Raw genomic sequence first — 55536 nt, forward strand, 5'->3', positions numbered from 1 at the left:
CCCAGTACGTCGCCAGCGAGCCGGACAACAGCATCCGCGCCTTCCGGGACGAGATCGTCCCCGCCATCGGCGTGAAGAACCTGGTCGACGTGCGCAGCCCCGACGAGTACGCCGGCCGGCTGCTCGCCCCCGCCCACCTGCCGCAGGAGCAGGCCCAGCGGGCCGGCCACGTGCCCACCGCGATCAGCGTGCCGTGGTCCAAGGCCGCCAACGAGGACGGCACCTTCAAGTCCGACGACGAGCTTCGCAAGATCTACGGCGAGGCCGGGCTGGACGACGGCAAGGAGACCATCGCGTACTGCCGGATCGGCGAGCGCTCCTCGCACACCTGGTTCGTGCTCCAGGAGCTGCTCGGTCACCAGAACGTGAAGAACTACGACGGCTCCTGGACCGAGTACGGCTCGCTCGTCGGCGTGCCGGTCGCGCTCGGTGACGAGCCCGGGAAGGCGTGATCGCCATGACTGCTCCCACCGCCGCCGGCTGCGCCGCGCCCGACCAGGCCGCGCCGCTGCCCGCCAGCCTCGACCTGGAGAAGGAAACCGTCATCACGGGCGTGGTCCGGGCCGAGTCCGGTGAGGTCGTGCCGGGCGCGTACGTCCGTCTGCTCGACTCCACCGGCGAGTTCACCGCCGAGGTGGTGACCTCCCCGGCCGGCCAGTTCCGGTTCTTCGCCGCCCCGGGCGCCTGGACCCTGCGGGCGCTCTCCCGGCACGGCAACGGCGACAGCGCCGTCACCGCCGACCGGGGCATCAACGAGGTGACCGTCACGGTCGCCTGAGGTGTAAGGAAGGGCCCCCTGTTAACGCCTGCGGTAGAGCAGGGTTCCCTTCTCACCACGTACATCGGCTCGGGCCGGTCGTCCCCTCGGGGGTGACCGGCCCGAGCCGTCGGGGCGGCGGGGTGGCGAAGCGGTGCGGTGGGAGGCGGTGGACGGGGGGTTTGATCAGGGCGTTTAGCCTGGGGCGATGGTGATGTTGCGTCGGGCGGCCGTGCTGGTGGGCGTCCTGATCCTCGGCACGACCACGCTCGCCGGGCCGGCGGCGGCCACCCGACCGTCGACCGCCCCCGTCCCGGTCGCGCAGGTGCTGGCCGAGCGGCCGATGCGACTCGACAGTCAGCTCGTCGACGAGGCGGACGTGCTCGGCGACCGGCGCGACGCGGCCCAGCAGGCCCTCACCGAGCTGCGCCAGCGCACCGGGCTCCAGCTCTTCGTGGTCTTCGTGCACACGTTCAGCGGCCGGAGCGCGCAGAACTGGGCCGACGAGACCGCCACCCGCAGCGACCTCGGCGACCGGGACGCGCTGCTGGCCATCGCCACCCGGGACCGGTCGTACGCGTACTCCTTCGCCCAGGACTACCCGCTCACCGACGGCCAGCTCGACGAGGTCGCCCGGGTGGCGATCGAGCCCCCGCTCGGCGCGAACGACTGGGCCGGGGCGGTGATCGGGGCGGCCCAGGGGTACCAGACGGCGAGCGAGGGGCGCAGCATTCCGCAGCCGGCGATCCAGCCCGGCCCGCCGGACACCCCGTCGAGCGGTGAGCGGGCCGGCTCGGCGGCGAAGGTGCTCGTACCCCTGCTCCTGCTGGCCGCCGTGCTGGTGGCCCTCTGGTGGTGGCCCCGGCACCGACGCCGGAAGGAGGCGCGGGCGGCGGCCGAGCTGGCCCGCGCCCGGACCGAGGAGATCGCGGCGAAGGCCAACGGGCTCCTCGTCGAACTGGACAACGAGTTGCACGCCAGCGAGCAGGAACTCGCCCTGGCCACCGGGCAGTACGGCGCGGAGGCGACCGCCGCCTTCACCGCCGCCCTGGTCTCGGCGCGGCAGGAACTGGCCGAGGCGTTCCGGCTGCGGATCAGCCTGGACCAGGAGAACGTCGACGACGCCACCCGCCGGCAGCGGCTGCTGGAGATCGTCGAGCGCTGCGAGCGCGCGGACCAGCGGCTCGACGCCGAGGCGGAGGCGTTCGAGCGGCTCCGTGCGATCGAGCCCCGGGTGACCGAGTTCCTGACCGACCTGGCGGCCCGCCGCACCGCGCTCCAGCAGCGCACGGAGCAGGCCGACGCGACCATGACCCGGCTCCGCCAGCGGTACGCCGGGTCCGCCCTGACCACCGTGGCCGGTGACGTGGACGCGGCCCGGGATCGGCTGGCCTTCGCCGCCGCGACGCTCGCCGACGCCGGCACGGCCGCCCGGGAGCAGGCCCTGCCCCGGGCCGCCCTCGGGGTACGGACCGCCGAGGAAGCCCTGGGTCAGGTCGACACCCTGTTGGGCGGGGTCGAGCGGCTCGACGGCGACCTGACCGCCGCCCGGGAGGCGGCCGACGCCCTGCTCACCGAGCTGGACACCGAGATCGCCCAGGGCCGTGCCCTGCTCTCCGGCTCCGCGGTCCCGCCAGCCGGAGCCCCGGGTACGCCGAGCGCCGGCGTGGCCCCGGGTGCGCCGGCCTGGACGCCCGGACCGGCCGGAGCCCCCGGTACGCCGGTTGGCGGGCCGGTGCCGGTCGAGGGGCAGGCGGAGTTGGCCGCTGCCGTCGCCGAGGCGGAACGGGTGACGTCGGCCGTACGCGCGGAATTTGCCCGGCCGACCACGGACCCGCAGGCGGCCCTGCACCGGCTGGAGGCGGCGGACGCCGCCCTGGACCGGGCGCTGGCCACCTCGATCGAGGCCGCCCAGCGGGTGGCGCGGGCGCGGGCGCTGCTCGGGCGGAGCATCCAGGTGGCGGCGGCCGAGATCGACGCGGCCAGCCGGTACGTGCACACCCGGCGGGCCGCCGTCGGCCAGCAGTCCCGGGTCTTGTTGGCCGAGGCCGGTCAGCACCTGGACCGGGCGCGGGCGCTCGCCGAGGCCGACCCGGTGACCGCCCTGGCCGCCGCGCAGGAGGCGGCGAAGCTCGCCGGCCGCGCCAGCCGGGCCGCCCGTACCGACGTCGACGCCTGGTCCCACGGCGGTTTCGCCGGACCGACCGGCGGCTCCGGGGCCGGTGCGGACGCCTTCCTGGGCGCCCTGCTCGGCGGGATCCTCTCCGGCGGCTCGTCGGGCGGCGGTTGGGGCGGCGGGTACGGGGGGAGCAGCAGCCGGTCCCGGCGGAGTGGTGGCTACCGAGGTGGTGGCTCCAGCGTGCGTCGGTCCGGGGGCTCCAGCGGGCGGCGTAGCGGCGGCGGGGGCGGTCGCCGGGGCGGCGGCGGGCGCTTCTGACCCCATTGCTCGGCTGACCCCACCGTGGCGATCGTTGCCTACGTGTCGGGTCTGCTCCGTCGGGGGAGGCGGCGGTGCAGGTTGGGTCTACTCCGTCGGCGTCGGCGGCAGTGCGCCCCGGATCCACATCGTCGGCGGAGCTGGCGGGGCGTGTCGGATCAGCGGCGGAGGCGGCGGGCGCAGTCGTCGTGGTGCCCCGGGCGGAGCAGACAGCGGCGGCCGTTGCCCAGCAGCCGGTCGCAGAAGACCTGCTGCTGGTTGCTCGGCGCGCCCTCCACGGAGACCGTCGTCTCGCCCAGCACCAGTTCCGGCAGGAACGACAGGGAACGGGTGACCGCGCGGGCGCACAGGTGCGCGGCGGCGAAGTCCGCCACCCGTACGGTGAGGTGGACGACGTACCGGGAGCAGTCCAGGTCGTGGTCCGTCGGCCTGGTCACGACGGGCCGCCCCGGGTGGCGGCCCGCTCGCGCAGGGCCCGTTCGATCCGGGTGTTCCTTCGGAGGAACCGGAACGGGTTGCCCATCGTTGACCACCTTTCGCCGATGACCTCGTGCCCGGGGTACTGGTCGGGGCCGGGACGGGCCACGGTGGACCCGCCCCGGCCGGGAGGTGAGCCCTGCCCGTTGCCACGCGAGGAGCGCTCGTCGGTCAACTTATTCGCACATCTCGGCAGAGTCAACAGTGAGTGAGCGTGTCCTCACGGCTACTTGTCGGGCATGCGTGTCCGTGATCGAATCGGGGGTGCCACGCGAGGAGCGCCATGCCTGCACTGCCCGATTACCTGCGAGTCTCGAACGCGATCATGGACGACGTCCGCAGCGGAAAGCTGAAACCGGGCGACAAGCTGCCCTCGATCGCCCAACTCTGCGTGCTACACAAGGTTGGCGCGTCGACGATCCAGCAGGTCTACATCCGGCTCGAGGCGCTGGAGGTCGTCGAGCGGTACCAGGGCAAGGGCGTCTTCGTCACCGACCCGGCCACCTGGCTCCGCAAGCCCTGACCGACAGGCGTCTGGCGGGAGCGTGAGCGGATTTGTCGCGATCCCGATCCACGTCACTCTGTCTGTCGAGGGTGCCGCATAGGCATGAACGGGGCCATGTGGCCACAATTCCCCTCGCCTTGTCGGCTTAGGTCGCCCCAACAAAAGAACCTTGGAAGATTTCGGCCCCTATGGGGGCCACTCGGCTCCAAGATCTCGGGGCGGGGCGGGGCGGGGGAGAAAGGGGTGGGCATGACGGTGGCCGCCGACCGGGGTGGGTCGACGGCCACCGTGGGGTGAGCCGAGGGGTCAGATGCCGGTCGCCCGGGTGCAGGTCGACGCCGGACTCAGGACGACGTCGAGCGTGTGCACGATGCCCGCGTCGACCCGGGTCCGCTGGACCTGCGGCACCCAGCCGTCCTTCGCCACGATCACGTCGTACCGGCCCCGGGGCAGCCACCACACGTAGCGGCCCTGGGCGTCGGCGGTCAGTGTGTAGCCGGTGGTCGAGTCGACCAGGTTGGCCCGGACGGTGGCCGGTACCCCGACCGTCGCCCCGCCGCAGGTGACCCCGGTGACGGTGCCCTGGAGCTTGCCCCAGCTCCCCGGCGGGGAGACGTTCATCTCCACCGCCACCGGCGACACCGGGTACGGGGTGTTGGCGACGAAGCCCAGCTCACCGGTGAAGGTGCCGGGCTGGACGACCCCGGCCGCCGCCGTCGCGGTGAGGGTGACCGTCACCGTCTGGGACGCGCCGGGGGCCAGGGTGAAGCTGGCCGGCGAGCTGGACAGCCACGGCAGGTCGGTGGCCTCCGTGCACTGGTCCAGCCCGGCCAGCAGTTCGCTGTCCGCCGAGCCGACGAACGAGCTGGGCGAACCACCGATCTTGTACGCCCCGCACGCCGCCGCGCCCCGGTACCGGCCGAACCCGGCGTTCGGCAGGTTCTGCCAGCGGCCGGCCACCGGGTCGTACCCGAGGGTGACGTTGGTGACGCTGGTCGAACCGCCGGTCACCCCGCCGGCCAGGATCAGCAGCCCGCCGGCCGAGGCGTACTGCGAACCCCACAGGTCCACCGGCAGGTTCGGCAGCGCGCTCCAGGTGTCCGCCCCCGGGTCGTACCGCCAGGCGTCGGTGTACTCGGTGCTGCCCACGCCACCGGCGCAGTAGAGCGCGCCACCGATCCCGCCGCAGGCGAGCCAGGAGACGGCGTGCGGGTACGCCGCGCCGGTGCGGAACGCGCCGGTGGCCGGGTCGAAGACCATTAGCTTGTTCGAGTCGGTGCAGGTGGCGTCGAGGCAGCCGCCGACCAGGTGGATCCGCCCGTTGACCACCGCGCCGCCGGCCGCCGCCGCCGGGGCCGGGTTGACCGCCCCGGGCACGGTGCTCCAGGTGCCCGCCGCCGGGTCGAAGACGTCCACCGAGGCGACCGGGTCGTCGTCCGCGCCCCAACCACCGAGCACGTACAGCTTCCCGCCGACCGCCGCCGCGACCGGCTTGGACCGGGCGTTCGGCAGGTCCGGCAGCGCCGACCAGGCTCCGGTACCCGGGTCGTACACCCAGGCCTTGCGCTCCAGGCCGGTGCCGCCGCCACCGCCGACGGAGTAGATCCGGCCGTCCAGGTTGGCCGCCGCGTTGTCGAAGATCGCCGCCGGCAGCTTGGCGATCGGCGCCCACGCCTCGGCCGCGTTCCCGCCGGAGCCGGCCGAACCGGCCCGGGCGGTGACCCCGCCGCCGTACGCGGCGCCGGTGCGCTCCTTGCTGATGCCCTTCACCGGGACGTCCCGGCGGGGCGCTCCCGCCCGGTTCACCAGGGTCTCGAACCCGCCACCGCGTTCCAGCAGCTCGACGGTGGCCGGCGCGCTACCGGTGTTGCGGACCGTCACCCGGGTGCTGCGGGTGCTGCCGTACGCCTGGTGGGACTCGATCGTGGTCGGCGTGACGGTGAGCCGGCCGGCGGCGAGGGCGAAGTCCGCCCGCCGGGCGTCGTCGGCGACCACGGTGACCGGCCTGGTCAGCGGCGGGTACGGCGTGCGCGCGGTGGTGAACGGGTGCTCCCCGGTCAGCCCGGAGAACAGGTGGTAGAAGCCGTCCGGCAGGTTCGGGTCCTCCGGGGTGGCCACCGTGGTCGCCCGGTCCTGCGGCCGGTCGTCGCTGGTCACCGTCGCGCCGACCACCGGCGCCCCGGTGTTGCGGTCGGTGACCGTGCCGACCACCAGCCCGCCCGGCACCGGCGTGCACTCGCGGTTGACGAACTGGACGTTGTCCACCTGCCACCACCAGGCGAAGGTCCCCTTGAACCGGAACCGGACCTGGACGGTCGCCGCGCCCGCGGCCGGGGTCAGCGGAACCTCCTCGACCCGGGGGCCGCGCCGGCTGGTGGTCTGGTGCCAGACGGTGGTCCAGGTCGCCCCGGCGTCGGTGGAGACGTCGACGTCGGCGGTGTCGCTGATGCCGACCGCCCGCCAGTCGCTGTTGAACCGCAGCACCGGCGCGGCGGCCCCGGACAGGTCGACCGTGGGGGAGACCAGGTCGGTGTCCTGGGTGTTGCCGCTGCCGAGCTGGTCGGAGTCGACGATGGCGAAGCCGCCGCTGCCGCCGGTCAGGTTCCCCCGCCGGCCCAGGTCGGTGAAGACCCAGCCACCCTTGTCGGTGCGGTTGCGCACCGTCCAGCCCGCCGGGGCCGTGGCGCCGTCGAAGCTCTCCGACAGCAGCGGCGCGCTGAGGCTGCCGGCGTAGCCGGCGGCGACGCAGGCCGGCTCGACCGGTACCGCGACGTCGACGGTCTTCGCCGTGTCGGTCACCGTCACCTCGGTCGGCACGCTGCGGTAGCCCGGGTACCGGGCGGTGGTGGTGAGCCGGTACGTGGCGTCGCCCGGCACGGTGACCGAGTACCGGCCGGTGACCGGGTCGGTGAAGACCGGCGCGCCGGGGCGGCCGGAGACCTCGATCGAGGCGTACAGCGGCCAGCCGTGGCCGGAGCCGTCGGTGACCCGGCCGGAGATGGTGACCGAGGCGACGGCCCGCAGCGCGAAGTCCCGGACCACCGCGCCGCCCTCGGCGACGGTGACGGTCTCGGTGCGCTCGCCGTAGCCGTACGCGCTGGCGGTCAGGGTGACCTCGCCGGCCGGGACGGTCAGCGCGTACCGGCCGTCCGTGCCGGTGACGGCCCGGCGGGTGCCGGCCGCCACGGTCGCGCCGGCCACCGGGTCGCCGTCGGCCGCGTCGGTGACGGTGCCGCTGACCCGGCCGACCGGGCCGCGCGGGGCCTGCCCCACCGCCGCGTACGCGTCCAGCCGGCCCTCGCCGAAGACGTTGTTGTCCTCGGCGGTACCGCCGCAGGTGGTGGCGTCCACGTCGATCGCGGTCCCGTCGAGCAGCGCCTCGGTGGCCGCCAGGTCACCGCGCAGGGTCGGCGCGGCGGACCAGATCAGCGCCACCGTCCCGGAGACGTGCGGCGCGGCCATCGAGGTGCCGTTGAACGAGGCGTACCCGCCGGGGACGCTGGAGCGGACGTTGCTGCCCGGGGCGGCGATGTTCGGCTTGAACGCGGCCGGGTCGGTGGCGTTCCCGCGCCCGGAGAAGTTCGAGATCGTGTTGGTCGAGGTGTACGAGCCCACCGCGTACGCGTTCGCGTTGTCCCCGGGGGAGCCGGCGCTGCCACAGGCCGGGCCGTCGTTGCCGGCGGAGAAGACCGGGAACATCCCGGCGGCCCGCCAGGCGGCGACGGTCTGCTGGTACCAGGGGTCCCCACCGTCCCCGCCCCAGGAGTTGTTCACGATGTCGGGGCGCAGGTCGGGGCGCGGGTTCTGCCCGTTGGCGTCGGTCGGGGCGAGCACCCACTGACCGGCGGCGAGCAGCGAGGCGTCGGAGCAGTTGTTGCTCTCGCAGCCCTTGGCGGCGATCCATTTCGCGCCGGGGGCCACCCCCACCTGGTTGCCGGCCCCGTCGTCGCCGACCATCGTGCCCATGGTGTGCGTGCCGTGGTCGTTGTTGTCGCAGGGCGCGGTCCCCGGGCAGACGTCGGCCGGGTCGAACCAGTTGTACGCGTGGTCGAAGCTGCCCCCGCCGAGGTTGCCCCGGTACGAGCCGACCAGCGCCGGGTGGTCGTACGCCACCCCGCTGTCGATGTTGGCGACCACGACACCCTCGCCCCGGGTGGCGAACTCGTCCCAGACCTGGGGCGCGCGGATGTTGGCGATGCCCCACTCCACGGCGTCGGTGCGGGCCTTCGCGGTGCCCGTCGACTCCGGGCGGACCAGCGGGTAGCTGCGGCTCGGCTCGACACGCTCCACCTCGGGGCGGGCCGCGATCACGTCGAGCAGCGCCCGGTCGCCCCGGACCCGCAGCGCGTTGGCGATCCAGTACGCGGTGTAGGAGGCCTTCCGCTCGTCCAGCACGGCCCGCAGGTCACGCTGGGCCCGGTCGGCGGTGCTGGTGAGCAGGCGGTGCACCTCGCGGGCGCGCCCGTCGGCGTCACGCAGCTTCGCCGTACCGTCGAGGGGGGCGCGCTCGCGCAGGTACACCAGGAAGGTCGCGGTGCCGGCGGCCTCGACCTGGCGGAGCACCTCCTGGTCGACCTCGGCCCGCGCGGCCGACGGCGGGGCGGCCGGCGCTCCGGCCCGGGTCGGTGCCGCCGTGGCGACGGCGGGCTGGGCGGTGAGCGCGAGCAGGGCCGCCGCCAGGGCGACCACCGATCTGCGCAGCATGGACCGTCCGGTGGGTCTTTCGAACACTGTTCCTCCCCACGATGACGGGCCCGATCCGTTTCGGGCCCGGTGGCGTGCGCCGGGGTCGCGGCCACGCCGGAGCGGGTGGGGCGGGTGGTGACGGATGGCTGCCCCCGGTTCCGCTGGGAGTCATGTTCTTGCGCAGAGAGAGAACGATCAATGGCTTGGGCTGTCGGCAATCAGTCAATATGTTTCGATGAATCGGTACCCCTGCTGGCCGTCGGTGTGCTCACCTGTCCACCCGTCGCGCCCGGGGCCGGCGCGGGCCTCGGCGGTCGGGTCGGCGCCGCGTGACACCATGACCGGGTGAACGCAGCCGCCCAGACCGGGTACGTCCCGCCACCCGGGCCGCCGGAGCCGCCGCCCGCCCGACCCTGGCCGCGCTGGCTGATCGCCGCCACCGTCGCCTGGGCCGTGCTGCTGGCGGCGCTCACCTGGATCTCGGCCGGCCGCGACGAGCCGACCGTCCGCGAACAGCGCACCCTGGCGGAGGCCGCCCCGGTGGTCGACCGGGCGGTCGGCGCGGTGCTCGGCGCGGCGGGCACCGAACCGGTCGTGCTGCTCGGGCCGGACCGGCTGGACCCCGGCTGCCGGGTCACCCCCTTCGTCGAGGGCGCCACCCTGGTCCGCGCGGTGGAGATCGTCGCCCCCGCTGACCAGGCCCGCCCCCTGCTGGAGCGGATCGCCGCCGGCCTGCCCGCCGAGTACCAGGCCCGGGTCCGGGTCAGCGACCGGGGCGCCCGGCTCTCCGCCGACGCCGGGGAGTTCGTCACCGTCACCGGCGAGTTCGTCGACGCCGGTGGGGAGCCGGTCACCGCCGCCGACGGGCCCGACGCGCCCGGCCGGGTCCGGGTCAGCGCCGACACCGGCTGCCGCCCCCTCGGCGGCTACGAGCAGCTCGCCGCCCCGCCGGCCGGCCCCGAGGTGGACGCGCTGAGCCGGGCCCTGGCCGCGCTGGGGCGGCCCGCGTCGACCCCGCCCGAACTGCTCATGAACACCTGCCCCGGCAGTGACCGCCGGGCACGCACCGCCCGGGTCAGCACCGACCCGCCGGCCGACCCCGCCGCCGCCCGCCCGGCCTCCGCCGGCGCCCTGCTCCTGGACACCCCCGACGGGTACGCCTACCGCAGCGGCCCGGTCACCGTGCTGGTGGACCACTCCGACACCCGCCTGCACCTCGCCGCCACCACTCCCTGCCCCGCCCCCTGACCGTCGGAGCGTCACGCACGGTGACGCGGACGGAAAGAGACATGCTCGTGGCGGCGTATGCCTGTGAGGAATAATTATTCCCCATGGGTATGCGGGTGGGGGGTGTGTCTCCCGGCGGGCACGCCTGACCAGTGGGGTCAGTCGTGGTGGTCGGAGAGGTGCGGGGAGCGGCTGCGACCGAGGGTGGACCCGGTCAGTAGACGAGCGACCGCGCGTCGTCGGCCATGATCTCCTCGACGAAGACGGCCGCGCCCGCGATCCGTACCCCCGGCAGGACGTCGTCGGGGCCGATGTCCCGGCGGGCGGCGCACTGCGTGCAGGCGGTGACCCGGCCGGTCGTGAGGATCACGTGCAGCAGCTCGGCCAGGGGCGCGGAGTGCGGCAGCTCGAACTGCTGGGCCCGCCCCGGCAGGGCGAACCACGTCGACTCACCGGTCAGCCAGAGCGAGACGTCCACCCCTGCGGCGGCGGCGGTGGAAGCGACCGTGAACGCCTGGGCGCACCGCTCCGGGGCGTCCGCTCCGGCGGTGGCCTTGACGACGAGAGTGCGGGCCATGGCGCCCAGCATAGGATGACCGGCGTGGTCACCGAGATCGGGTTCGTCAGCCTGCTGGTCGCGGGCCTCGGCGCGCTCGCCGGTGGCCTGGTCTACCTTGCCGTACGCATGTCGAGAGGACGCTGGTGAGCGCGAGGAGCGAGCCGGGTTTGCGAGCCCCGCAGTCGCGAACGGAGATGGGCTTGGTGAGCGCGAGGAGCGAGCCGGGTTTGCGAGCCCCGCAGTCGCGAACGAAGGGACTGGCCGCGTGAGCGACGAGAACCCGCTACAGCCGCCGTGGTTGAACGCGCCCCCGGTCGACGCGTACCCGTACGAGGAGAGCCACGACCTGCGGGTCGGGCCGAAGCTCCACCCGACGCTGGACGGCCTGCTGCCGTACGTCGGGGTGTGGCGGGGCCGTGGTCGGGGCGGCTTCCCCAGTATCGAGGACTTCGACTTCGCGCAGGAGATCCGGATCAGCCACGACGGCCGGCCGTTCCTGTTCTACGAGTCCCGGGCGTGGTTGCTCGACGAGCAGAGCCGCCCGGTCCGCCCGGCGGGGCGGGAGATCGGCTGGTGGCGGCCGGTGCTGGCCGGTGACCGGGCCACCGACGAGCTGGAGGCGTTGATGAGCACCCCCACCGGCGTGATGGAGCTGCACATCGGCAAGCGCACGGGCACGCAGATCGAGTTCGTCACCGACGCGGTGGTGCGGACCGCGACCGCCAAGGAGGTCACGGCCGGTCAACGCCTCTTCGGCATCGTCGAGGGCGCCCTGCTCTACGCCCAGGAGATGGCCGCCGTCGGCCACCCGCTCTCCCCGCACCTCTCCGCCCGCCTAATCCGCATCGCCGGCTAACCCCCACCCCCACCCCACCCACCCCACCCCCCACCCCCCCTCCCCCCACCCGTCGCGTTGATCATGGAGTTGGCGGCTGTCCCGGTGTGCGTGCCGGCCGCTAAGTCCATGATCAACGCGGCTGGGCGCGGGGTCCGGGTGGGGGTGGTGGGGGTGGGTTGACGAGGTCGGTGACGGTGCGGGGAGCCGGGGGGAGGGGGTGGCCGTCCAGGGTGCGGATCTCGGCCAGGCCCCGGAGGGACGAGGCCAGCCAGGCGGCGTCGGCGGCGCGGAGTTGTGCGGGGGTGACCATCCGCTCGGCGGGGGTGAGGCCGAGCCGGCCCGCCTGGTCGAGTAGCCACCGGACGGTCACGCCGGGCAGGATCCCGGTGGCGGCGGCCGGCACCGTGCACAGGGTGTCGCCGGCCAGCCAGACCACGTTGGCGGTCGGCCCCTCCAGGGCGTACCCGTCGGTGGAGACCCAGAGGACGTCGTCCACGCGGTGGCCGGCGGCCCAGCGGCGGGCCGCGCTGCTCGCCGCGTACGAGGTGGATTTGATCCCGGTCGGCAGCCAGGCCAGGTCGGGGCGGGCGGTGGCGGCCACGCCCAGAGGCAGGGTGACCACCTCGATCCCGGTCCGGCGGGCCCGCCGGACGGCCGTCGGCACCTCGCCCAGGGTGGCGTAGACGGTCGGCCCGCCGCCGCCCTCCGGCCCCCGGGTGCAGACCAACCGCAGCGCCCCCTCCACCTCGGGCGGCCAGCCGACGCAGACCGCCGCCAGCAGCTCGACCAGCGCGGCGCGGGGCGGCAGCGGCAGCGCCACCAGGTCGGCCGCCCGGGCCAGCCGGTCGAGGTGCCGGTCGCGCAGCCAGGGCCGGCCGTCGCGCAGGTGCAGGGTCTCGAAGAGGCCGTCGCCGTGCAGCACCCCCAGGTCGTCGCCGCGCAGCACGGGCTCCCCGGCCGGCACCAGCCCCCGGCCGAGTACCGCGATCCTCGACGTCACCACGATCGCCGAGGGTAACCGGACCGACCGGCGCGCGGCCGTGGCGCGGGCGCCGAACTATGATCGGACGGTGTCCGAATCCAGCCTGGCCGAGATGCTGCGGGCCCGCGGGCTGCGGCTGACCCCGCAACGTCAGTTGGTCCTCCAGGCGGTGCTCGACCTGGGGCACGCCACCCCGGAGCAGGTGCACACCGCGGTCCGGGAGGTCGCCGCCGGGGTCAACATCACCACCATCTACCGGACGCTGGAGCTGCTGGAACGGCTCGGCCTGGTGACCCACACCCACCTCTCGCACGGCTCGCCGACCTACCACGCGGCCGGCGAGCACCGGCACGTGCACCTGGTCTGCCGGGAGTGCGGGGCGGTCGAGGAGGTCGAGCCGGCGCTGGTCCAGCCGCTGGCCGACCAGTTGGCCGCGCAGCGGAACTTCTCGGTCGACATCGAGCACGTGTCGTTTTTCGGCGTCTGCGGACGCTGTCACGACGAGAACGGGGACGAAAAGTGATCGACATCGCCGGGGCGGTGACCGCCGAGAGCATCGACGAGCAGACCCGGGACCAACCGGAGCCGGCGCACGCCGCCGCCGGGGTGCGGGGCGTCGCCGCCCACTACGGCGACCCGATGCGGGAGCAGCGCACCCTCACCACCGGCGTCGGGCTGGTCGACCGCTCGCACCGGGGGGTGGTCGCGGTGCCGGGCGAGGAACGCGCCGGCTGGCTGCACACCCTGACCACGCAGCACCTCGCCGACCTGTCCGCCGGGCAGGGCACGGAGCTGCTGGTGCTCTCCCCGCACGGCCACGTCGAGCAGCACGCCATGGTCGCCGAGGACGGGGAGACCACCTGGCTGGACACCGAGCCGGGGATGACCACCGGGCTGCTGGCGTACCTGGAGAAGATGCGGTTCTTCAGCAGGGTCGAGCCGCGCGACGCCACCGCCGACCACGCGGTGCTCAGCCTCGTCGGGCCGGAGGCGACCGGCGCGCTGGAGACGCTGGGCGTGACCGGGCTGGCCGGGCCCGACGTGGTCGCGGTGCCGGGCCCGAAGTTCCGCTCCGGTGAGCTGCCGGCACGCCCCACCGCCCGGTACGACGTCACGCCGCTGCCGGTCGGTGGCTGGGCCCGCCGGGTACCGCTCGGGGTGGACCTGCTGGTGGCCCGGGACCGCATGGACCAGGTGGTCGCCGAGTTGCGCGGCGCCGGGGTGCCGGTGGCCGGGCTGTGGGCGTACGAGGCGGTCCGGGTGGCCGCCCGGCGGGCCCGGGTGGGGGTGGACACCGACCACCGGACGATCCCCGTCGAGGTGGACCTGGTCGCGCCGGCGGTACACCTGGACAAGGGCTGCTACCGGGGGCAGGAGACGGTGGCCCGGGTGCACAACCTCGGCAAGCCGCCGCGTCGTCTCGTCCTGCTGCACCTGGACGGGGTGACCACCGACCAGCCGCCGGCCGCCGGCACCCCGGTGACCCTCGACGGTCGGACGGTCGGGTTCGTCGGCACCGCCGTGCACCACTACGAGCTGGGCCAGGTCGCCCTGGCCGTGGTCAAGCGCAACGTCCCCGACGACGCCCGCCTCCTCGTCGGCGACACCGCCGCCGCCATCGACCCGGCGTAGCGGGTGTAAGGAAGGGCCCCCTATTAACGTTTTCGGTAGAGGAAGGGCCCCTTCCTAACCCACCGCTGTGTCGCGGTCGCGGCGTCCGGCCCGGCCCGAGCAGGGCGTCTAGGATCGCCGGCATGACGACAGGGACGTTGATCACGGTTGCCCCCACCGGCGCGGAGTCGGCGAAGGCGGAGGTCCCCGCGCTGCCGGTGACCCTCGACGAGCTGCTGCTGACCGCCAAGGAGTGCGAGGCGCTCGGCGCCGCCGTGATCCACGTCCACATCCGCGACGACGAGGCCAGGCCGACCCTCGACCCCGGTCGGTTGCGGGAGACCGTGGCGGCGCTGCGTGAGGCGACCGACCTGATCGTGCAGCTCTCCACCGGGGGCGCGGTGACGGACCCGGAGGCGGCCCGGCTCGCCGTCCTGGACGCCGCACCGGACATGGCCTCCTGCACCATGGGTACGGTCAACTTCGGTGACGACGTCTTCCTCAACCGCTGGGAGTTCGTCGTCGACCTGCACACCCGGATGCAGGAACGCGGCGTCGTGCCGGAGTACGAGATCTTCGACCTCGGCCACCTGACCGCCCTGCAACGCCTGCTCGGCAAGCACGGCCTGCCGCACGGCGGGCACGTGCACGTCGACTTCGTGATGGGGGTGCCGGGCGGTATGCCGGGCACCACGGCGACCCTGGTCGCCGCCGCGCAGATGCTGCGCGACCTGCCCGAGGGGACCACCTTCTCGGCCACCGGCATCGGCCGCAGCACCCTGCCGGTGCTGCTGGCCTCGCTGTCGGCCGGCGGGCACCTGCGGGTCGGCATGGAGGACACGGTGACCTACGCCAAGGGCCGCCCGGTCGAGTCGAACATGCAACTGGTCGCCCGCGCGGTGGGCTTCGCCCAACTCGCGCAGCGCCCGCCACTCACCACCGCCGAGGCCCGCGACCTCCTCGGCCTCTGAAACCCCCCATCGGGTACGGGCACCGTCGCCCCGCCTGCCTGCGGAGGTGAGAAGGGGACCCTTCTCTACCGTATGCGTTAACAGGGGGCCCTTCCTTGCTCCGGGCGGCGGGGGCGTGGGTACCGTTCCGGCTCGTGGGCACGACGTATCAGGGTGGCGTACCGCTCGCCGAGGTGGTCCGGTCCGGCTTCGTGGAGGGGCTGCACCGGGGCTCGGTGGCGGTGCTGGACGCCGCCGGTGCGGTGCTGGCCGGGGCCGGCGACGTCCACTCGCCGATCTTTCCCCGCTCGGCGAGCAAGCCGATCCAGGCGGTCGGGATGCTCCGGGCCGGGTTGCGGCTGGCCGAGCCGGCGGACCTGGCGCTGGTGGCGGCCAGCCACGCCGGTGAGCAGGTGCACGTCGACCGGGTGACGGCGCTGCTGCGCGGCGCGGGACTGGCCGAGTCGGCGCTGCACTGTCCACCCGACCTGCCCATGGGGGGTGCCGCCCGGGAGGCGGTGCTGCGGGCCGGCGGTGGGCCGAGCCGTACCCGGATGAACTGCTCGGGCAAGCACGCCGGCATGCTGCTGACCTGCCTCGCCGCCGGCTGGCCGACCGACGGGTACTGGCGACCGGAGCACCCGTTGCAGCAGCGGCTGCGCGACACCGTCGAGGAGTTCGCCGGTGAGCCGGTCGCGGCGGTCGGGGTGGACGGCTGTGGCGCTCCGGTGCTGGCGATCTCGTTGACCGGGCTGGCCACCGCCCACCTGCGGCTGGTCTCCGCTGCGGCGGGCTCCGCCGGGCACGCCGTCGCCGCCGCCATGCGGGCGTATCCCGACCTGGTCGGGGGTACCGGGGCGGTGGACACCGGCCTGATGCGGGGGCTGCCGGGGGCGGTGGCGAAGATCGGCGCCGAGGGGATCGTCGCGGCGGCGGTACCCGGGGCCGGCGCCGTCGCCCTCAAGATCGACGACGGTGCGGAGCGCCCCCGGATGCCGGTGCTGGTCTCGGCGTTGCGCCGGCTCGGCCTCGACGCCCCGGTGCTGTCCCGGTACGCGCGGGTGCCGCTGCTCGGCGGCGGCGTCCCGGTGGGGGCGGTCCGTGCGACCTGGTGACGGCGTACCCGCCGGCCCGGTGCGGGTGGAGTGCCGCCGGTCAGGGGTGACCGGTGGTGGCGAGGAAGTCCAGCAGGGCGGCGTTCACCGGGGCGGGGCGTTCCAGGGGCAGCAGGTGGCCGGCGTCCGGCACGTCGGGCAGTCGGACCGCGCCGGGCACCTCGGCGGCGATCCGGTCGGCGAGGCGACTGATGTCCGGTACGTCCGCCGCCCCGGCCGTGACCAGCACCGGCATCGACAGTTCGGCGAGGCGCCCGATGGCCGGCGGGTGGAGTTCGGTGACGTCCACGGCGCTGAGCGCCAGGTCGGCGGCGAGGGCCCGACGGTCCATCTCCTCGGCGAAGGCGACCAGGCCCGGATCGACGTCCTCGGGACGCCGTCCGGGGCCGACCACCCAGAACCGCACCTCGGCGGCGGCGCTGGCCGGAAAGTCCTCCGGATCGACCTCGCCGACCAGGCGTTCCCAGAGGTCGTTGGCCTCGTCGGACCACTCGTTGCCGGAAACGGCGCTGCCGAACAGGGCGAGCCCGTCGACCCGTTCGGGGTATGCCAGGGCCGTGTCGATCGCCACCGACCCGCCGAACGAGCACCCGACGAGGGTGGCCCGCGCGATACCGAGGGCGTCCAGCAGGCCGACCACGTCGTCGTGGTGGGCGAACGGGGCCGGCAGCAACCCGGACTCGCCGTACCCGCGCAGGTCGGGTACGACCACCCGGTACCGGCTGGCGAGGACGTCGACCTGCGCCCGCCACATCCGCCGGTCCGCGATGCCGGCGTGCAGCAGGACCAGGGGCTTTCCGGCGCCGACGTCGTCGTACGAGAGGGCCGGGCCGGTCGCGTCGATCATGGTCACCGGTGGACGGTACGTACCGGATGGTGGGGTTCGCAACCGGCGGGATGAGACGTTGCTAACTGGGGTTAGCGCTTTGCTTGCAGGAGCTAGCAGGGGTCGGTAGCGTCGGGTTCATGGCCACTGGAAAGGACCTTCCCGACGTCGGCGGGTTCATTCGCGACCTGCGCCGCAACGCCAAGATCTCGCTGCGGCAGCTCGCCGACCAGGCGGGGGTGAGCAACCCGTACCTGAGCCAGATCGAGCGCGGCCTCCGCAAGCCCAGCGCCGAGGTGCTCCAGCAGCTCGCCAGCGCGCTGCGGGTCTCCACCCCGGCGATGTACCTGCGGGCCGGGCTCCTCGACGACAAGGAGGGGCAGGGCGTGCTCGCGGCGATCGCCGTCGATGCCGACCTGACCATGGCGCAGAAGCAGTCGCTCACCCAGATCTACGAGACGTTCCGGCGGGAGAACGCCCGCCTCGCCGAGGCGACCGCCGCCCAGGCCGAGTCGGGCACCGGGCCGACCGGGGCGCCGCAGCCGGAGGCGTCGTCCGGGGCCGAGCCGCAGGCCGGGGCGGTGTCACCCTCCGGGGCCGAGCCGTCGGCCGGAGAGGTGCCGCCGTTCGGAGTGGTGCCGCCGGCCGGGGCCGCCCCGCATGCGCCCGGCACCGTGACGCCCGCCGCCACCGGGCCGACCACGCCGGAGGGTACGCCGACGGAAGCCGTCCTGGAGTCGGTCGCGGTGACCGAGGCCGGCCCGGCACCCGCCCCGACCGGCACCCGCGCGCCCGTGAAGCCGGCCGGCGCACCCGCCGCCCCGAACACCGAGCCCACCGCGACGGGCGCGAAGCCCACCGCCACGAGCGCGAAGCCTACGGCCGCCGAGCCGACCGGAGAGCAGGCCGCCGCGGCGGCCGAGGAGGAGAAGTCATGACCCAGCCGAAGACCAACCGCATCCCGGCCCCGATCTACGCCGCCGCCGGCGTCGGCGACCTGGCCCTCGAACATCTGCGCAAGCTTCCCGCCGTCGTCACCGACCTGGGTGGACGGGTCGCCGCCGACCTGGGCGGCAAGGCCGTCGTCACCGGCTTCGAGCTGCGCCAGCGGGCGACCGAGACGTTCCGCACGGCCAACGAGACCGCCGCCGGTCTCCGGGAGAAGGGCGTCACCGCCGCCGACCTGAACCGGCTCCGCGAGGCCGCCGACACCCGGCTCCGCGAGGTCGTCGACCTCAACCGGCTGCGCGAGGTGGCCGACGTCAACCGGCTGCGCGAGGTGGCCGACCCGGACCGGCTGCGCGAGGCCGCCGACCTGGACCGGCTCCGGGAGGCGGCGACCCGCAACACCGCCGTGGTGGTGGCCGGGGCGCAGGCCGCCCAGGAGCGGGCGCTGGCCGTGTACGGTGCGCTGGTGGCCCGGGGTGAGCGGGTGGTCGGTGCCGGTGTCGTGGACGTCGCCGAGACGGTGAACGCCGACATCGAGGCGACCGAAGCCACGGTCACCACCGCCCCGACCCCGCTGGCCGCCACCCCCGCCGGGACGTCGACCCAGGCCCGGGCCGAGGCGCGGACGTCGACCGACGTGCCGACCCCGGCCGACGTGGCGGAGGTCGTGGAGGCGAAGTCGGCCCCGGCGAAGACCGCGCGGGGCCGGGCCGCCGCCAAGCCGGCCGCCGCCAAGCCCTCGGCCAGCAGGAGCACGGCCAGCAAGAGCACCGTCGAGGCCGCCGGCACGACGGCGAAGTCCGCCGGCGCGAAGTCCGCCGGCGCGAAGGTGAACGCGAAGGCCGCCGGCACGAAGGCCACCCGGGCGAAGGCCGCCGGCACCCCGGCCGCCGGGTCGGAGGCCGGTACGCCGTCGGCCACGCTGCCGAAGGGTACGAAGCGGACCCGGCCGGCCGCCGAGTGACCGGGCGGCGACCAGCCGCCGAGTGACCGTGCCGGCGACCCCGGCAGCGTCCTGTGGGACGTTCCGGGGTCGCCGGCATAAGCTTGCCGGCATGGCCTACGCCGCGCCGCTCTTCTTCCTCGAAGTCCGCACCGTGATCGAGCTGTTCCTGCTCGTCTTCGCGTTGATCGTCCAGGGTGTCGCGCTGGTGCACGCCATCACCCAGCGCTCCGACGCCTTCCCGGCCATCGGCACCCTGCCCAAGGCCGGTTGGATCGCCATCCTGGCGGTCTGTCTGGTGCTGACCCTGTTCGGCTTCGGTCCGATCAGCCTGTTCGGCCTGGTCGGCATCGCGGCGGCGCTCATCTACCTGCTGGACGTGCGGGTCGGGCTACGCGACCTCAGTGACGGCCGAGGGTCCTGGTGAGAGGCTTCCGCTGGCCTCCTCCGCCCGACGGCGGACCCCGCACCTGGGGCCCCGGCCCCGGTGCTCCGCGTACCGGTCGGCCGGCGCTGCCGGATCCGGAGACCGAAGTGGTCGCCACCCCGCACGGTGTGCGGCTGGAGCAGTTGGTCACCGGGTCCGGCGACCCGGTGACCGTCTTCGCGCACGGGCTCGGTAACGGGATCGCCACCACCCGCCCCTTCGGCAGCGGGGTCACCGGCCGCCGGATCTTCTTCCAGTTCCGGGGACACGGTCGCTCCGACGCACCGCCCGGCGCCTGGACGTACGCCGATCTGGCCCGGGACCTGCGGGCGGTCGCCGACCTCGGCGGCGCCACCCGGGCCTTCGGGGCGAGCCTCGGTGCCGGGGCGCTCTGTCACCTGCTGGGCGGCAGCCCGGAACGCTTCGACCGGCTGGTCCTCTTCCTGCCGGCGGCGCTGGACCAGCCGCGTGGCCCGGACGCCCGGGAGCGGATCAGCGGGCTGCTCGCCGCGGTGGCCAGCGGGGACGCCTCGGCGGTCGCCGAGGCGGTCGCCGTCGAACTGCCGCCCACGGTCCGCAACACCCCGGCCGGGTGGGCGTACCTGCGGCAGCGCCTCGACCACCTGCTCCGCGACGGTCTCGCCCCGGGCCTGGCCACCCTGCCCGAGCAGGCCCCGCTGCCCGACCGGGCGGCGCTCGCGGCGGTGACCGCGCCCGCGCTGGTCATCGGCTGCCTCGGGGACGACCTGCATCCGGCGTCGGTCGCCGAGGAGTTGGCCGCCGCGCTGCCCCGGGCCACCCTGCACGTGTACGACCGGCCGGGCATCCTCTGGTCCGACCGCGCCGACCTGCGCCGCCGGATCTCCGACTTCCTCAACGGCTGAGCCGCCGCCACCGGGGCGCGTACCGGGACGGTTCCGTGCCGACCGGCGCTCCCTGCCGGAGGCTGACGCCGGTTGTCAGGTATCGGTGGAATGGTCGCCGTATGGCAGAACAACCACTGAAGGGCCGGGTGGCGCTGGTCGCCGGGGCGACGCGGGGCGCCGGCCGGCAGATCGCGGTGCAGCTCGGCGCGGCCGGTGCGACCGTGTACGCCACCGGGCGCAGCAGCCGCGCGGGCCGCTCCGAGATGGACCGCCCGGAGACCATCGAGGAGACCGCCGAGCTGGTCACCGCCGCCGGCGGCGAGGGCATCGCGGTCCGCGTCGACCACCTCGTCCCCGACCAGGTACGCGATCTGGTGCGGCGGATCGACGACGCGCACGGCCGACTCGACATCCTGGTCAACGACGTCTGGGGCGGCGACGCGCTGACCACCTGGCACGAGCCGGTCTGGCGGCAGCCGCTCGACGCCGGTCTGCGGCTGCTCCGGCTGGCCGTCGACACGCACCTGGTCACCAGCCATTTCGCCCTGCCCCTGCTGATCCGCGAACCGGGCGGCCTGGTGGTGGAGATGGGCGACGGCACCACCGAGTACAACGCCACCAACTACCGGCTCTCGATCTTCTACGACCTGGCCAAGACCGCGGTGAACCGGCTCGCCTTCGCCCAGGCCCGGGAGCTGGAGCCACACGGCTGCACGGCCGTCGCGCTCACCCCCGGGTGGCTGCGTTCCGAGGCGATGCTCGAACACTTCGGGGTGACCGAGGCCACCTGGCGGGACGCGACGGCGACGGAGCCGCACTTCGTCATCTCCGAGAGCCCGGCGTTCGTCGGGCGGGCCGTGGCCGCCCTCGCCGCCGACCCGGACCGGGCCCGTTGGAACGGGCGGTCCACCTCCAGCGGGGAGCTGGCGCAGGTGTACGGCTTCACCGATCTCGACGGCAGCCGCCCGGACGCCTGGCGGTACCTGGTCGAGGTGCAGGACCGGGGCCGTCCGGCCGACGCCACCGGCTACCGCTGACCGCGCGGCCGGCGGCTGACCGGTGGCGGGCCGAGCCCGTCGCCGGTCAGGGCCGGCAGGTCAGCCCCGGCAGGTCAGCCCCGGCAGGTCAGGGGCGGGCGTACAGCTCCGCCCAGCGGCGGGTCGCGTCGGCGACCAGGTCGCGCAGCTCGGGCGGGTCGAGCACCACCGCCTCCGGGCCGAGCCGCAGCACCTGGTGGTACGCCACCTCGACCGACTCGACGGGCAGCCGCAGCACCGTCCAGCCCCGCTCGTCCGGCCCCTCGGCGGCGGCGACCGCCTCGTCGTACACGAAGGGGGCGTCCAGGATGTGCCGCAGCAGGCGCAGTCCGGCCGGGCCGACCCGCAGGGTGATCCGGCCGGGCAGCATCTGCCGCAGGAACGCCTCGGCCCGCTCCCGCCAGTGCCGGCCGAGGTCGAAGTCCCCGTCCCGGTCGAAGGTCTCCCCGCCCACCTCGACCCCGGTGACCCGGTCCACCCGGTACGTCCGCGTCGAGTCCCCGACCCGGCCGACGAGGTACCAGAGCCCGCCCTTGAGCACCAGCCCGTACGGCTGCACGGCGCGGGTCACCTCGTGCTCGCCGCGCCGGTAACGCAGCTCGACCACCCGGTCCCGCCACACCGCACGGGCCAGGTCGGTGAGCCAGGGCGGTGGGGCGGCCTCCCGGAACCAGCCCGGCACGTCCAGGTGGAACCGCTGGCCGGTCCGGGCCGGCGCGTCGCGCAGCGGGGGCGGCAGCGCGGCCAGCACCTTCAACTCGGCGGCGGCGACCGCGTCGGCGAGCCCCATCTCGCCGGCCGGCCCCGGCAGGCCGGCGAGGAAGAGCGCCTCCGCCTCGTCCCGGGTGAGCCCGGTCAACCGGGTGCGGTACCCGCCGAGGAGCCGGTACCCGCCGGCCCGACCCCGGTCGGCGTAGACGGGCACCCCGGCGGCGGAGAGCGCCAGCACGTCCCGGTAGACCGTCCGCTCGGAGACCTCCAGCTCCCGGGCCAACTCCGCCGCGGTCATCGTCTCCCGCGCCTGCAACAGCAACACCAACGAGATCAACCGCGCCGCCCGCACCCACCCATTGTGTAAGGAGGGGCCCCCTGTTAACGCATCCGGTAGTAAAAGGGCCCCCTCCTAACCCGCGCGCAGCGGGGGCGGCCGGAGGTGGCGGGGCGGGTCAGCGACCGCCGGGGACGAGCAGGCCCCGGTCGTACGCGGTGGCGACGGCGGCGGCCCGGTCGTTGACGCCCAGTTTGGCGTACACGTGCAGCAGGTGGGTCTTGACCGTGGCCTCGCTGATGAACAGCCGGGCCGCCGTCTCCCGGTTCGACGAGCCCCGGGCGACCAGCGTCAGCACCTCCAGCTCGCGCTGGCTCAGCGGCTCCTCGGTCGGGGCGCGCAGCCGGCCCATCAACCGCCCGGCCACGCTGGGGGAGAGCACCGACTCGCCCCGGGCCGCCGCCCGTACCGCCCGGACCAGGTCGTCCCGGGGCGCGTCCTTGAGCAGGTACCCGGTCGCCCCGGCCTCGATCGCCGGCAGCACGTCCGCGTCCGTGTCGTACGTGGTCAGCACCAGGACCCGGGCGGTCGACCCGGACCGGGCCAGCCGCCGGATCGCGGTGACCCCGTCCATGCCCGGCATCCGCAGGTCCATCAGGACCACGTCCGGGGTGAGCGCCGCCGCCAGGGCGAGCGCCTCCGATCCGTCGCCGGCCTCGCCGACCACCTCGAAGCCCGGATCACCGGTGAACATGCCGCGCAGCCCGTCCCGGACCACCGGATGGTCGTCGACGATCAGCAGCCGGACCCGGTCGGCCCGCTCGTCCGGGGGAACGGCGGCGTCCGCGTTCACGCGGCCAGCCCCGGCAGGGCCGGCACGCTGGCCGACACGGCCGTCCCGTTGCCCGGTTCGGACTCGATCTCCAGCCGGCCGCCCACCCCGGTCACCCGCTGTCGCATGGCGGCCAGCCCGAACCCGCCGTCCGGCCGCGCCGGCCCCGGCCGGGACCCGTCGAAGCCGGCCCCGTCGTCGCGGACGTCCAGGGTGACCAGATCCTTCATGTACGACAGGGTGAGCCCGACCCGGTTCGCCCCGGCGTGCCGGGCGACGTTGGCCAGCGCCTCCTGGGCGGTCCGCAGCAGGGTCACCTCGACCTCCGGGTGCAGCGGGCTGGGCGTGCCGGTCACGTGCACGTCCCCGCGCACCTGGTTGATCGTCGACCAGCGGTCCACCAGGTCGGCCAGCACCTCGGGCAGCCGGGCCCGCTCCAGCGGCTCGGGGCGGACCGCCCGGACCGAGCGGCGGGCCTCGGTGAGGCTCTCCCGGGCCAGCGTCTCCGCGTTGTCCACGTGCCGCTGCCAGTCCGCCCGCCGCTCGCGGGCCTGCCCGGCCGCCTCCAGTTGGGTGATGATGCCGGCCAGCCCCTGGGCCAGGGTGTCGTGGATCTCCCGGGCCATCCGTTGCCGCTCGTCCAGCACCCCGGCCTCCCGGGCCTGGGTGAGCAGTTGGGCGTGCAGCCCCTCGTTCTCCCGCATCGTCTCGGCCAGCCGGCGGTTCGTCTCGGCCAACTCCTCGACCAACTGCTTGCGCTGCTGGTGCTGCCGGGTGTTGGCCGCGTCGATCCGGGTGATCCCGACGGCCATCCCCACGTTGAACAGCGCCAGGACCGACCAGAGCACCAGGTGCCCCGGCGAGGTGGGCGGCCCGACGCTCTGCGCGGTGGCGACCAGCATCGCGGTGACCCCCACCCCGACCAGCCGCCACCGGCCGTGCAGCACCAGGTACGAGTGGAGCAGGCCGACCCAGGCGACGAAGCCGTACCAGGGGCTGGCCGACACCAGCACCGCGCAGAACACGGTCAGCCCGAGGAAGTACACCGCCATCAGCCGGCGTCGGGGCAGCCAGTCGGGATGCAGGGTGATGAACCAGGCGATCCAGCAGCCGACCGCCACGGCGACGGTGAGGTGCACCACGGCCGGCGGCGCACCGGGTACCGGGGCGAGGATGGAGAGCACCATCCCCACCGCCAGGCCGCCGTACGGCACCAGGCGGTACAGGCGTAACTCCTGTTCCCGCCCGGTGTCGTCCCGGGTGGCCTGCTCGGCGGCGCTGGTCATGGGCGGCTACCCCCGGCGGTGCGGCTCGGTGACGCTGGCCACGTCGGATCACTCCCAGCGGAACAGCTTCGCGGCGACCGTGCCGGCGAGCACGGCGATGACCGCCATTATGACCAGGGGAAGTACCCGGGGGGCAGTGCCCGTCCAGGCGTCCAGCAGGGCCTGCACCCCGGGCGGCGTCCAGTCGCCGATCCGGACCAGGAACTCCGGCAGCAGGAACCGGGGCAGGTAGACCCCGCCGAAGAACATGGTCAGCATGAACAGCGGTACGGACATCGCCTGCGCCGCCTTGGCGGTCCGGGCCAGCGCCGCGACCAGCAGGCCCACCGCGAGCAGCGCCCCGGTGCCGAGGACGAAGGCCACCGCGAAACCCGGCGCGTGCTCCGGGAACGGCACCCCGAAGGCGAGCCGGGCGACCACGACGAGCGCGACCGCGCCGACCATCATCGCGGCCAGGGTGACCAGGAGTTGGGCGATCAGCAGCGCCGCCGGGCTCGCCGGGGTGGTCGCCAGCCGGCGCAGCATGCCGCGCTCCCGGTAGGTGGCCAGGGTGGCCGGCAGGGCGGTCAGCCCGGTCACCGCCAGCGTCATGACCAGCAGGGAGGGCGCGAAGTAGCTGACGAAGGTCTGCCCGTCGAAGTCCGGGCTCGGCTCCCGCAGGGCCGGGATCGCCCCGAGGACGACCAGGATCAGCACCGGCAGCCCGACCACGGTCAGGACCGTCGGCCAGTCCCGCAGGTAGAGCTTCGCCTCGGTCTTGAGGATCTGCCCGAAGGCGTGCATCGTCTCTCTCCTCACTCGGCGGGCCGGTGCCCGGTCAGCTCGACGAAGGCGTCGTCGAGGGTGGACTGCTCGACCCGCAGGTCGGCGGCGACGATCTGGTTGCGGGCGAGTACCGAGGTGACCGCGTGCAGCACGTCCCCGGTGCCGGTGACCACCAGGTGACTGCCGGTGCGCTGCACCGAGACGACCTCGGGCAGGTCGGTGAGGAGCCGGTCGTCGAGCGGGGCCGAGGGGCGGAACCGGACCCGCTGCTCCGGCGCCACCGTCGCGACCAGGCCGGCCGGGGTGTCCAGGGCCACCACCCGACCGGAGTCGATCACGGCCACCCGGTCGCAGAGCCGCTCGGCCTCCTCCATGAAGTGGGTGACCAGCACGATCGTCACCCCCCGGTCGCGGACCCGTTCGATCAGCCCCCAGGTCTCCCGGCGGGCCTGCGGGTCCAGGCCGGTGGTCAGCTCGTCGAGGATGGCGATCTTCGGGTTGCCGACCAGGGCCAGCGCGATGGAGAGCCGCTGTTTCTGCCCGCCGGAGAGCTTCTTGTACGGGGTGTCCCGCTTCGCCCCGAGCCCCAGCTCCTCGATGAGCCGGTCCGGGTCGGCCGGGTTCCGGTAGAACGACGCGTACAGCTGGAGGGCCTCGGCGACCCGGAGCCGGTCCGGTAGCTGGCTCTCCTGCAACTGCACCCCGACCTGCTGCCGGAGCCGGTCGGCGTCCCGGCGGGGGTCGGCCCCGAGGACCGACACCCCGCCCCCGTCCGGTACGCGCAGGCCGGCGACGCACTCCACCGTGGTGGTCTTGCCGGCCCCGTTGGGACCGAGTACACCGAAGACCTCCCCGGTGGCCACGCTGAACGACACATCCTGTACCGCGACCAGGTCGCCGTACCTCTTGTGCAGGTTGGTCACCTCGATGACCGGTGTCGCCACGTCGCCTCCCCGCGCTCGTTGCCGTACCTGGATCCAGGGTCCCGGTCGTGGCCCGGGCGCGGATCGACCGCCCGGCGGCCCCGCGCACCGGCCGGGGTTGACCCCGCCGGTCCACCAACTGGTTGATCCGGCGTCCACCGCCGCCCCGGCGGCCGGCGCGGCCGGCGCCTCCCCGGTGGCCGGTGGCCACTAGGCTCGCCGTTCGTGAACGCACCCAGGATCGCCGCGCCGGTCGCCAGTACCGTCCGCCGCTTCCTCACCGGGGTCGGCCTGCTGCTGCGGGGGCTCGGCCTCTACGTCCGCAGCCCCGGGCTGATGCTGCTCGGGATCGTCCCCGCGCTGATCACCGCCACGCTCTTCGGCGCGGCCTTCTTCGCTCTGGTGTACTTCGTCGACGACTGGACGGCGCTGGTCACCCCGTTCGCCGACGACTGGTCGGACACCGCCCGCGCCGTGACCCGGGTGATCGCCGGGATCGCCCTGCTGGCGCTGGCCGGCCTGGTCGGGGTGGTCAGCTTCACGGCGGTGACGCTGGTCGTCGGTGACCCGTTCTACGAGAAGATCTCCGAGAAGGTGGAGGACCGCTTCGGCGGTACGCCGGACGCGGTGGAGGTGCCGTTCTGGCCGTCGCTGCGGCGCAGCACCGCCGACTCGCTGCGCCTGGTGGCCCTGTCGGTGCCGATCGGTCTCGGTCTCTTCGTCGCCGGGTTCGTGCCGGTCCTGGGCCAGCTCGTCGTCCCGGTGATCGGGGCGCTGATCGGTGGCTGGCTGCTCGCGGTGGAACTGGTCGGCGCCCCCTTCTACCGGCGCGGCAAGGGGCTGGCGGAGCGCCGGGCGGTGCTGAAGGCGGACCGGCCCACCGCGCTCGGCTTCGGGGTGGCGGTCTTCCTCTGTTTCCTGATCCCGCTCGGCGCGGTGCTGGTGATGCCGGCCGCCGTGGCCGGCGCCGCCCTGCTCACCCGTCGCAGCCTCGGCCAGCCCATCACCACCGGACGCTAGGTGAGGTCGCGCAGGACCGACCAGTGGGTGGCCACCGGGCGGTAGCCGAGCCGGGTGTTGATCGCCAGCATCGGCGCGTTCGCCTCGTCGTTGGAGGTGTACGCCGCCCGGATGCCGGTGGCCGCCGCCCGGTGCAGGGCGGCCTGCTTGGCCAGCCGGGCCAGGCCCCGCCCCCGGTACGGCGGCACGGTCGCGGTGTAGTCCGACCACATCCGGTCGCCGTCGCGCTGCACCAGGCTGAACGCGGCCAGCTCGCCGTCGACCGTGACGGCGGTGCTGACCTGGCGGTCCAGTCCCGGGTCCGTCCAGACGTCGTACCGCCAGAACTCGTACGTCATCCCGTTGCTGGGCACGTCGCCGGGTACGTCCCCGGCGGTCGCCTCGTCGGCCTGGTACAGCCGGTACGGGTCCAGCTCGGCGACGGGAAGCAACGCCACGCCGGCGCCGACGGCGGGGTCCGGTGGCACCGGTCGCAGGTCGAGGCCGGAGTAGCGCACCGGACGGCTCGGGGTGAAGCCGTGCCGCTCGGCGAAGGGCAGCGCCTCGGGCAGCGACCAGGCCCGGATCCGGGGTACGCCCAGCGTGGTGAGGTGGGCGAGAGCCCCCTCCAGCAGCGCGCTGCCGACCCCCTGCCGACGTCGGTCCGGGTGCACGTCCAGCACCGACATCTCGCCGCCGCCGCTGGACGGGTTCCGGTACGCCGAGACCCAGCCGACGACCTCGCCGGCCACCTCGGCGACCAGGGCGGCCCGGTCCATGCCGGGCGGCGGGTCGACGATCGTGCGCCGGGTCGCCTCGACCCCGCGTACCAGATAGGGATGGACCGCCGCCCGGAGCGCGACCACGGCGGGCGCGTCCGCCGGCCGGACCTCCCGGACCAGGACCGGCGGCCCGCTCCCGGCGGGCCCGGCCGGCATCTCAGGCCCCCGTGCCGACGGCGGCGACCGCCTCGACCTCGACGAGCTGGTCGTCGTACCCGAGGACGGCCACGCCGAGCAGGGTGCTGGGCGGCTCGTGGTCGCCGAAGGCGTCCCGGACCACCTGCCAGACCGCCACCAGGTCGGCCTGCTCGGACGACGCCACGTAGACGGTGGTCTTGACCACGTCGGTCAGACGGGCGCCGGCCGCCGCCAGCGCGGTCGCCAGGTTGGCCATCACCTGGCGGGCCTGCGCGACGGGATCGCCCGGGGCGACCGTGGCGCCGTCGGCGTCCAGCGGGCAGGCCCCGGCGGTGAACACCAGCCGGGCCGGCGGGGCGACCGTGGCCGCGTAGGCGTACTCGGTGTCGGCCAGGTCGGGGACGCGCAGCAGCGTGACGGGCTCCGGCATGCCCGGCACGCTAGCGGGCCTGCCCACCCGCCGCGACGGAATAAGCGCGCCCCCGCCCGCTCGCCGCCCGCCCCGCTCGCCGGCTCCAGGTGTGAGGAAGGGGCCCTTCCTCTACAAAAAGCGTTAACAGGGGGCCCCTCCTTACGCGGAGTCGCGGCGGACGAGGTCGGTGGGGAGGATGACGGAGGGCTCGACGGGCTCCCCGGCGGCGTGCCGCAGCAGCAGCCGGGTCATCACCCGGCCGATCTCCAGGATCGGCTGCCGGACGGTGGTCAGCGGCGGATCGGTGTACGCGGACGAGGGGATGTCGTCGAAGCCGACCACCGCCACGTCCTCCGGCACCCGCCGCCCCGCCGCGCGGAGGGTACGCAGGGCGGCGTGCGCCATCAGGTCGGAGGCGGCGAAGACGGCGTCCAGGTCGGGGTACCGGTCGAGCAGGTCACGCATGGCCGCCGCCCCGGAGTCGCGGGTGAAGTCGCCGTACCCGATCAGGGCCGGCAGCCCGGCGGCGGTGACCGTGTCCCGGTACCCGGCGAGCCGGTCGATCCCGGCGACCATGTCCTGCGGCCCGGCGATGGTGGCGATCCGCCGCCGCCCCGAGTCGATCAGGTACGCCACCGCCCGGGACACCCCGCCGGCGTGGTCCACGTCCACGTACGGCACGGCGCCCTCGCCGAGCGGCCGACCGCTGCACACCACCGGCAGGCCGAGGCCGGCGAGGGTGCCGGGGAGCGGGTCGGCGCCGTGCAGCGAGGCGAAGAGCACCCCGTCGACGTGCCGCCCGGTGGTGTACCGCCGGACCCGGGCGTGCCCGGCCGGCGAGCCGGCGAGCATCAGCACGAGCTGCTTGTCGGCGGCCTCCAGTTCCCGGCTGACGCCCCGGATGATGCCGGGGAAGAAGTGGTCGTCGGAGAAGACCCGGGTGGCCGCCTCGGGCAGCACCAGGGCGATCGAGTCGGTCCGGTGGGTGACCAGGCTACGGGCGGCGAGGTTCGGCACGTACCCCAGCTCGGCCACGGCCCGCCGGACCGCCTCCTGGATCGGGCCGGCGACCGTGGTCGAGCCGTTGACCACGCGGGACACGGTGGCCCGGGACACCCCGGCCCGCCGGGCCACCTCCTCCAACGTCGGGCGCTGCGCCATGGTCACCGATGATCGCACCCGGGTCACAGCCCGTTGCGCGCGATCACCCCCTGGTACCACCGGGCGCTGTCCTTCGGGGTGCGGCGCTGCGTGGTGTAGTCGACGTGGACGATGCCGAACCGCTTGCGGTACCCCTCGCCCCACTCGAAGTTGTCCAGCAGCGACCAGACCAGGTAACCACGCAGGTCGACCCCCTGTCTGATCGCCTCGTGGGCGGCCCGCAGGTGCCCGTCGAGGTACCCGATCCGGTCGGCGTCGGTCACCGGATCGGGGAAGGCCGCGCCGTTCTCGGTGATCATCAGGGGCAGGCCGGGGTGCTCGGCGGCGAGCCGGACCAGCAGTCGGGTCAGCCCGGCCGGCTCGATCTGCCAGCCCATGTCGGTGACCGGCTCGGCCGGCGGCAGGAAGTGCACCGCCCCGTCGGTGCCCGGGTACGACCCGCCGCCACCGGCCCCGTCCGGGCGGCCGGCGACGTACGTGGGCGCGTAGTAGTTGATCCCGAGCAGGTCGAGCGGGGCGGCGATCAGCTTCTCGTCGCCGTCCCGGATGAACGTCGGCTCCACCAGCCGGGCCAGGTGCTCCAGCACGTCGGCGGGGTACCCGGCGCCGGTGAGCGGGTCGAGGAAGATCCGGTTCTGCAGACCGTCGACCAGGCGTACCGCCGCGGCGTCGGCGGCGCTGTCCGGGTCGGCGGGCTGCACCTCGCACGGGTTGAGGGTGATGCTGACCGTCCGCGCCCCGGCCGCCCGCAGCGCCCGCGCGGCCAGCCCGTGCGCCAGCAGGAGGTGGTGCACGGCGGCGAAGGCCGCGCCCGGGTCCTGCTCGCCGGGGGCGTGCACACCGTTGCCGTACCCCAGGAAGGCCGAGCACCACGGCTCGTTGAGGGTGGTCCAGACGTCCACCCGGTCGCCGAGACGGCCGTACACCGCCGTGGCGTACGCGGCGAAGTGCTCGGCGGTCTCCCGCGCGGTCCAGCCGCCCCGGTCACCGAGGCTCTGCGGCAGGTCCCAGTGGTACAGGGTGACGACCGGGTCGATGCCGTGGGCCAGCAGCGCGTCGGTGAGCCGGTCGTAGAAGTCCAGGCCGCGCGGGTTGACCGGGCCGGTGCCGTCCGGCTGGATCCGGGGCCAGGCCACCGAGAACCGGTACGCCCTCAGCCCCAGTTCGGCCATCAGGGCCACGTCGTCGGCGTACCGGTGGTAGTGGTCGCAGGCGACGTCCCCGGTGTGCCCGGCGAAGACCTTCCCCGGCGTACGGCTGAAGGTGTCCCAGATGGACGGGCCGCGCCCGTCCTCCCGGGCCGCGCCCTCGATCTGGTACGCGGCCGTGGCCGCGCCCCAGACGAAGGTCTCCGGAAACCGCAGTTCGCTCATCCGGTGCGCAGGCCGGGCAGGAGGGTGCCGTCGCCGGTCACCGCGAGGGTGTCGAAGGCGACCCGCCCCCAGAGCGCCAGCAGCAGGTCGCTCGCGGTGCCGGAGACCTGCACCCGGGCGTGGTGGTCGTCGTGGTCGAGGATGGTGTCGGTGTCCAGCAGGGCCACCCCCTCGCCGCGCAGCCGCAGGTACCACTCCTGGGCGGCGTCGGTGGCGGCCAGGTGGACCACCCCGCGCCACTGCCCGGCGGCGGTCCGGCGGCCGGCGGGCAGCCAGGTGTCGAGCACCTCGCTGACCCCGTCGCCGGCGAGCTTCGCCTCGATCGGTTCCCCGGCGGCGATGGCGAGCTGGGCGTCCCAGCGGTGCACCGCCGTCTCGTGCGCCATCCGGCGGATCCAGAAGCCGGCCTTCTTCGGCTGCGGGGCCCAGTTCCAGGCCGGGGCCTCCGGGTCCAGGCCGTCGAAGAGGGTCATGAGCTGGTCGTACGTGTGCTGCCAGAACTGGAGCGGGCTCGTCCCCGGCGGCAGTTCGGTCTCCTCCCGGCGGGCCGGCGCGCTGTTCTCGCCGGAGCCGGCGAAGCCGTGCACCCACTGGTAGAGGCCGGCGAGGTGGAGGGTGAGGTCGGAGACCGTCCAGCCGGGACAGGAGAGGACCGGTGTCTCGGGAGGGGCTTCCGCGACGGCGGCGGCGAACGTCGGGCCCTCGGCCCGGAGCGCCCCGATCCAGAAGTCCTTCGTGCCGTGCAGTCTGCTCATCGCGTCCTCCTGGGCGACCGGGCCACCAGTGGGTGCCACGGCTCCTCTTCAGCCTAGGGTGAAAGGCGTGTCCGACGTTAGTGCCCAGCCGACCACCGAAATCCAACCCGCCGACGCAACTTCGTTGGCGAAATTCACCACGCTGTGCCTCGGTGGGGCGGCGGGACGGCTCGTGACCGCCGCCAGCTCCGATCAAATGGTACAAAAGGTGCAGGAAGCGCAGGGGCGGGACGAGCCGGTACTCATTCTCGCCGGCGGCAGCAACGTGGTCGTCGGCGACGAGGGATTCGCCGGCACCGTCGTCCTGGTCCGCTCCCGGGGCGTCCGGGTGCTCACCGAGGACGCCGAGACGGTCACCGTCCGGGTCGAGGCCGGCGAGCCCTGGGACGACCTGGTCGCCACCACCGTCGCCAACGGCTGGTCCGGGCTGGAGTGCCTCTCCGGCATCCCCGGCTCCACCGGCGCCACCCCGATCCAGAACGTCGGCGCGTACGGCCAGGAGGTCGCCGAGACCATCACCGGCGTGCAGGTGTACGACCGCCGGGAGAACAGCCTCGACCGGATCGCCGCCGCCGACTGCGGGTTCGCGTACCGGTCCAGCATCTTCAAGTACAGCGACCGCTGGGCGGTCCTCTCGGTCGACTTCCGGCTGGCCCGCTCACCGCTCTCCGGCCCGGTCCGCTACGCCGAGCTGGCCCGTACCCTCGGGGTGGCCCCCGGCGACCGGGTGCCCCTGGCCGACGCCCGGGAGACCGTGCTGCGGCTGCGCGCCGGCAAGGGCATGGTCCTCGACCCGACGGACCCGGACACCCGCTCGGTCGGCTCGTTCTTCACCAACCCGGTCCTCGACCAGGCCGCGTACGACCTGTTCCTCCAGCGCGCCGAGGAGTTCGGCGAGCCGCCCGCCTGGCCCGGCGCGGGAGACGTGGTGAAGCTCAGCGCGGCCTGGCTGATCGACCGGGCCGGCTTCGGCAAGGGGTACCCGGGCCCGAACGGCGCGGCCATCTCCAGCAAGCACACCCTCGCCCTGACCAACCACAGCGGTACCGCCCGGACCGCCGACCTGGTCGCCCTGGCCCGGGAGATCCGCGACGGCGTCCACGCCCGCTTCGGCGTCACCCTGCACCCCGAGCCCGTCCTCATCAACTGCGCGGTCTGACCCGTCCCCGCCCTGCCTCTTTCCCGGCCCCCCGCCGGGGGCGGGTCAGGACGGGGCCACGGCGGACCAGGGGACGGTGACCTCGCCGAGGCGCCAGCGGGCGGGGCGGTCCAGGACCGGCCAGCCGGCCGCCCGGACCGCGTCGACGGTGTGCAGCCAGCGTTGGCGGGGGCCGAAGGGGGCGTACCCGGCGGCGGCGTGCCAGGCGGTGTCGAGGGCCCGGAGCAGGTCGTGTACCCGTTCTCCGGGCACGTTGCGGTGGATCAGCGCTTTGGGCAGCCGTTCGGCGAAGCGGGCCGGCGACTCCAGGGTGCCCAGCCGGGCGGCCAGGGTCAGGGTACGGGGACCGGTGGCGTCGACGAGCAGCCATCCGCCGAGCCGGCCCAGCTCGTCGCAGGTGCCCTCGACCAGGCGTCCACCGGGGGCCAGCGCGTCGGTCATCGCCCGCCAGGCGGCGGGTACCTCGTCCTCGGTGTACTGGCGCAGCACGTTGAAGGCGCGGACCAGGCAGGGCCGGAGCCCGGCCAGCTCGAAACCGCCCCGGGCGAAGGTCAGGCCGGGTGGCTCGGCGGCCGGCTCGGCGGCGGCGACGCGGACCGGGTCGATCTCCAGCCCGACCAGCCGGACGTCGGCACGGACCCGGGCGGCCAGCCGGGCGCGCAACTCGACCGCGGTGGTCGGGGTGGCGCCGTAACCGAGGTCCACCACCAGGGGATCGGCCGCCGCGCGCAGGGTCTCCCCGCAGGTCGCCACGATCCAGTTGTCCACCCGGCGGAGCCGGTTCGGGTTGGTCGTGCCCCGGGTGACCACCCCCACCGGACGACCGCCCGGCCCCGGGGCGCCGCCGCGACGGCGGGATTCCACCTCAACCGACCCGGTGCACCTTGTGCTGGGCGGCCTGGGCCAACGGGCGGACCACCAGCCGGTCCACGTTGACGTGCGGCGGGCGGGTGGCGCACCAGGCGATGCAGTCGGCCACGTCGTCGGCGACCAGCGGCTCGGGTACCCCGGCGTAGACGGCGGCGGCCTTGTCGGCGTCGCCGCCGAACCGGACCAGGCTGAACTCGTCCGTGTGGACCATGCCGGGGTCGATCTCGACCACCCGGACCGGCCGGCCGCACAGTTCCAGCCGCAGGGTGCCGGCCACCGCCGTCTGGGCGTGCTTGGCGGCGGTGTAGCCGCCCCCGCCCTCGTACACGGTGAAGGCGGCGGTGGAGCCGACGATCACGATGGTGCCGGCGCCGGACGCCTCCAGCGCCGGCAGCAGCGCCTGGGTGACCCGCAGCGTGCCGAGCACGTTGGTGTCGTACATCCACTGCCAGTCGCGGACCGAGCCGGACTCGACCGGGTCGAGCCCCCGGGCGCCGCCGGCGTTGTTCACCAGGAGGGTGACCGGCCCGGGGGCGCGTGCGGCGGCGTCGGCCAGCCCGGCCACCGACTCGTCCGAGGTGACGTCGCAGGCGACGGCGGTGGCCGCGCCCCCGGCCGCGGTGACCTGCTCGACCAGCTCCGCCAGCCGGTCGGTCCGGCGGGCGGCGGCGAGCACGTGGAAGCCCTCGGTGGCCAGGCGGCGGGCGGTGGCCGCGCCGATTCCGCTGGAGGCGCCGGTGACGATCGCGACGGGAGTCATCGGGTCATTCTGCTCCGCCGCCGGCCGGGACACCGACGGTGGGGACCGGACGTGTCGATGAGGTCCGTCACGCCCGGGGGTCGCCCCGGCGAATCACCGTGGGCGGACCGGGAAGATGAACGTGAGCGTGGACGTTGTCCGAACAGCGCCGGTCGACGCGGACGGCATCGAACCGTGACAGAAGGAGCGGACGTGGCGGAGATGCACACCGGCGTCGGTCGTCAGCGTGGAGCACAGCCGTGGCCCCGGCCCCGCCGGATAGCCACCGTCTCGGTGCACACCTCACCCCTGCACCAGCCGGGCACCGGGGACGCCGGGGGGATGAACGTCTACATCCTGGAGGTCGCCCGCCGGTTGGCCGAGGCCGACGTCGAGGTGGAGATCTTCACCCGGGCCACCTCCGGCGACCTGCCCCGGGTGGTCGAGGTCGCTCCCGGCGTGCAGGTCCGGCACATCACCGCCGGCCCGCTGGAGGGGCTGACCAAGGAGGAGCTGCCGGGCCAGCTCTGCGCGTTCACCGCCGGGGTGCTCCGGGCCGAGGCGGCCCGCGCGCCGGGGTACTACGACCTCATCCACTCGCACTACTGGCTCTCCGGGCAGGTCGGCTGGCTGGCCCGGGACCGCTGGGGGGTGCCGTTGGTGCACTCCGCGCACACCCTGGCCAAGGTGAAGAACGCCCGGCTCGCCGCCGGTGACCGGCCCGAGCCCAAGGCCCGGGTGATCGGCGAGGAGCAGGTGGTCGCCGAGGCCGACCGGCTGGTCGCCAACACCCGGGTCGAGGCCCGTGACCTGATCAGCCGGTACGACGCCGATCCGGACCGGGTCACCGTGGTCCAGCCCGGCGTCGACCTGGACCGGTTCCGCCCCGCCGGTGGCGACCGGGACGCGGCCGTCCACGCCGCCCGCCGCCGGCTCGGCCTGCCGACCACGGGGTACGTGGTGGCGTTCGTCGGCCGGATCCAGCCGCTGAAGGCCCCGGACGTGCTGATCCGGGCGGTGGCCGCGCTGCGGGAGCGCGATCCGGTGCTCGCCGACGAGTTGACCGTGGTCGTCGTGGGCGGCCCGAGCGGCAGTGGGCTGGACCGCCCCACCGCGTTGATCGAGCTGGCCGCCTCCCTCGGCGTCGCCGACCGGGTGCGGTTCCTGCCGCCGCAGACCGGTGACGACCTGCCGGCCGTGTACCGGGCCGCCGACCTGGTCGCGGTGCCGTCGTACAACGAGTCGTTCGGCCTGGTCGCCCTGGAGGCGCAGGCGTGCGGTACGCCGGTGCTGGCCGCCGCCGTGGGCGGACTGGTCACCGCCGTCCGCGACCAGGGCAGCGGGGTGCTGATCGACGGGCACCACCCGGACGACTGGGCCGCCGCGCTCTGCCGGCTGCTGCCGGACCGGGACCGCCGGGCCGTGCTGAGCCGGGGCGCGGAACGGCACGCCCGCAACTTCTCCTGGCACCGCACCGCCGCCGGGCTGCTCGCGGTGTACGGCGCGACGATCGCCGAGCACCGGGCCCGGCTCACCGCCCGGCTGGCCGCCGACCCGGCGCTCTCCTGCTCCTGGTGAGCTTGTCGACCCGCTGGTGAGCTGTCGACCCGCTGGTGAGCTGTCGACCCGCTGGTGGGCGGCCGACTCCCTGGTGGGCTGCCCCGGCCCCGTGAGTGCCGCCGGCGGTGACTCGCCGGCCCGGTCCCGGGTCGACGCGGCCGTACAGTGGGTTGGATGAGCGCGAAGAGCGAGGTTGCCGCCCTGATCGAGTCGGTCTGCGTCGAGCGGGACCTGGCCTGGGAGCCGACCGGCCCCGGGGCGTACGCGGTCACCCTGCCCGGCACGCACAAGCTCAAGACGATCTGCAACCTGATCGTCGGCGAGCACGCGCTGCGGGTCGAGGCGTTCGTGATGCGCCAGCCGGACGAGCGGCGCGAGGAGTTGTGGGCCTGGCTGTTGCAGCGCAACGCCCGGATGTACGGGGTCGCGTTCGCCATCGACCCGGCCGGCGACGTGTACCTGACCGGTCGGGTCAACCTGCGCGGGGTGGACGCCGACGAGCTGGACCGGCTGCTCGGCGCGGTGCTGACCTACGCCGACGAGTCGTTCGACACCATGCTGGAGATCGGCTTCGGGAGCGCGATCCGGCGGGAGTGGGAGTGGCGGGTCAAGCGGGGCGAGTCCACCGCGAACCTGGCCGCCTTCGCCCACCTCGTCGAGCCCTCGGCCGGCGGTACCGGCGGCGACCGGCCGGGGGCCTGACCTCGTCGGCGGGTGCGGGCGGCTCCCCGGGCCGGTGCCGGTCGACGTGTCGTGATCGGTGGGCGGTGCCGGGGTTCGGCGGGTTTCTGCGGGGTATGCGGCACCGCGCGGTGCGGCGTACCGGACCCACCGCGGCCGAGACGGACTGTCGAGGAGCGTGAACGCCCCATGGCTCAGCGGAACAGCTCAGGTCGCGGCGGGACCGCGACGAGGACGAAGCGGCAAGGTGGCAACCAGACCCCGGGCACCCCGGGGATCTCCGAGTCCGAGATCTCCCGGTTGCGGGTGGACGAGATCCGCGTCCGGCTCCGCCGGCAGGGGGTCTCCGGGATCTCCGCCCTGCGCAAGCCGGAACTGGTGAAGCTGCTGGCCCGGACGATGCGGTCGGGCCGGCGGGGTGGCGGTGCCGCCCGGACGAGCACCGGCCCGGCCGGGCGGGCCACGTCGACCGCCGCCCGCCGCACGACGGGTACCCCGTCGGCACGCGCGAAGGCCGCCCCGGCCCGAGCGCGCAAGGCGACCCCGGCACAGGCCCGCAAGGCCGCTCCGGCACAGGCCCGCAAGACCTCGTCGGCGCAGGCCCGCAAGGCGTCGCCGTCGGCCCGCAAGGCGTCCCCGGCGCAGGCGCGCAAGACCTCCTCGGCGGCGGCCCGGAAGACGTCTGCGGCGCCGGCCCGCAAGGCGTCGTCGGCGGGCGGCGCGACCGCCCGGAAGGCGACCGCGTCCGGTACCGCCGGGGCGTCGGGCCGGCGGACCGCGTCGGGCGGGACGACCTCCCGGTCGGTCCGGTCCTCGCAGCTCATCGCGTCGCCGGCCGACCGCCCGGAGCGTCCGGGCCGGAGCCTGGTCACCACCAACCACGAGGTGATCCAGCGCTGGGCGCGGGCGCGCAACGCGAAGCCGGCGACGATCGCGGGCACCGAGCGCAACGGCCGGCCGGGGGTGCTGACCTTCAACTTTCCCGGGTACCGGGAGAGCAGCCGGGTGCGCGAGATCACCTGGGACGACTGGTTCCGCACCTTCGACGGTCGCCGGCTCAACCTGATCTTCCAGGAGCAGATGCGCGACGGTCGGCAGAGCAACTTCTTCCGGACGGAATCCCCGCAGCGTGAGGACGCCTGAGGTGTTTGCGGGAATGTCCGACGGGTATGCGGGCGTTGTCGCCTCCGGGAGGGCCCAGCGGTGGAGGGTGATGCTGTGACCGGCGAGACAGCCGATCCCAGTTGAATTCGTAAACTGGGCGAACTAACTTTATTGCACCGCGTACCGCTCGGAAACGTTCGGGGGAGCGGCGGATCGATCAGATCCGCGCACCGAGGGTGACGCGAAGGGACAGGTGGACCAGCCCGTTGGGGGACGGCACCCCACCTGTCGGACCGGCGGCGCGAGCGGGCGACGCTTACGGGGGTGAGTGTCGCCCGCCGCCGCCGGGCACAGCAGGGAGAAACGTCCATCACGGCCACGGCCGGGGTGGACGTTCTCGTTTCCCCGGCCCGGGGTCAGCCGGCGACGGAGGTGCCGGTGCGGGTGCCCCGCGGCGTCGTCACCGTCGGATCGGTCATCGCGGCCCGCAGGCGGACGGCCCGACGTTCCCGGGCCGGCCCGGAGGCCAGGTGGGCGACGGCCAGCAGCCCGCCGAGCACGGCGCAGCCCAGCCAGAGGACGGTGTCCCCGCCGGACTGCCGGACGAGCCCACCGAGGACGGGCGAGACGGCGAAGGCGACCTGCCAGGAGAGCGAGAAGACGCCCTGGTAGCGCCCGCGCAGGTTGGTCGGGGACAACTCGGCGACCAGGGTGGCGTTGGACGGCGAGTTGAGCATCTCGCCCAGCGTCCAGATCAGCACGGTGATCCCGTAGAACCAGGCGACCTCGGCGAACGCGGTCAGCCCGAAGCCGACGCCGGTCACCACGGCGGCCAGGGCGAGCACGTGGGAGCGGCTCCGGCCCTGGATCAACCGGGGTACGAAGAGCTGCCCGAAGACGATCAGCACGCCGTTGAGGGCGATCACCGACCCGTACGTGGACGGGCTGAGCCCGGAGTCGGCCATCGCGATCGGCAGCATCGAGAGGTGTTGCAGGAAGATCAGCGCGGTGAACAGGTTCAGGGTGACGAAGAGCAGGAAGACCCGGTCGGCGAGGATGGCGCGCAACGCGCCCCGGGGCGCCGGCACGCCGGCGGTGCGGACGCCGACGGTCCGGGTCTCCCTGACCCGGGCGAAGACGATCAGCGCGGTGACCAGGGTGGTGACCGCGTTGACGGCGAACAGCAGCAGGTAGTCGGCCTCGGCGGCGAGCCCGGCGAGCACCGCCGCGCAGGCGAAACCGAGGTTGATCGCCCAGTAGTTCAGGGAGAAGGCACGGACCCGGTCCCGCTCCGGGACGACGTCGATCATCATCGCACCGAACGCCGGACGGGCCCCCTCGGCGAAGAGCCCGAGCAGCAGCGCCCCCACCGCCACCGCCCAGAGGTCCCGGGCGAGCCCGAGGGCCAGCATCATCCCGGCCGCGCCGAGGTGCGCGGTGAGCAGCGTGGGTCGCCGGCCCCACCGGTCGGCGAGCGTCCCGCCCAGCGTGGTCCCGACCGCTCCGCCGGCACCCCAGAGGCCGAGCACCAGCCCGGCCTGCAACTCGCTGAAGCCGCGTTCGGCGGTGAGGTAGATGGCGAGGAAGGCCACCACGAACGAGCCGAGCCGGTTGATCAGGGTGCCGGTCCAGAGGTACCAGAAGGTGGCGGGCAGGCCCCCGGCGGTCGCGTGCAACCAGCCCCGTACCGTCCGCATCCGGGCCCCCGCTCTACCGTAATGACTCTTAAGCTCTATGTGCCTTACGACGGTAGGTCCGGGCCCCGATCCTGGTCACCGGCTTTTCCACGTGGTGGTCGTCACCGCCACCGCCCGCGTGTCCGATCGGGGCTTCGGGCAGGATGATCGGCATGACTGCGAGCGAAGGGCCCACCGTCGGGACGCTGGTCCTGCTGCGGCACGGCGAGAGCGACTGGAACGCCAAGAACCTCTTCACCGGCTGGGTCGACGTCGACCTGACCGTCAAGGGCGAGAGCGAGGCGCGCCGCGGCGGTGAGCTGCTGCGCGAGCACGACCTGCTGCCGGACGTGGTGCACACCAGCGTGATGCGCCGGGCGATCCGCACCGCCGAGCTGGCGCTGAACGCCGCCGACCGGCACTGGATCGCGGTGCGCCGGTCGTGGCGGCTCAACGAGCGGCACTACGGCGCCCTCCAGGGCAAGAACAAGAAGCAGACCCTGGACGAGTACGGCGAGGAGCAGTTCATGCTCTGGCGCCGGTCGTACGACACCCCGCCGCCGCCGATCGACGACAACGACGAGTGGTCCCAGGTCGGCGACCCCCGGTACGCGCTGCTGCCGACCGAGCTGATGCCGCGTACCGAGTGCCTCAAGGACGTCGTCGAGCGAATGCTGCCGTACTGGTACGACTCGATCGTGCCGGACATCCTGGCCGGCCGGACGGTGCTGGTCGCCGCGCACGGCAACTCGCTGCGCGCCCTGGTCAAGCACCTGGACCAGATCAGCGACGCGGAGATCGCCAAGCTGAACATCCCGACCGGCATCCCGCTGCGCTACGACCTGGACCCCCAGCTCCGGCCGCTCACCCTGGGCGGCACGTACCTCGACCCGACCGCCGCCAAGGAGGCGGCCGCCGCCGTCGCCAACCAGGGCCGCTGAGCGTGTAAGGAAGGGCCCCCTATTAACCCATACGGTTAATAGGGGGCCCTTCCTTACACCTACTGGGCGGCGGCGGACTCGCCGGTGATCAGGTAGACGACGTGCTCGCCGGCGTTGACCGCGTGGTCGGCGAAGCGCTCGTAGAAGCGGCCCAGCAGGGTGGCGTCGATCGCCGTCTCCACCCCGTACGGCCAGTCCGCGCCGAGGACCACCCCGAAGAGCTGCTTGTGCAGGTCGTCCATGGCGTCGTCGTCCCGGTCCAGCTCGGCGGCGAGTTCGGCGTCCGGGTCGGCGAGCACCCCGGCGATCTTCTCGGCCATCCGGTCCGCCACACCGTCCATCTCGGTGAAGATCGGCCGCAGCTCCGCCGGTACGGCGGGAGAGGGGTGCCGGCGCAGCGCGGTCTTCGCCACGTGGTCGGCGAGGTCGCCCATCCGTTCCAGGTCGGCGGCGACGTGCAGCGCGGTGATCATGGCGCGCAGGTCGGAGGCGACCGGCGCCTGCCGGGCCAGCAGTTCGCAGACCCGCTCCTCGACCTCCCGGTACCGGGCGTCGATCTCGCCGTCCCCGGTGATGACCGCCTCGGCGGCCCGGCGGTCGGCGGTCAGCAGGGCCCGGGTGGCCTGCCGCATGGCGGCCCGGACCTGGTGGGCCATCTCCACCAGCAGGTGGCTGACGGTCGCCAGGTCGGCGTGGAACTCGTTGCGCATGGTCACGTCCCGTCGGTCGGTGTCGCCGGGCGGGAGCCGGCGGGGGTGGTCGAGGTGCGCCGACCACCGTAGGCCGAGGTGCCCGGGACGGGGCGGTACCTCGATGAACGAGGCACGGCCGAGCGGTGAACAGTTCCGGAAGTGAGCGTGATTCGCCCCTTATCTGAGGGTCGCTCGGTGAACAATGACCCTACGATCGCCAGGTGGAGTGGGCGGTACCGTTCGCGGTGGCCACCGGCCTGATGGTCGGCCTGGCTGCCGGGTTCCTGCTGCCCAGGATGGTGTCGGCGCTGCGTCGGCGCTCCGCGTCGGGCGGAGCCGACGGACCCGGCCCGACCGTTCGGTCCGCGCCGGGTGGACCGACCTTCGGCAGGGGGAGGCCCGCGATAGCCGACGACCAGCAGGCCGAGGTGTCCGGGCTTGGCCGCAAGACGATCGACTCGCTGCGTGCCGGGGTCGTGGTGCTCGGGCCCGACGACGTTCCGGTACTGGTCAACCCGGCCGCCCGGGCGATGGGCCTGCTGCGTACCGGTCCCCGCCCCGGCTCCATCGCCGCCCACCCGTTGATCCGTACCCTGGCCGGGCAGGTGCGGCGCACGGGCGTGCGCCGCGAGATCGAGCTGGACCTGCCCCGGGGCCGCGACAACGCCGGCCCGGACCCGCTCGGTGTGCACCTGCGGGCGATGGGGATCGGTGGCGGCTTCATCGCCGTGGAGGCGGCCGACGTCACCGAGTCGCACCGGCTGGCCCGGGTCCGCCGGGACTTCGTGGCCAACGTCAGCCACGAGTTGAAGACCCCGATCGGCGCGCTGCAACTGCTCGCCGAGGCGCTGCTGGACGCCACCGAACCGGCCGGCGGGGGCTCACCCGACCTCTCCGAGGACCTGGTCGCCGCGCGCCGGTTCGCCGAGCGGATCCAGCACGAGTCGACCCGGCTGGGTCGTCTGGTGCAGGAGTTGCTGGAGCTGACCCGGCTCCAGGGCGCCGAGCCGCAGCCCGCCCCGGAGCCGGTGACGGTGGACTGGGTCCTCGCCGAGGTGCTGGACCGGACCCGGACCAGCGCCGCCGCCCGCCGGGCCGACGTCCAGGTGGCGGCGGAGACCGGCCTGACCGTGTACGGCAGCGACGCCCAGCTCGCCACCGCCGTGGCGAACCTGGTGGAGAACGCGATCAACTACTCGGCGGAGGACACCGTGGTCCGGGTGGACGCCCGCGCCGACGGCGACGACGTCCGGATCTCGGTCACCGACCAGGGCATCGGCATCGCGCCCACCGACGTCGACCGGATCTTCGAACGGTTCTACCGGGCCGACCAGGCGCGGTCCCGCTCCACCGGCGGGACCGGTCTCGGGCTGGCCATCGTCAAACACATCGCCAGCAACCATGGCGGCCGGGTGGAGGTGTCGAGCACCCTTGGTGGTGGGTCGACGTTCACCCTCCGGTTGCCTGCCCGCCCCCCGGAGGACCTGGCGGTGACACTCTCGTCGGCTGGTATCGAGCCCGGTCCGGTCGAGGTGTCGCAGGCCTGACCCGCTTGGCCGCCGCCGGTCCGACCGGCCGGGGTACGGCAGGTCCGACCGGCCGGGGTACGGCAGGTCCGAACAGCAACGAAAGGAAACCCGTGAGTCGCGTACTGGTGGTCGAGGACGAGGAGTCGTTCTCCGACGCCCTGTCGTACATGCTCCGCAAGGAGGGCTTCGACGTCTCCGTCGCCGCGACGGGCACCTCCGCCCTCACCGAGTTCGACCGGACCGGCGCCGACATCGTGCTGCTCGACCTGATGCTGCCCGAGATGTCGGGTACCGAGGTCTGCCGGCAGCTACGGCAGCGGTCGCACGTACCGATCATCATGGTCACCGCCCGGGACAGCGAGATCGACAAGGTGGTCGGCCTGGAGATCGGGGCCGACGACTACGTGACCAAGCCGTACTCGCCCCGGGAACTGGTGGCCCGGATCCGGGCGGTGCTGCGCCGGCAGACCAGCGAGACGACCGAGTCCGGCACCCCGACGCTCGCCGCCGGGCCGGTCCGGATGGACATCGAGCGGCACGTGGTCACCGTCGACGGTGGCGCGGTGCAGTTGCCGCTCAAGGAGTTCGAGCTGCTGGAGCTGCTGCTGCGCAACGCCGGCCGGGTGCTGACCCGGGGCCAGCTCATCGACCGGGTCTGGGGCGCGGACTACGTGGGGGACACCAAGACCCTCGACGTGCACGTCAAGCGGCTGCGCTCGAAGATCGAGCCGGAGCCCTCCGCGCCACGCTTCATCGTCACCGTCCGGGGCCTCGGCTACAAGTTCGAGCCGTAGGCCGCCCTGCGGACCCTGGCGCGGCCCGTCGTACCTGGCCCCGTCGTACCCCGTGCCGGGTGCTGCCGGGCAGCGGGGCCGGCGCTGCGCCGCCGGTCCCGCGCGGCTAGCCTGCTGCGGATGCGCCGCCCGTCGACCACCGTCCGCTGACCGGTGGCTCCACCCACCCGGTACCAGGTCGGGCTGCTGCTGGCACAGACCGTCGTGGTGCAGGCGGTCACCTTCATGCTCCGGCCCGCCTCGGCGTACCAGGCGTTGCAACTCGACGTGCCGGCCTCCTGGCTGGGTCTGCTCGGGGCGAGCTTCGCCGTCGCGCCGTTGGCCCTGGCGGTCCCCGCCGGCCAGGCCGTCGACCGGTACGGCGAGCGTCGTACGGCGCTGGCCGGCGCGGCCCTGCTGGCCGCCGCCGGGGTCGGGTTCGTCCTGCTCGGCGGGACGATCGCCGGGTTGGCGCTGGCCAGCGCGCTGCTCGGTACCGGTCACCTCTGCGCGGTGGTGGCCCAGCAGGCACTGGTCGCCAACGCCACCCCGGCCGGTCGGTACGACGCCGCGTTCGGCTACTACACCTTCGCCGCCAGCCTCGGCCAGGCGCTCGGCCCGGGGCTGATCGTGCTCTTCGGCGGGGACCGCCCGATCCCGGACACCCGGGCGAGCTTCCTCGGCGCCACCGTGGTCGCCCTGCCGCTGCTGGCCACCGCCGCCTTCCTGCGCCCCTCCGGGCAGCACCGCCGCGCCACCGCCGGGCGTACCGGCGGGGTGGCGGACCTGGTGCGCACCCCCGGCGTGCCGCGCGCGCTGACGGTGAGCTGCGTCGTCCTGGCCGCCGTCGACGTCACCCTGGTCTACCTGCCGGCGCTCGGGGCCGAGCGGGGCATCGCCGCCGGCACCATCGGTGTCCTGCTGGGGCTGCGCGCGGTCGCGTCGATGGTCTCCCGGCTGCTGCTCGGCCGCCTGGTCGCGGCCGTGGGGCGGCGCCGGCTGCTGATCGGTACCGTCGCGCTCTCCGCCGTCGGCCTCGGGGCGCTGCTGCCCCCGTTGCCGCTCTGGGCGATGGGGGTGGTGGTCGTCGTCGCCGGGCTGGGCCTCGGCGCGGGTCAGCCGCTGACCATGTCGTTCCTGGCCGAGTCCGCGCCACCCGGGCTGCGGGGCCGGGCGATGTCGTTGCGGCTGACCGGCAACCGGCTCGGGCAGGTGCTGATCCCCAGCACCGCGGGCTTCCTGGCCGCCGGGGCCGGCTCAGCCGGCGTGCTGGCCTGCACCGCCGTGGGCCTGGCCGGCGCCGCCTGGGTCGCCACCGGCCTGCACCACCCCGCCCGCCCACCGGCGGCTCCGCCGCCCGGTGGGCGGGCGGGGTGAGAAGGGAACCTTTCTCTACCGTAGGCGTTAAGAGGGGGCCCTTCCTTACCCGCTGGCGGGGTGCGGAGCGACTTGGCCCTGGCGGGCGCGGGCCGCGCAGAGCTCCACCAGCTTCGCGTACGCGGGCGCGCCGACCAGCGCGGTCAGCTCCGGGCCGTACGAGACGTACATCGGCTCGCTGCCCACGTGGGCGTCGGTCGACGAGGTGCACCACCAGTGCAGGTCGTGCCCACCGGCGCCCCAGCCCCGCCGGTCGAACTCGGCGAGCGTGGAGACCAGCACCTTGGTGTTGTCCGGGCGCTTGTGCCACTCCTGGTCCCGCCGGACCGGCAACTGCCAGCAGACGTCGGGCTTGTACTCCAGCGGGTGCACCCCGTCCCGCAGCGCCTGCGCGTGCAGGGCGCAGCCGCCGCCACCGGGGAAGCCCGGGTCGTTGAGGAAGACGCAGGGGCCCTCGGCGTCGCGGGTGGCGGTGCGCCGGGCCGGGTTCTTGCCGTCGATGGTGTCGTTCTCGGTCCAGTTCTTGAAGCCCCGGCGGTGGCGCTGCCAGGTCTGCGGGGTGAGCCGCTTGACCGCCGCCCGGACCCGCTTCTCGTCGTCGGCGTCGGTGAAGAACGCCCCGTGCGAGCAGCAGCCGTCGGCGGCGCGGCCGGCGACGATGCCGTGGCAGCCCTGACCGAAGACGCAGGTCCAGCGGGACAGCAGCCAGGTCAGGTCGGCCCGGACGAGGTGGTTCTCGTCGGCCGGGTCGACGAACTCGATCCACTCGCGCGGGAAGTCCAGCGGGACCTCCCGGCTGCGCGGATCCTGCGGGTCGTCCACCAGCGCCTGGATCTCAATCGTCACCGGCCCAGGGTACGCCCGGTCCCGGCTGCGGTCCGGAGAGCCGGGGAATAGGGTCTGCTGCATGCGACTGGGTGTCCTCGACGTCGGTTCCAACACGGTGCACCTGCTGGTGGTGGACGCCCACCACGGGGCGCACCCCTGGCCGGCGCACTCGGAGAAGGTGGTGCTCCGGCTCGCCGAGCAGATCGGCCCGGACGGCGCGCTCACCGAGTTCGGCGCGGAGGGGCTGGTCAAGGCGGTCGCCGGGGCCCGCGCGGCGGCGACCGGGCTGGGCGCGGAGACCCTGATCGCGTTCGCCACCTCCGCGGTCCGGGACGCCACCAACGCCGCCGAGGTGCTGGCCCGGGTCCGGGACACCACCGGGGTACGGCTGGAGGTGCTCTCCGGGGCGGACGAGGCGCGGATGACCTTCCTCGCGGTCCGGCGCTGGTTCGGCTGGTCGGCGGGGCGGCTGCTGGTGCTGGACATCGGCGGCGGGTCGCTGGAGATCGCGGCCGGGATCGACGAGGACCCGGACGCCGCGGAGTCGCTGCCACTGGGGGCGGGCCGGCTGACCCGGGACTGGCTGGGGATCGCCCCGGGCGACGCGCTGCCACCGCCGGCGGAGGCCGTCGAGCGGCTCCGGGAGCACGTCGACACGCTGCTGGACCCGGTGGTGGCGCGGATGGCCGCGGTGGGCTGGGAGCGTCCGGTGGCCACCTCGAAGACCTTCCGGACCCTGGCCCGGCTCGCCGGGGCGGCGCCCTCCGGGGCGGGGCTGTGGGCCCGCCGCCGCCTGACCCGCACCGGGGTACGGCAGGTGCTGGGCTTCGTCCGGCACATCCCCCCGGCCCAGCTTCCCGAGCTGGAGGGGGTCAGCGTCGGCCGGGCCCACCAGTTGCTGGCCGGCGCGGTGGTGGCCGAGGCGGTGATGCGGCGGCTGGGCGTGGACGCGGTGGACATCTGCCCGTGGGCGCTGCGGGAGGGCGTGATCCTGCGCCGGCTGGACCATCTCGAACCGGTGTGACCAGCGGTGACCGCGGTGTGCGCATTTGTGACTGCTCGTCACGATGCCGCAATCGGCGCGCGTTACCCTCGACGGTGTGACTTCCCGCGTCCCGGTGCTCCTGTCCACCTCCTCGGTCTTCCCGGAACGGACCGCGGCGGCCTTCCAGATGGCCGCCGCCCTCGGCTACGACGGGGTCGAGGTGATGGTCTGGACCGACGCCGTCAGCCAGGACGCCGGGGCGCTGCGCGGCCTCGCCGAGCACTACGGGGTGCCGGTGCTCTCGGTGCACGCCCCCTGCCTGCTGGTCACCCAGCGGGTGTGGAGCCCGGACCCGTGGGAGCGGCTGCGCCGGGCCGCCGAGCTGGCCGAGACGCTGGAGGCGCCGACGGTGGTGGTGCACCCGCCCTTCACCTGGCAGCGTGACTACGCCCGGACCTTCGCTGACGGGCTGGACGACATCGCCGGCCGCTTCGGTGGGCTGCGGTTCGCGGTGGAGAACATGTACCCGGTGCGGATGGCCGGCCGGCAGTTCGTCCCGTACGTCCCGGGGTGGGATCCGACCGAGACCGGGTACGCCTCGTACACCCTCGACCTGTCGCACTGCGCCGCCTCGCACACCGACGCGCTGGCGATGGCCGACCGGATGGGCGCCGGCCTGGCCCACGTGCACCTGGGCGACGGCACCGGCGAGGGGCGCGACGAGCACCTGGTGCCGGGGCGGGGCAGCCAGCCCTGCGCCGAGGTGCTGCGCTCGCTGGCCGGCCGGGGCTTCACCGGCTCGGTCGCGGTCGAGGTGACCACCCGGGGCGCGAAGAGCTGCGCCCTGCGCGAGGCCGACCTGCGCGAGGCGCTGGAGTTCGCCCGCGCCAACCTGACCGCCCCCTCCCCGGTCGACGTCTGAGCCGGGGAGCGCCGCCACGCGGCGGAGGGGCGTGGGCCGGGGCGGGTCAGCTCACCGGCGTGAGCGACGCGTCGGCCGGGGCGGCGGCCTGGTCGCTGACCGCGGCCCGCTTGCGGGCCCGGTGCGCGGCGACGTGGGAGCGGGTGGCGCAGCGCTCCGAGCAGAACCGCCGGCAGCAGTTCGACGAGGTGTCCAGGTACACGTTGCGGCAGCGGTCGTCGGCGCAGACGCCGAACCGGGCGCTGCCGTACTCGCAGAGCCAGACCGACAGCCCCCAGACCGCGCCGGCCAGGTACTCCGCGCTCACCGACGCGCCCCGGCCGGTGACGTGCATGTGCCAGTCGCTGGAGTCGTGCCCGGAGATCCGGGGCTGCACCGGGTACGCCGCCAGCAGGGTGTTCAGCTCGTTCACCGCCTCCGCGTCCCGCCCGGAGGTGCCGTACTCGAAGACGTCCCGCAGCCGTTTCTGCGCCCGCCGGAAAATCGTCAGATCCCGCTCCGCAGCCTCGTCACGCATCCAGGCGTGTTCGTCGGGGAAGAGGGCCCGCAGGGCGTCGAGGTCGTCCAGTCGCGCGTTGACCAGGTCGACACCGGTCCGGGCGTACGCGTCGAAGTCCACACCTCAACCGTAGACGACTCACGGACCACGTGGCGCGTCGATGTAGTGCGGCAGGAAGCGGGCGTAGTTGTCGGTGATCAGACCCGGACTCTCCCGGATACCGAGGCCCGCCGACTCGCCGTCGACGACCCAACTGCCCAGCACCGTCCGGCTGCCGGCGAACTCCGGCAACGGGCGGAACTCCTGGTAACAGAAACCCTCCGCGCCGTAGCCGCTCGGGTTGCTGATCTCGGTGTCGCCGGTGACGATGCGGACCGACCCGCCCTCCCGCCCGAGCAGCGGCTTCGCCACGTACTCGGTCATCCGGCGGGGGCCGTCCAGGTACGCCGGCAGCAACAGCTCGTGGCCCGGGTACAGCTCCCACAGCACGGCGAGCAGCGCCTTGTTCGACAGCAGCAGCTTCCAGGCCGGCTCGATCCAGGTGGTCGGGGTGCCCGGGTCCAGCGCCAGCGGCCCGTACGGCTCGGCGAGCATCCACTCCCAGGGGTACAGCTTGAAGCAGGTGACGACCGGCCGGTCGGCGGCGTCGACGAAGCGCCGGCCGTCCCACCCGATCCGCTGGATCGGCAGCAGGTGCACGTCGAGGCCCGCCTGCCGGGCGGTCTCGGCCAGGTAGCCGGCGGTGATCTGGTCCTCCCCGGACTCCTCCTCGCTGGACCAGACCACGTGCACCCGGGGCTCGTGCAGCCCGGCGCCGATCCGGTGCCAGGCGGCGACGAGCCGCTCGTGCAGGCTGTTCCACTGGTCCAGCTCCGGCCGGGTGTCCTCCAGCCAGAACCACTGGATGATGCCCGCCTCGACCAGCGAGGTGGGCGTGTCGGCGTTGTACTCCAGCAGCTTCGGCGGCCACGAGCCGTCGTAGCAGAGGTCGAACCGGCCGTACAGCATGGGCGGGGCCTCGCGCAGCGACCGGGCCACCGCCTCGGCCGCCCAGCCGGGGATGCCGAAGTCGGCGTACCGGTGGTGGGCCACCACGTGCTCGGCGGCGGCCACCGACATCCGGTGCAACTCCTCGGTGGCCTCCTCCAGCCGGAGCACCTCGTCGAGGTCGAAGGCGTACGCGGCGCTCTCGTCCCAGTAGGACATCACCCCGCCGCCGGGCAGCTCGGTGTCGACGTAGACCAGGCCCTGCTCCCGGACCGTGTCGTTCCAGCCGGGGCGGGGCTCGACGGCCACCCGGCGCATCTCAGCCGCCGCTGCTGCCGCAGTCGGCGAGGTAGGTGCCGAAGCCGCCACGGTCGGGCACCGTGCCGCCCGCCGGGGCCGGCCGGTCGGCGGTGCTGGCCGGGGTGTCCACGGTCGCCGGCACCTGCATGGCCAGCACGACCGTCCCCCCACCGCCGGTCGGGCCGAGCGCGCAGTCATCGTCGTCGTCGGAGGAGAGGTTGCAGCCGGAGAGGACCAGCGCCAGGGCGGTGAGGGTGCCGATCTGCACGCTGGCCGACCGGAGCCGGCGTCGAGGACGTTCTGCCACGTGCCCGTTGTAGCTGATCGGGTCAATCCCCGCTGCCCCGGGTGCGGTGGAAGGAGGGGCCCCCTATTAACGCCTACGGTAGAGAAGGGTTCCCTTCTCACCACCACGTGTTAACAAGGGGCCCTTCCTTGCACTCCGGGCGGGGTGGGCCGCCGCCGGGCGCGGGGGCGGCCGTGGGCGTTACCCTCGGCTCATGCTCCGTACCGTCATTCTCGCCGCCTCCCGGTCATCCCGGGTCGAGCGGCTCGTCGCGACGGCCCCCTTCACCCGGGACGTCGTACGCCGGTTCGTCGCCGGCGAGGGCACCGACGACGCGTTGCGCGCGACCCGCGAACTCGTCGCCGACGGGCTCGCGGTCACCCTCGACAACCTGGGCGAGGACGTGGTCACCGCCGAGCAGGCCACCGCCACCCGGGACGAGTACCTGTCCCTGCTGGGGGCGCTGCACGCCGCCGGGCTCACCCCGGCGGCCGAGGTGAGCGTCAAGCTCTCCGCGCTCGGGCAGATGATCGACGAGAAGCTGGCCTACGACAACGCGCGGGCGATCTGCCAGGCGGCCGACGCGGCGGGTACCACGGTGACTCTCGACATGGAGGACCACACCACCACCGACTCGACCCTGGACATCCTGACCAAGCTGCGCAAGGACCACCCGGGCACCGGGGCGGTGCTGCAGGCGTACCTGCGGCGGACCGAGTCGGACTGCCGTGAGCTGGCGTACGCCGGGTCCCGGGTCCGGCTCTGCAAGGGCGCGTACCGGGAGCCCGAGTCGGTGGCGTACCAGGCCGACCGGGACGTGGACCGTTCCTACGTCCGCTGCCTGAACGTGCTCATGTCCGGCGACGGGTACCCGATGCTGGCCACCCACGACCCGCGCCTGATCGCCATCGGCGAGGACCGGGCGCGGTGGTTCGACCGGGGGCCGGACCGGTTCGAGTTCCAGATGCTGTACGGCATCCGCCCGGAGGAGCAGGCCCGGCTGGCCGCCGAGGGGTACACCGTGCGCACCTACGTGCCCTACGGCGACGACTGGTACGGCTACCTGATGCGCCGGCTCGCCGAGCGCCCCGCCAACCTCGCCTTCTTCGGCCGCGCCCTGGCCTCGAAGAAGTAGCCGCCGCCGCGTACACCCCCGGTGGTCCGGATACGGGCCGCCCGGCCGGCGGTGGTCGGGTGGAAGCTAACCCCATGAGCTTCCGGGCTGGGGCAGTCGGTCAGGTGCGGCGGGACGACGGGACCAGGGATGGCGGGACCGTCTCCTACGAGGTGCACGGCGCGGGGCCGCTGGTGGTCCTCGCGCACGGCACGGGGGAGAACCGCCGCTCCTACCGGCACCTGATCCCGTTGCTGGTCGCGGCCGGGTACCGGGTCGCCGCCGTGGACGTACGCGGGCACGGGGAGTCCAGCCCGCACTGGCCGTCGTACGCCCCGGCCGAGGTCGGCGCGGACCTGCTCGCCGTGGTGCGTACCCTCGGCGGGCCGGCCACCCTGGTCGGCAGCTCCTTCAGCGGGGCCGCCGTGGTCTTCGCCGCCGCCGAGGCCCCCGACCTGGTCGCCGGGATCGTGCAGATCGCCCCGTTCGTCGCCGAGCCGAAGCCGAACCCCCTGACGCGTGCCGCCCAGGCCCTGGTGCTGCGCAGCCCCCGCCTCTTCGGCAGGTACCACCGCACGCTCTTCCCCGTCGTCCGGCCGCCCGACGACGCCGCGTACCGCCGGGACCTGGTGGCCGGGCTGCGCGGGCGGATGCACGCGGTGCGCGGGGTAATCGCCCCGGCCACCCCGCACTGGACCGCCCGCGCCAGCCGGGTACGCCAGCCGGTGCTGGTGCTGATGGGCCGGCAGGATCCCGACTTCGCCGACCCGGCCGCCGAGGCGCGGGCCGCCCGCCGCCGGTTCGCCACCGCCGAGGCCCGGATGATCGAGGACTCCGGCCACTACCCGCACGCCGACCAGCCGGCGGCCACCGCCGCGCAGCTCACCGAGTTCCTGGCGGTGACCGGGCGTGCCTAGGGTCGCCGTCGCCGACCGGGGGTACGGCCACCGGCGCCCCGGCCGGTGATCGGCCGCTGTGCGGGCCCGGAACCGGACCTGCCACACTGGTCCCGCTCCCAGGTGGGGTCCCGGTACGCGTCCGGAAGCGGCCCGGGGCGCCCGTCCGGTGGCTCTGGTGGCGCCACCAGAGCCACCGGATGCCGACCCTGACACCCCGACAGCCGTCCGTCTCCACGCGGGCACCCACTGTCACCGCGCCGGGTGTTCGTCGCCCGGGGCCGATTCGGACATGCTCGGCACTCGTTGCCGATGTGGCAGGAAACCCCTGGTCACGGGCGGGTGAAGCAGCTTCCCCGGCATGATCAGTTGTGAGAAGGGATCGCGCCGGTCACAGCCGTCCCGTTACGGTACTGGTAACACGCGCGTTGCCGACCCGGCGGGAGGGAACCCGTCGGTGAGGCGCGCGCCGGGCATGGGATGGGTCGGTGGGCCATGGCCGGATCGCAGTCCGACGGGCGGCTGTCGGATGTCAGGTTCCTCACCGTCGCCGAGGTGGCGACGGTGATGCGGGTGTCGAAGATGACCGTCTATCGGTTGGTGCACAGTGGTGAGCTGGCGGCCGTCCGGGTGGGCCGGTCGTTCCGGGTGCCCGAGCACGCGGTGCACGAGTACCTGCGGGGCGCCTTCCAGGAGACCGCCTGACGGCTCGGCGAGTGCGACGTAACGGGCATCGACGGGGGCGCGTTGGTCCTGCTGACGCTCTCCGGCTACCCTGGACCTCGACCGTGACCGCACACCGGTGCGCCCCGACGCCACCAGCCTGGTCCGGTCCGTTGTCCGCAAGCGGTCGCGGGCGCCACCAGGTGGCGTCGTCCGGTCCGCCCCGCACGTTGCATCGAAAGGCTGTCGTATGGGCTCGGTGGTCAAGAAGCGCCGCAAGCGCATGGCTAAGAAGAAGCACCGCAAGCTGCTGCGCAAGACCCGCGTCCAGCGTCGCCGTCTCGGCAAGTGACCGGAGCCGGGCTCCGGCCCGGCTCCCGGTGACACTTGCCAACTGTCGACCCCCGGAGGCTCAGGTGATCAGGCCGTGGCTGTCCCGGCTCGGTCCCGCCTGCCGGGGGAGGTGCACGTCGTGACCCCCGACGCCCCCACGGGCGCGTCGGGGGTCGTCGTCGTGACCGGGGTCGGCCGGTACCTCGGTGCCCACGTCGCCTCCCGGCTCGCCGCCGACCCCCGGATCAACCGGGTGATCGGCGTCGACCCGGCTCCGCCGGGGGCCGAGATCGCCGGTCTCCTCGACGGGGTCGAACGGGTCCGGGTGGACGCCGGTTCGCTCGGTGGGCTGCTCGGCGACCTCGACGTCGACGCCGTGGTCCACCTCGCGCTGATCAGCGCCCCCGACCGTCAGCACGGCGGCCGGGCGGCGATGAAGGACCAGAACGTCATCGGCACGATGCAGCTCCTCGCCGCCTGCCAGCGGGCGCCCCGGCTGCGCAAGCTGGTGATCCGGTCGTCGACGGCCGCGTACGGCGCGTCCTTCCGGGACCCCGCCGTCTTCACCGAGGAGACCGAGCCCCGCGAGGTGCCGCGCGGCGGTTTCGCCCGCGACATCCTCGACATCGAGGGGTACGTGCGCGGTTTCCGCCGCCGCCGGCCCGACGTGACCGCGACGGTGCTGCGGTTCGCCCCGTTCATCGGGTCCACCGCGGACACCACGCTCACCCGGTACTTCTCCCAGCCGCTGGTGCCCACCATCCTCGGCCGCGACGCGCGGCTCCAGTTCGTGCACGTCGACGACGCGTTGGAGGTGCTGCACCGGTCGGTGGTGGAGGAGCACCCGGGCACGTACAACGTCGCCGGGCCGGGGGTGCTCTCGCTGTCCCAGGCGATCCGGCGGGCGGGGCGGGTCGCCGTGCCGGTGCTGGAGCCCGGCCTCTCCGGGGCCGCCGCGCTCGCCCGTACGCTCGGCTTCGGCCGCTACGGCCTCGACCAGGTCGACCTCTTCGTGCACGGCCGGGTGGTCGACACCACCCGGCTGGTGCGGGAGTACGGCTTCACGCCGCGCACCACCGCCGCCGCCTTCGACGACTTCATCCGCGCCCACCAGGGCGGGGTGCTGCTCGGCCGGGACCGGCTCGCCGCCGCGGAACAGTCCGTCCTGGACGGCATCCGGCAGGTCCGCGCCGCCGTACGGGAGCGGTCGTGACCCGCCCCGAGGAGCAGAACGGCCGGGGCCGCTTCGACGTACCGCTGACCGTGGTCGACCCGGCCGCGGAGCCGGCCCGCCGCAACGGGCACCACCCCGCGCCCGCCGCCCCGGCGCACGGGCCCGCACCCGCCGACGCGCCCGCCACCGCCCCGACGGCCGGCCCGGCCCACGGCCCGACCGATCCCGGCTCCGACCCCGACGGACCGGACGCCCCCGCTGCCGAGCCGGCCGCTGCTGCCGAGCCGGCCGCACCCGCCGCGTCGGCCGCTGCTGCCGGGCAGGCTGTACCGGAGCCGGCCGCATCCGGGCGCGCTGGTGCCGGGGAACTGGCCGCCGGATCGGGCGGGTCGGTGCCGGAGCGGCCGGGGGACCACTGGGACCGCAAGGTGGCGGCGGGGCTGGCCTTCCTGCGGCGGCGACTCTCCGGCGACTACGAGGTCGACGAGTTCGGCTTCGACCCGGAGCTGACCGGGAAGGTCCTGCACCCGATCCTGCGCCTGCTGTACCGGGACTGGTTCCGCACCGAGGTCAGCGGGATGGAGCACGTCCCGGTCGACGGGGCGGGGCTGGTGGTGGGCAACCACTCCGGCACGGTCGCGCTGGACGCGCTGGTCCTCTCCGCCGTGCTGCACGACCGGCACCCCGCCCACCGGTACCTGCGGTTGCTCGGCGCGGACCTGGTCTTCCGGATGCCGATCGTCTCCGAACTGGCCCGCAAGTCCGGCGGTACGGTCGCCTGCAACCCGGACGCCGAGCGCCTGCTCGGCTCCGGTGAGCTGGTCGGCGTCTTCCCCGAGGGGTTCAAGGGGATCGGCAAGCTCTACGCCGACCGGTACAAGCTGCAACGGTTCGGGCGGGGCGGGTTCGTCTCGGCGGCGCTGCGCACCGGCACCCCGATCGTGCCGGTCGCCATCGTCGGGGCGGAGGAGACGTACCCGATGCTCGCCGACATCAAGCCGCTGGCCCGGCTGCTCAAACTGCCGTACTTCCCGGTGACGCCGACCTTCCCGTGGCTCGGGCCGCTGGGCATGGTGCCGCTGCCGAGCAAGTGGCTGATCGAGTTCTGCCCGCCAATCCCCACCGACCACCTGACCGACTCGGCCGACGACCCGCTGGTCGTGTTCAACCTCGCCGACCAGGTCCGGGAGACTATCCAGCAGACCCTGCACCAGCTACTCGAACGGCGCCCGGACCCGTTCGGCCCTTAGCGACCAGTCGCACCTTGAAGACGCCCATCGAGGCCACGACCTCGGCGTTGAACCGGTCGAACCCGCGCGTCGCGTAGACGTCGGCGGTGTAGTCCTGCTCGGTCAGCCAGCCGGACAGGGCCGACTTCTCCCCGTCGACCAGGGCGGGCGTGAGGCAGGAGTCCAGCAGCGCGCGGATCAGCTTCCGGTCGACCACCAGCGGCGGCTCGTCGTGGGTGGTGCAGGTGACGGAGGTCGGCCTGACGCCATTGTCGGTTGTGCCCCGGGCCAGCCCGAACCGGACCGGGTGGTCGAAGCCCGCCAACGCCGAACCGGCCCGCCCGGCCGCGCCGGCCGCGTTCACCGCGCCGGACGAGGCGTTGGGCCCCTCCTGGCGTACCTCGACGGACGTGCTCGTCACCGGCGTCGGTGACACCGACGGGTACCACCTCTACGTGGCGCGGGAGAAGGACGCCTTCGGGTGGTCCACCCTGGCCACGCTGTCGTCCAGTTCGATCGCGGTCGGGCCGTGGACCGGCGAGGTCTGCGTCACCGGCTCCGGCCGGTACGCGGTCGCGGTCTTCGCCCCGAAGCAGGCCGCCAACAAGCCGGAG

At 74.3% G+C, this 55536-nt stretch carries 56 protein-coding genes and 2 pseudogenes (2 of these 58 only partly in view); 34 read left to right on the forward strand and 24 right to left on the reverse strand.

Annotated features, from left to right (window positions below; translation table 11 throughout):
• The 3 genes from ACQUFX_RS29045 to ACQUFX_RS29055 all read left to right on the forward strand — a co-directional run.
• A protein-coding gene (locus ACQUFX_RS29045; protein ID WP_067362753.1) for a sulfurtransferase crosses the window boundary here: on the forward strand, nt 1–452 show its 3' portion. The gene continues 397 nt to the left of window position 1, outside the view; only the last 452 of its 849 coding nucleotides appear in the window; its start codon lies off the left edge, out of view; it ends in the stop codon at nt 450–452.
• A 5-nt stretch (nt 453–457) separates the two neighbouring features.
• Nucleotides 458–778 carry a DUF1416 domain-containing protein gene (locus ACQUFX_RS29050; RefSeq protein ID WP_067362875.1) on the forward strand — a complete coding sequence of 107 codons (321 nt, stop codon included), beginning with the start codon at nt 458–460 and terminating at the stop codon, nt 776–778.
• A 187-nt stretch (nt 779–965) separates the two neighbouring features.
• Nucleotides 966–3194: a TPM domain-containing protein gene (locus tag ACQUFX_RS29055; protein WP_428963376.1), complete on the forward strand. Its 2229-nt coding sequence runs from the start codon at nt 966–968 to the stop codon at nt 3192–3194.
• Between the two features lie 158 nt (nt 3195–3352).
• On the opposite strand, the gene ACQUFX_RS29060 is transcribed toward ACQUFX_RS29055, so the two are convergent.
• Nucleotides 3353–3631, reverse strand: coding sequence for a hypothetical protein (locus tag ACQUFX_RS29060; protein ID WP_428963378.1), 279 nt, complete (start codon nt 3629–3631; stop codon nt 3353–3355).
• 323 nt (nt 3632–3954) lie between these two features.
• Here ACQUFX_RS29060 and ACQUFX_RS29065 point away from each other — a divergent pair, with 323 nt between their 5' ends.
• Nucleotides 3955–4194 carry a winged helix-turn-helix domain-containing protein gene (locus tag ACQUFX_RS29065; RefSeq protein WP_428963379.1) on the forward strand — a complete coding sequence of 80 codons (240 nt, stop codon included), beginning with the start codon at nt 3955–3957 and terminating at the stop codon, nt 4192–4194.
• 288 nt (nt 4195–4482) lie between these two features.
• Here ACQUFX_RS29065 and ACQUFX_RS29070 read toward each other — a convergent pair whose 3' ends face one another.
• Nucleotides 4483–8907, reverse strand: coding sequence for a S8 family serine peptidase (locus tag ACQUFX_RS29070; RefSeq protein WP_428963380.1), 4425 nt, complete (start codon nt 8905–8907; stop codon nt 4483–4485).
• Nucleotides 8908–9207: 300 nt separating this feature from the next.
• Here ACQUFX_RS29070 and ACQUFX_RS29075 point away from each other — a divergent pair, with 300 nt between their 5' ends.
• Nucleotides 9208–10110: a hypothetical protein gene (locus ACQUFX_RS29075; protein ID WP_428963381.1), complete on the forward strand. Its 903-nt coding sequence runs from the start codon at nt 9208–9210 to the stop codon at nt 10108–10110.
• 193 nt (nt 10111–10303) lie between these two features.
• Here the strand turns inward: ACQUFX_RS29075 and ACQUFX_RS29080 are convergent, their stop codons facing one another.
• The gene (locus ACQUFX_RS29080) at nt 10304–10678 is read right to left on the reverse strand and encodes a DsrE family protein (RefSeq protein ID WP_428963382.1); all 375 of its coding nucleotides are present in this window, start codon (nt 10676–10678) and stop codon (nt 10304–10306) included.
• Between the two features lie 12 nt (nt 10679–10690).
• Between ACQUFX_RS29080 and mtfM the strand changes: the two genes are divergently transcribed.
• A complete protein-coding gene (mtfM, locus tag ACQUFX_RS29085; RefSeq protein ID WP_036376929.1) occupies nt 10691–10795 on the forward strand; it encodes a small membrane protein MtfM in 105 nt (34 codons plus the stop codon).
• 118 nt (nt 10796–10913) lie between these two features.
• Entirely contained in the window at nt 10914–11504 is a 591-nt protein-coding gene (locus tag ACQUFX_RS29090) for a heme-binding beta-barrel domain-containing protein (RefSeq protein ID WP_428963383.1), read from the forward strand.
• Nucleotides 11505–11616: 112 nt separating this feature from the next.
• Here ACQUFX_RS29090 and ACQUFX_RS29095 read toward each other — a convergent pair whose 3' ends face one another.
• Nucleotides 11617–12489: an aminotransferase class IV gene (locus ACQUFX_RS29095; RefSeq protein ID WP_428963384.1), complete on the reverse strand. Its 873-nt coding sequence runs from the start codon at nt 12487–12489 to the stop codon at nt 11617–11619.
• Between the two features lie 91 nt (nt 12490–12580).
• Between ACQUFX_RS29095 and ACQUFX_RS29100 the strand changes: the two genes are divergently transcribed.
• The 4 genes from ACQUFX_RS29100 (at nt 12581) to ACQUFX_RS29115 (ending at nt 16144) form a co-directional block, all read left to right on the forward strand.
• Nucleotides 12581–12991 (forward strand): Fur family transcriptional regulator, encoded by a 411-nt coding sequence (locus ACQUFX_RS29100; protein WP_428967114.1) that lies wholly within the window; start codon nt 12581–12583, stop codon nt 12989–12991.
• A complete protein-coding gene (locus ACQUFX_RS29105) occupies nt 12988–14100 on the forward strand; it encodes a CAF17-like 4Fe-4S cluster assembly/insertion protein YgfZ (protein WP_428963385.1) in 1113 nt (370 codons plus the stop codon). The genes ACQUFX_RS29100 and ACQUFX_RS29105 overlap by 4 nt, the downstream gene beginning before the upstream one ends.
• Before the next feature lie 122 nt (nt 14101–14222).
• On the forward strand, nt 14223–15050 hold the full coding sequence (locus ACQUFX_RS29110) for a beta-keto acid cleavage family enzyme (protein WP_067372509.1): 828 nt from the start codon (nt 14223–14225) through the stop codon (nt 15048–15050).
• A gap of 134 nt (nt 15051–15184) precedes the next feature.
• On the forward strand, nt 15185–16144 hold the full coding sequence (locus tag ACQUFX_RS29115; protein ID WP_428963386.1) for an asparaginase: 960 nt from the start codon (nt 15185–15187) through the stop codon (nt 16142–16144).
• A 40-nt stretch (nt 16145–16184) separates the two neighbouring features.
• Here ACQUFX_RS29115 and ACQUFX_RS29120 read toward each other — a convergent pair whose 3' ends face one another.
• On the reverse strand, nt 16185–16991 hold the full coding sequence (locus ACQUFX_RS29120; RefSeq protein ID WP_428967115.1) for an alpha/beta fold hydrolase: 807 nt from the start codon (nt 16989–16991) through the stop codon (nt 16185–16187).
• A gap of 119 nt (nt 16992–17110) precedes the next feature.
• On the opposite strand from ACQUFX_RS29120, the pseudogene ACQUFX_RS29125 reads away from it, so the two are divergent.
• The 5 genes and pseudogenes from ACQUFX_RS29125 to ACQUFX_RS29145 form a co-directional block, all read left to right on the forward strand.
• Nucleotides 17111–17501, forward strand: a pseudogene (locus ACQUFX_RS29125) (helix-turn-helix domain-containing protein); the annotation flags it as partial.
• 403 nt (nt 17502–17904) lie between these two features.
• Nucleotides 17905–18426 (forward strand): annotated as a pseudogene (locus tag ACQUFX_RS29130) (hypothetical protein); the annotation flags it as partial.
• Between the two features lie 547 nt (nt 18427–18973).
• Nucleotides 18974–19288 carry a DUF2516 family protein gene (locus ACQUFX_RS29135; RefSeq protein ID WP_428963387.1) on the forward strand — a complete coding sequence of 105 codons (315 nt, stop codon included), beginning with the start codon at nt 18974–18976 and terminating at the stop codon, nt 19286–19288.
• Nucleotides 19285–20172: an alpha/beta fold hydrolase gene (locus ACQUFX_RS29140; RefSeq protein ID WP_428963388.1), complete on the forward strand. Its 888-nt coding sequence runs from the start codon at nt 19285–19287 to the stop codon at nt 20170–20172. The genes ACQUFX_RS29135 and ACQUFX_RS29140 overlap by 4 nt, the downstream gene beginning before the upstream one ends.
• 101 nt (nt 20173–20273) lie before the next feature.
• Nucleotides 20274–21191, forward strand: a complete 918-nt coding sequence (locus ACQUFX_RS29145; RefSeq protein ID WP_428963389.1) for an SDR family oxidoreductase — start codon at nt 20274–20276, stop codon at nt 21189–21191.
• Between the two features lie 88 nt (nt 21192–21279).
• Here the strand turns inward: ACQUFX_RS29145 and ACQUFX_RS29150 are convergent, their stop codons facing one another.
• The 5 genes from ACQUFX_RS29150 to ACQUFX_RS29170 all read right to left on the reverse strand — a co-directional run bounded on the left by ACQUFX_RS29150 (nt 21280) and on the right by ACQUFX_RS29170 (nt 26006).
• Entirely contained in the window at nt 21280–22254 is a 975-nt protein-coding gene (locus ACQUFX_RS29150; RefSeq protein ID WP_428963390.1) for a helix-turn-helix transcriptional regulator, read from the reverse strand.
• 103 nt (nt 22255–22357) lie between these two features.
• Nucleotides 22358–23032, reverse strand: coding sequence for a response regulator (locus ACQUFX_RS29155; protein ID WP_428963391.1), 675 nt, complete (start codon nt 23030–23032; stop codon nt 22358–22360).
• Entirely contained in the window at nt 23029–24297 is a 1269-nt protein-coding gene (locus tag ACQUFX_RS29160; protein WP_428963392.1) for a sensor histidine kinase, read from the reverse strand. Before ACQUFX_RS29160 ends, ACQUFX_RS29155 begins: the two co-directional genes overlap by 4 nt.
• A 48-nt stretch (nt 24298–24345) precedes the next feature.
• Entirely contained in the window at nt 24346–25080 is a 735-nt protein-coding gene (locus ACQUFX_RS29165; RefSeq protein WP_428963393.1) for an ABC transporter permease, read from the reverse strand.
• A gap of 11 nt (nt 25081–25091) precedes the next feature.
• On the reverse strand, nt 25092–26006 hold the full coding sequence (locus ACQUFX_RS29170; RefSeq protein ID WP_428963394.1) for an ABC transporter ATP-binding protein: 915 nt from the start codon (nt 26004–26006) through the stop codon (nt 25092–25094).
• A 204-nt stretch (nt 26007–26210) separates the two neighbouring features.
• Here ACQUFX_RS29170 and ACQUFX_RS29175 point away from each other — a divergent pair, with 204 nt between their 5' ends.
• A complete protein-coding gene (locus ACQUFX_RS29175) occupies nt 26211–27005 on the forward strand; it encodes an EI24 domain-containing protein (protein WP_428963395.1) in 795 nt (264 codons plus the stop codon).
• Here the strand turns inward: ACQUFX_RS29175 and ACQUFX_RS29180 are convergent.
• From ACQUFX_RS29180 to ACQUFX_RS29200, 5 genes are all read right to left on the reverse strand, one after another.
• A complete protein-coding gene (locus ACQUFX_RS29180) occupies nt 27002–27922 on the reverse strand; it encodes a GNAT family N-acetyltransferase (protein ID WP_428963396.1) in 921 nt (306 codons plus the stop codon). The genes ACQUFX_RS29175 and ACQUFX_RS29180 overlap by 4 nt on opposite strands.
• A gap of 1 nt (nt 27923) precedes the next feature.
• Nucleotides 27924–28334 carry a RidA family protein gene (locus ACQUFX_RS29185; RefSeq protein ID WP_428963397.1) on the reverse strand — a complete coding sequence of 137 codons (411 nt, stop codon included), beginning with the start codon at nt 28332–28334 and terminating at the stop codon, nt 27924–27926.
• Between the two features lie 141 nt (nt 28335–28475).
• Nucleotides 28476–29483 carry a LacI family DNA-binding transcriptional regulator gene (locus ACQUFX_RS29190; protein WP_428963398.1) on the reverse strand — a complete coding sequence of 336 codons (1008 nt, stop codon included), beginning with the start codon at nt 29481–29483 and terminating at the stop codon, nt 28476–28478.
• Nucleotides 29484–29500: 17 nt separating this feature from the next.
• Entirely contained in the window at nt 29501–30850 is a 1350-nt protein-coding gene (locus tag ACQUFX_RS29195) for a GH1 family beta-glucosidase (protein ID WP_428963399.1), read from the reverse strand.
• A complete protein-coding gene (locus tag ACQUFX_RS29200; protein WP_428963400.1) occupies nt 30847–31605 on the reverse strand; it encodes a maleylpyruvate isomerase family mycothiol-dependent enzyme in 759 nt (252 codons plus the stop codon). The genes ACQUFX_RS29195 and ACQUFX_RS29200 overlap by 4 nt, the downstream gene beginning before the upstream one ends.
• Nucleotides 31606–31672: 67 nt before the next feature.
• Between ACQUFX_RS29200 and ACQUFX_RS29205 the strand changes: the two genes are divergently transcribed.
• Nucleotides 31673–32764, forward strand: coding sequence for a UDP-N-acetylmuramate dehydrogenase (locus tag ACQUFX_RS29205; RefSeq protein ID WP_428963401.1), 1092 nt, complete (start codon nt 31673–31675; stop codon nt 32762–32764).
• A gap of 45 nt (nt 32765–32809) precedes the next feature.
• Here the strand turns inward: ACQUFX_RS29205 and ACQUFX_RS29210 are convergent, their stop codons facing one another.
• Together ACQUFX_RS29210 and ACQUFX_RS29215 are read right to left on the reverse strand one after the other, a co-directional pair.
• Nucleotides 32810–33628, reverse strand: coding sequence for a class I SAM-dependent methyltransferase (locus ACQUFX_RS29210; RefSeq protein WP_428963402.1), 819 nt, complete (start codon nt 33626–33628; stop codon nt 32810–32812).
• A gap of 1 nt (nt 33629) precedes the next feature.
• A complete protein-coding gene (locus ACQUFX_RS29215) occupies nt 33630–34394 on the reverse strand; it encodes an SDR family NAD(P)-dependent oxidoreductase (RefSeq protein ID WP_428963403.1) in 765 nt (254 codons plus the stop codon).
• Nucleotides 34395–34586: 192 nt separating this feature from the next.
• On the opposite strand from ACQUFX_RS29215, the gene mshA reads away from it, so the two are divergent.
• The 3 genes from mshA (at nt 34587) to ACQUFX_RS29230 (ending at nt 37757) form a co-directional block, all read left to right on the forward strand.
• A complete protein-coding gene (gene mshA, locus ACQUFX_RS29220) occupies nt 34587–35951 on the forward strand; it encodes a D-inositol-3-phosphate glycosyltransferase (protein WP_428963404.1) in 1365 nt (454 codons plus the stop codon).
• Nucleotides 35952–36107: 156 nt separating this feature from the next.
• A complete protein-coding gene (locus ACQUFX_RS29225; RefSeq protein WP_428963405.1) occupies nt 36108–36635 on the forward strand; it encodes a type III secretion system chaperone family protein in 528 nt (175 codons plus the stop codon).
• 168 nt (nt 36636–36803) lie between these two features.
• A complete protein-coding gene (locus ACQUFX_RS29230; protein WP_428963406.1) occupies nt 36804–37757 on the forward strand; it encodes a hypothetical protein in 954 nt (317 codons plus the stop codon).
• A gap of 377 nt (nt 37758–38134) precedes the next feature.
• Here ACQUFX_RS29230 and ACQUFX_RS29235 read toward each other — a convergent pair whose 3' ends face one another.
• The gene (locus tag ACQUFX_RS29235) at nt 38135–39415 is read right to left on the reverse strand and encodes an MDR family MFS transporter (protein WP_428963407.1); all 1281 of its coding nucleotides are present in this window, start codon (nt 39413–39415) and stop codon (nt 38135–38137) included.
• A gap of 152 nt (nt 39416–39567) precedes the next feature.
• Here ACQUFX_RS29235 and ACQUFX_RS29240 point away from each other — a divergent pair, with 152 nt between their 5' ends.
• Nucleotides 39568–40335 (forward strand): phosphoglyceromutase, encoded by a 768-nt coding sequence (locus tag ACQUFX_RS29240; protein ID WP_428963408.1) that lies wholly within the window; start codon nt 39568–39570, stop codon nt 40333–40335.
• A gap of 59 nt (nt 40336–40394) precedes the next feature.
• Here ACQUFX_RS29240 and phoU read toward each other — a convergent pair whose 3' ends face one another.
• Nucleotides 40395–41045, reverse strand: a complete 651-nt coding sequence (gene phoU / locus ACQUFX_RS29245) for a phosphate signaling complex protein PhoU (protein WP_428967116.1) — start codon at nt 41043–41045, stop codon at nt 40395–40397.
• Nucleotides 41046–41287: 242 nt separating this feature from the next.
• Between phoU and ACQUFX_RS29250 the strand changes: the two genes are divergently transcribed.
• The 3 genes from ACQUFX_RS29250 to ACQUFX_RS29260 all read left to right on the forward strand — a co-directional run bounded on the left by ACQUFX_RS29250 (nt 41288) and on the right by ACQUFX_RS29260 (nt 44706).
• Nucleotides 41288–42574, forward strand: coding sequence for a sensor histidine kinase (locus ACQUFX_RS29250; RefSeq protein ID WP_428967117.1), 1287 nt, complete (start codon nt 41288–41290; stop codon nt 42572–42574).
• Between the two features lie 92 nt (nt 42575–42666).
• Complete coding sequence (locus ACQUFX_RS29255; RefSeq protein WP_067367601.1) at nt 42667–43350, forward strand: response regulator transcription factor; 684 nt, start codon at nt 42667–42669, stop codon at nt 43348–43350.
• 153 nt (nt 43351–43503) lie between these two features.
• Entirely contained in the window at nt 43504–44706 is a 1203-nt protein-coding gene (locus ACQUFX_RS29260) for an MFS transporter (RefSeq protein ID WP_428963409.1), read from the forward strand.
• A 45-nt stretch (nt 44707–44751) separates the two neighbouring features.
• Here ACQUFX_RS29260 and ACQUFX_RS29265 read toward each other — a convergent pair whose 3' ends face one another.
• Nucleotides 44752–45546, reverse strand: coding sequence for a hypothetical protein (locus ACQUFX_RS29265; RefSeq protein WP_428967118.1), 795 nt, complete (start codon nt 45544–45546; stop codon nt 44752–44754).
• A 67-nt stretch (nt 45547–45613) separates the two neighbouring features.
• Here ACQUFX_RS29265 and ACQUFX_RS29270 point away from each other — a divergent pair, with 67 nt between their 5' ends.
• On the forward strand, nt 45614–46558 hold the full coding sequence (locus ACQUFX_RS29270) for a Ppx/GppA phosphatase family protein (RefSeq protein WP_428963410.1): 945 nt from the start codon (nt 45614–45616) through the stop codon (nt 46556–46558).
• Nucleotides 46559–46634: 76 nt separating this feature from the next.
• The gene (locus ACQUFX_RS29275) at nt 46635–47441 is read left to right on the forward strand and encodes a sugar phosphate isomerase/epimerase family protein (RefSeq protein ID WP_428963411.1); all 807 of its coding nucleotides are present in this window, start codon (nt 46635–46637) and stop codon (nt 47439–47441) included.
• Between the two features lie 46 nt (nt 47442–47487).
• On the opposite strand, the gene ACQUFX_RS29280 is transcribed toward ACQUFX_RS29275, so the two are convergent.
• From ACQUFX_RS29280 to ACQUFX_RS29290, 3 genes are read right to left on the reverse strand one after another with little or no spacing between them, the layout of a single operon-like run.
• Nucleotides 47488–48060 (reverse strand): CGNR zinc finger domain-containing protein, encoded by a 573-nt coding sequence (locus ACQUFX_RS29280; protein ID WP_428963412.1) that lies wholly within the window; start codon nt 48058–48060, stop codon nt 47488–47490.
• Nucleotides 48061–48078: 18 nt separating this feature from the next.
• Entirely contained in the window at nt 48079–49245 is a 1167-nt protein-coding gene (locus ACQUFX_RS29285) for a glutathionylspermidine synthase family protein (protein ID WP_428963413.1), read from the reverse strand.
• Nucleotide 49246: 1 nt separating this feature from the next.
• Complete coding sequence (locus ACQUFX_RS29290) at nt 49247–49534, reverse strand: hypothetical protein (protein WP_428963414.1); 288 nt, start codon at nt 49532–49534, stop codon at nt 49247–49249.
• Between the two features lie 193 nt (nt 49535–49727).
• Between ACQUFX_RS29290 and ACQUFX_RS29295 the strand changes: the two genes are divergently transcribed.
• The 6 genes from ACQUFX_RS29295 to ACQUFX_RS29320 all read left to right on the forward strand — a co-directional run bounded on the left by ACQUFX_RS29295 (nt 49728) and on the right by ACQUFX_RS29320 (nt 54943).
• Nucleotides 49728–50648, forward strand: coding sequence for a proline dehydrogenase family protein (locus tag ACQUFX_RS29295; RefSeq protein WP_428963415.1), 921 nt, complete (start codon nt 49728–49730; stop codon nt 50646–50648).
• Between the two features lie 74 nt (nt 50649–50722).
• Nucleotides 50723–51544 carry an alpha/beta fold hydrolase gene (locus ACQUFX_RS29300; RefSeq protein WP_428963416.1) on the forward strand — a complete coding sequence of 274 codons (822 nt, stop codon included), beginning with the start codon at nt 50723–50725 and terminating at the stop codon, nt 51542–51544.
• A 474-nt stretch (nt 51545–52018) separates the two neighbouring features.
• A complete protein-coding gene (locus ACQUFX_RS29305; RefSeq protein ID WP_067367634.1) occupies nt 52019–52228 on the forward strand; it encodes a helix-turn-helix domain-containing protein in 210 nt (69 codons plus the stop codon).
• Nucleotides 52229–52436: 208 nt separating this feature from the next.
• Nucleotides 52437–52538 (forward strand): 30S ribosomal protein bS22, encoded by a 102-nt coding sequence (locus ACQUFX_RS29310; RefSeq protein WP_007465623.1) that lies wholly within the window; start codon nt 52437–52439, stop codon nt 52536–52538.
• A gap of 120 nt (nt 52539–52658) precedes the next feature.
• Nucleotides 52659–53732 carry an NAD-dependent epimerase/dehydratase family protein gene (locus ACQUFX_RS29315; RefSeq protein ID WP_428963418.1) on the forward strand — a complete coding sequence of 358 codons (1074 nt, stop codon included), beginning with the start codon at nt 52659–52661 and terminating at the stop codon, nt 53730–53732.
• A 329-nt stretch (nt 53733–54061) separates the two neighbouring features.
• On the forward strand, nt 54062–54943 hold the full coding sequence (locus ACQUFX_RS29320) for a lysophospholipid acyltransferase family protein (protein WP_428967119.1): 882 nt from the start codon (nt 54062–54064) through the stop codon (nt 54941–54943).
• Here ACQUFX_RS29320 and ACQUFX_RS29325 read toward each other — a convergent pair.
• The gene (locus tag ACQUFX_RS29325) at nt 54885–55343 is read right to left on the reverse strand and encodes a hypothetical protein (RefSeq protein WP_428963419.1); all 459 of its coding nucleotides are present in this window, start codon (nt 55341–55343) and stop codon (nt 54885–54887) included. The two genes, ACQUFX_RS29320 and ACQUFX_RS29325, sit on opposite strands and share 59 nt — an antisense overlap.
• On the opposite strand from ACQUFX_RS29325, the gene ACQUFX_RS29330 reads away from it, so the two are divergent.
• A protein-coding gene (locus ACQUFX_RS29330; RefSeq protein ID WP_428963420.1) for a hypothetical protein crosses the window boundary here: on the forward strand, nt 55333–55536 show its beginning. 2304 nt of this gene lie beyond the right edge of the window; 204 of the gene's 2508 nt are visible here — the first part of the coding sequence; the start codon lies at nt 55333–55335; the stop codon falls past the right edge of the window. The two genes, ACQUFX_RS29325 and ACQUFX_RS29330, sit on opposite strands and share 11 nt — an antisense overlap.

Origin of the sequence: Micromonospora fluostatini (genome assembly GCF_050410825.1) — a bacterium.
Lineage (GTDB): Bacteria > Actinomycetota > Actinomycetes > Mycobacteriales > Micromonosporaceae > Micromonospora > Micromonospora rosaria.

Bases quoted from the DNA above. Each gene is read 5' to 3' on its own strand.
- ACQUFX_RS29310 (WP_007465623.1), top strand. From the start codon at position 52,437: ATGGGCTCGGTGGTCAAGAAGCGCCGCAAGCGCATGGCTAAGAAGAAG.
- ACQUFX_RS29270 (WP_428963410.1), top strand. From the start codon at position 45,614: ATGCGACTGGGTGTCCTCGACGTCGGTTCCAACACGGTGCACCTGCTG.
- ACQUFX_RS29295 (WP_428963415.1), top strand. From the start codon at position 49,728: ATGCTCCGTACCGTCATTCTCGCCGCCTCCCGGTCATCCCGGGTCGAG.
- ACQUFX_RS29145 (WP_428963389.1), top strand. From the start codon at position 20,274: ATGGCAGAACAACCACTGAAGGGCCGGGTGGCGCTGGTCGCCGGGGCG.
- ACQUFX_RS29250 (WP_428967117.1), top strand. From the start codon at position 41,288: ATGGTCGGCCTGGCTGCCGGGTTCCTGCTGCCCAGGATGGTGTCGGCG.
- ACQUFX_RS29300 (WP_428963416.1), top strand. From the start codon at position 50,723: ATGAGCTTCCGGGCTGGGGCAGTCGGTCAGGTGCGGCGGGACGACGGG.
- ACQUFX_RS29110 (WP_067372509.1), top strand. From the start codon at position 14,223: ATGACGACAGGGACGTTGATCACGGTTGCCCCCACCGGCGCGGAGTCG.
- ACQUFX_RS29165 (WP_428963393.1), bottom strand. From the start codon at position 25,080: ATGCACGCCTTCGGGCAGATCCTCAAGACCGAGGCGAAGCTCTACCTG.
- ACQUFX_RS29135 (WP_428963387.1), top strand. From the start codon at position 18,974: ATGGCCTACGCCGCGCCGCTCTTCTTCCTCGAAGTCCGCACCGTGATC.
- ACQUFX_RS29215 (WP_428963403.1), bottom strand. From the start codon at position 34,394: ATGACTCCCGTCGCGATCGTCACCGGCGCCTCCAGCGGAATCGGCGCG.
- ACQUFX_RS29055 (WP_428963376.1), top strand. From the start codon at position 966: ATGGTGATGTTGCGTCGGGCGGCCGTGCTGGTGGGCGTCCTGATCCTC.
- ACQUFX_RS29100 (WP_428967114.1), top strand. From the start codon at position 12,581: ATGCTGCGGGCCCGCGGGCTGCGGCTGACCCCGCAACGTCAGTTGGTC.
- ACQUFX_RS29050 (WP_067362875.1), top strand. From the start codon at position 458: ATGACTGCTCCCACCGCCGCCGGCTGCGCCGCGCCCGACCAGGCCGCG.
- phoU (WP_428967116.1), bottom strand. From the start codon at position 41,045: ATGCGCAACGAGTTCCACGCCGACCTGGCGACCGTCAGCCACCTGCTG.
- ACQUFX_RS29195 (WP_428963399.1), bottom strand. From the start codon at position 30,850: ATGAGCGAACTGCGGTTTCCGGAGACCTTCGTCTGGGGCGCGGCCACG.
- ACQUFX_RS29230 (WP_428963406.1), top strand. From the start codon at position 36,804: ATGGCTCAGCGGAACAGCTCAGGTCGCGGCGGGACCGCGACGAGGACG.
- ACQUFX_RS29160 (WP_428963392.1), bottom strand. From the start codon at position 24,297: ATGACCAGCGCCGCCGAGCAGGCCACCCGGGACGACACCGGGCGGGAA.
- ACQUFX_RS29305 (WP_067367634.1), top strand. From the start codon at position 52,019: ATGGCCGGATCGCAGTCCGACGGGCGGCTGTCGGATGTCAGGTTCCTC.
- ACQUFX_RS29285 (WP_428963413.1), bottom strand. From the start codon at position 49,245: ATGCGCCGGGTGGCCGTCGAGCCCCGCCCCGGCTGGAACGACACGGTC.
- ACQUFX_RS29240 (WP_428963408.1), top strand. From the start codon at position 39,568: ATGACTGCGAGCGAAGGGCCCACCGTCGGGACGCTGGTCCTGCTGCGG.
- ACQUFX_RS29225 (WP_428963405.1), top strand. From the start codon at position 36,108: ATGAGCGCGAAGAGCGAGGTTGCCGCCCTGATCGAGTCGGTCTGCGTC.
- ACQUFX_RS29200 (WP_428963400.1), bottom strand. From the start codon at position 31,605: ATGAGCAGACTGCACGGCACGAAGGACTTCTGGATCGGGGCGCTCCGG.
- ACQUFX_RS29180 (WP_428963396.1), bottom strand. From the start codon at position 27,922: ATGCCGGCCGGGCCCGCCGGGAGCGGGCCGCCGGTCCTGGTCCGGGAG.
- ACQUFX_RS29080 (WP_428963382.1), bottom strand. From the start codon at position 10,678: ATGCTGGGCGCCATGGCCCGCACTCTCGTCGTCAAGGCCACCGCCGGA.
- ACQUFX_RS29185 (WP_428963397.1), bottom strand. From the start codon at position 28,334: ATGCCGGAGCCCGTCACGCTGCTGCGCGTCCCCGACCTGGCCGACACC.
- ACQUFX_RS29235 (WP_428963407.1), bottom strand. From the start codon at position 39,415: ATGCGGACGGTACGGGGCTGGTTGCACGCGACCGCCGGGGGCCTGCCC.
- ACQUFX_RS29065 (WP_428963379.1), top strand. From the start codon at position 3,955: ATGCCTGCACTGCCCGATTACCTGCGAGTCTCGAACGCGATCATGGAC.
- ACQUFX_RS29120 (WP_428967115.1), bottom strand. From the start codon at position 16,991: ATGATCGACGCGACCGGCCCGGCCCTCTCGTACGACGACGTCGGCGCC.